The organism is Paraburkholderia sp. CNPSo 3274 (assembly GCF_024206475.1).
GTDB lineage: Bacteria > Pseudomonadota > Gammaproteobacteria > Burkholderiales > Burkholderiaceae > Paraburkholderia.
In genome coordinates this window covers 1-56,285 of sequence record NZ_JAMBPR010000025.1, presented here as the reverse complement: position 1 = coordinate 56,285, position 56,285 = coordinate 1, and the positions used below count along the sequence as shown (strand labels likewise).

52 protein-coding genes and 1 pseudogene (1 of these 53 running past the window's edge) are annotated in these 56,285 nt (G+C 66.0%); 34 read left to right on the top strand and 19 right to left on the bottom strand.

Annotated elements, in window-relative coordinates; genetic code table 11:
• Together M3I54_RS18790 and M3I54_RS18785 are read right to left on the bottom strand one after the other, a co-directional pair.
• On the bottom strand, positions 1–1,351 hold the 5' portion of the coding sequence (locus tag M3I54_RS18790; RefSeq protein WP_254338505.1) for an NAD(P)H-hydrate dehydratase. Its footprint begins 242 nt before the window's first position; 1,351 of the gene's 1,593 nt are visible here — the first part of the coding sequence; the start codon lies at positions 1,349–1,351; its stop codon lies beyond the left edge, outside the window.
• Positions 1,352–1,471: 120 nt separating this feature from the next.
• Positions 1,472–2,767 carry an FAD-dependent oxidoreductase gene (locus tag M3I54_RS18785; RefSeq protein ID WP_254338503.1) on the bottom strand — a complete coding sequence of 432 codons (1,296 nt, stop codon included), beginning with the start codon at positions 2,765–2,767 and terminating at the stop codon, positions 1,472–1,474.
• Positions 2,768–3,108: 341 nt separating this feature from the next.
• On the opposite strand from M3I54_RS18785, the gene purL reads away from it, so the two are divergent.
• Positions 3,109–7,194 carry a phosphoribosylformylglycinamidine synthase gene (purL, locus tag M3I54_RS18780; RefSeq protein WP_254338501.1) on the top strand — a complete coding sequence of 1,362 codons (4,086 nt, stop codon included), beginning with the start codon at positions 3,109–3,111 and terminating at the stop codon, positions 7,192–7,194.
• A gap of 208 nt (positions 7,195–7,402) precedes the next feature.
• Positions 7,403–8,518, top strand: a complete 1,116-nt coding sequence (locus tag M3I54_RS18775) for a Fic family protein (RefSeq protein WP_254338499.1) — start codon at positions 7,403–7,405, stop codon at positions 8,516–8,518.
• A gap of 68 nt (positions 8,519–8,586) precedes the next feature.
• Here M3I54_RS18775 and M3I54_RS18770 read toward each other — a convergent pair whose 3' ends face one another.
• From M3I54_RS18770 to M3I54_RS18750, 5 genes are all read right to left on the bottom strand, one after another.
• Positions 8,587–9,366 (bottom strand): peptidylprolyl isomerase, encoded by a 780-nt coding sequence (locus M3I54_RS18770; protein WP_028206990.1) that lies wholly within the window; start codon positions 9,364–9,366, stop codon positions 8,587–8,589.
• A gap of 69 nt (positions 9,367–9,435) precedes the next feature.
• Entirely contained in the window at positions 9,436–9,744 is a 309-nt protein-coding gene (locus M3I54_RS18765; protein WP_254338497.1) for a BolA family transcriptional regulator, read from the bottom strand.
• On the bottom strand, positions 9,741–10,274 hold the full coding sequence (locus tag M3I54_RS18760; RefSeq protein WP_254338495.1) for a septation protein A: 534 nt from the start codon (positions 10,272–10,274) through the stop codon (positions 9,741–9,743). Before M3I54_RS18760 ends, M3I54_RS18765 begins: the two co-directional genes overlap by 4 nt.
• Before the next feature lie 102 nt (positions 10,275–10,376).
• Positions 10,377–10,796 (bottom strand): peptide-methionine (R)-S-oxide reductase MsrB, encoded by a 420-nt coding sequence (msrB, locus tag M3I54_RS18755; protein WP_254338493.1) that lies wholly within the window; start codon positions 10,794–10,796, stop codon positions 10,377–10,379.
• Between the two features lie 50 nt (positions 10,797–10,846).
• Complete coding sequence (locus M3I54_RS18750; protein WP_375542165.1) at positions 10,847–12,427, bottom strand: YdiU family protein; 1,581 nt, start codon at positions 12,425–12,427, stop codon at positions 10,847–10,849.
• Between the two features lie 147 nt (positions 12,428–12,574).
• Between M3I54_RS18750 and M3I54_RS18745 the strand changes: the two genes are divergently transcribed.
• The 9 genes and pseudogenes from M3I54_RS18745 to M3I54_RS18705 all read left to right on the top strand — a co-directional run bounded on the left by M3I54_RS18745 (position 12,575) and on the right by M3I54_RS18705 (position 22,321).
• On the top strand, positions 12,575–14,263 hold the full coding sequence (locus M3I54_RS18745) for a 3-(methylthio)propionyl-CoA ligase (RefSeq protein ID WP_254338489.1): 1,689 nt from the start codon (positions 12,575–12,577) through the stop codon (positions 14,261–14,263).
• Between the two features lie 238 nt (positions 14,264–14,501).
• Positions 14,502–16,583, top strand: a complete 2,082-nt coding sequence (locus M3I54_RS18740) for a 3-hydroxyacyl-CoA dehydrogenase NAD-binding domain-containing protein (RefSeq protein WP_254338487.1) — start codon at positions 14,502–14,504, stop codon at positions 16,581–16,583.
• A gap of 46 nt (positions 16,584–16,629) precedes the next feature.
• On the top strand, positions 16,630–17,265 hold the full coding sequence (pncA, locus tag M3I54_RS18735; protein WP_254338486.1) for a bifunctional nicotinamidase/pyrazinamidase: 636 nt from the start codon (positions 16,630–16,632) through the stop codon (positions 17,263–17,265).
• 53 nt (positions 17,266–17,318) lie between these two features.
• On the top strand, positions 17,319–18,497 hold the full coding sequence (locus tag M3I54_RS18730) for an acetyl-CoA C-acyltransferase (protein ID WP_254338484.1): 1,179 nt from the start codon (positions 17,319–17,321) through the stop codon (positions 18,495–18,497).
• A gap of 175 nt (positions 18,498–18,672) precedes the next feature.
• Positions 18,673–18,975 carry a Dabb family protein gene (locus M3I54_RS18725; protein ID WP_254338482.1) on the top strand — a complete coding sequence of 101 codons (303 nt, stop codon included), beginning with the start codon at positions 18,673–18,675 and terminating at the stop codon, positions 18,973–18,975.
• Positions 18,976–18,983: 8 nt separating this feature from the next.
• Positions 18,984–19,511 carry a PaaI family thioesterase gene (locus tag M3I54_RS18720; protein ID WP_302059019.1) on the top strand — a complete coding sequence of 176 codons (528 nt, stop codon included), beginning with the start codon at positions 18,984–18,986 and terminating at the stop codon, positions 19,509–19,511.
• A 111-nt stretch (positions 19,512–19,622) separates the two neighbouring features.
• Positions 19,623–20,621 (top strand): NADP-dependent oxidoreductase, encoded by a 999-nt coding sequence (locus tag M3I54_RS18715; protein ID WP_254338480.1) that lies wholly within the window; start codon positions 19,623–19,625, stop codon positions 20,619–20,621.
• A gap of 88 nt (positions 20,622–20,709) precedes the next feature.
• Complete coding sequence (locus M3I54_RS18710; protein WP_254338477.1) at positions 20,710–21,591, top strand: SDR family oxidoreductase; 882 nt, start codon at positions 20,710–20,712, stop codon at positions 21,589–21,591.
• Between the two features lie 59 nt (positions 21,592–21,650).
• A pseudogene (locus tag M3I54_RS18705) lies at positions 21,651–22,321 on the top strand (alpha/beta hydrolase fold domain-containing protein).
• 7 nt (positions 22,322–22,328) lie between these two features.
• On the opposite strand, the gene M3I54_RS18700 reads toward M3I54_RS18705, so the two are convergent.
• The gene (locus M3I54_RS18700; protein WP_254338475.1) at positions 22,329–23,183 is read right to left on the bottom strand and encodes an NRDE family protein; all 855 of its coding nucleotides are present in this window, start codon (positions 23,181–23,183) and stop codon (positions 22,329–22,331) included.
• Between the two features lie 91 nt (positions 23,184–23,274).
• Positions 23,275–24,294, bottom strand: a complete 1,020-nt coding sequence (locus M3I54_RS18695; RefSeq protein ID WP_254338473.1) for a folate-binding protein YgfZ — start codon at positions 24,292–24,294, stop codon at positions 23,275–23,277.
• 77 nt (positions 24,295–24,371) lie between these two features.
• On the opposite strand from M3I54_RS18695, the gene mltG reads away from it, so the two are divergent.
• The 10 genes from mltG to M3I54_RS18645 all read left to right on the top strand — a co-directional run bounded on the left by mltG (position 24,372) and on the right by M3I54_RS18645 (position 34,715).
• On the top strand, positions 24,372–25,382 hold the full coding sequence (gene mltG, locus M3I54_RS18690; protein WP_254338471.1) for an endolytic transglycosylase MltG: 1,011 nt from the start codon (positions 24,372–24,374) through the stop codon (positions 25,380–25,382).
• Positions 25,383–26,003, top strand: a complete 621-nt coding sequence (gene tmk, locus M3I54_RS18685; RefSeq protein ID WP_254338469.1) for a dTMP kinase — start codon at positions 25,383–25,385, stop codon at positions 26,001–26,003.
• An 87-nt stretch (positions 26,004–26,090) separates the two neighbouring features.
• Positions 26,091–27,134 carry a DNA polymerase III subunit delta' gene (locus M3I54_RS18680; RefSeq protein ID WP_254338467.1) on the top strand — a complete coding sequence of 348 codons (1,044 nt, stop codon included), beginning with the start codon at positions 26,091–26,093 and terminating at the stop codon, positions 27,132–27,134.
• 53 nt (positions 27,135–27,187) lie between these two features.
• A complete protein-coding gene (locus M3I54_RS18675; RefSeq protein ID WP_254338465.1) occupies positions 27,188–27,973 on the top strand; it encodes a TatD family hydrolase in 786 nt (261 codons plus the stop codon).
• 67 nt (positions 27,974–28,040) lie between these two features.
• On the top strand, positions 28,041–28,766 hold the full coding sequence (locus M3I54_RS18670; protein ID WP_254338463.1) for an ankyrin repeat domain-containing protein: 726 nt from the start codon (positions 28,041–28,043) through the stop codon (positions 28,764–28,766).
• A gap of 85 nt (positions 28,767–28,851) precedes the next feature.
• Positions 28,852–29,214, top strand: coding sequence for a Rap1a/Tai family immunity protein (locus tag M3I54_RS18665; protein WP_028207010.1), 363 nt, complete (start codon positions 28,852–28,854; stop codon positions 29,212–29,214).
• 206 nt (positions 29,215–29,420) lie between these two features.
• Positions 29,421–30,659, top strand: coding sequence for a mechanosensitive ion channel family protein (locus M3I54_RS18660; RefSeq protein WP_254338461.1), 1,239 nt, complete (start codon positions 29,421–29,423; stop codon positions 30,657–30,659).
• A gap of 142 nt (positions 30,660–30,801) precedes the next feature.
• A complete protein-coding gene (otsA, locus tag M3I54_RS18655; protein WP_254338459.1) occupies positions 30,802–32,208 on the top strand; it encodes an alpha,alpha-trehalose-phosphate synthase (UDP-forming) in 1,407 nt (468 codons plus the stop codon).
• An 82-nt stretch (positions 32,209–32,290) separates the two neighbouring features.
• Entirely contained in the window at positions 32,291–33,457 is a 1,167-nt protein-coding gene (locus M3I54_RS18650) for an AAA family ATPase (protein ID WP_254338447.1), read from the top strand.
• A gap of 190 nt (positions 33,458–33,647) precedes the next feature.
• Complete coding sequence (locus M3I54_RS18645; protein ID WP_254338445.1) at positions 33,648–34,715, top strand: glycosyltransferase family 4 protein; 1,068 nt, start codon at positions 33,648–33,650, stop codon at positions 34,713–34,715.
• A gap of 27 nt (positions 34,716–34,742) precedes the next feature.
• Here M3I54_RS18645 and M3I54_RS18640 read toward each other — a convergent pair whose 3' ends face one another.
• The 3 genes from M3I54_RS18640 to M3I54_RS18630 all read right to left on the bottom strand — a co-directional run bounded on the left by M3I54_RS18640 (position 34,743) and on the right by M3I54_RS18630 (position 36,550).
• Positions 34,743–35,330 (bottom strand): YSC84-related protein, encoded by a 588-nt coding sequence (locus M3I54_RS18640; protein ID WP_254338443.1) that lies wholly within the window; start codon positions 35,328–35,330, stop codon positions 34,743–34,745.
• 127 nt (positions 35,331–35,457) lie between these two features.
• Complete coding sequence (locus M3I54_RS18635; protein WP_254338441.1) at positions 35,458–35,901, bottom strand: hypothetical protein; 444 nt, start codon at positions 35,899–35,901, stop codon at positions 35,458–35,460.
• A gap of 328 nt (positions 35,902–36,229) precedes the next feature.
• Positions 36,230–36,550, bottom strand: a complete 321-nt coding sequence (locus tag M3I54_RS18630; protein WP_254338439.1) for a PsiF family protein — start codon at positions 36,548–36,550, stop codon at positions 36,230–36,232.
• A gap of 205 nt (positions 36,551–36,755) precedes the next feature.
• Here M3I54_RS18630 and M3I54_RS18625 point away from each other — a divergent pair, with 205 nt between their 5' ends.
• Positions 36,756–37,052 (top strand): YciI-like protein, encoded by a 297-nt coding sequence (locus M3I54_RS18625; protein ID WP_254338437.1) that lies wholly within the window; start codon positions 36,756–36,758, stop codon positions 37,050–37,052.
• Positions 37,053–37,098: 46 nt separating this feature from the next.
• Here the strand turns inward: M3I54_RS18625 and M3I54_RS18620 are convergent, their stop codons facing one another.
• Entirely contained in the window at positions 37,099–37,770 is a 672-nt protein-coding gene (locus M3I54_RS18620) for a phosphoribosyltransferase (RefSeq protein ID WP_254338435.1), read from the bottom strand.
• A 274-nt stretch (positions 37,771–38,044) separates the two neighbouring features.
• Between M3I54_RS18620 and M3I54_RS18615 the strand changes: the two genes are divergently transcribed.
• Positions 38,045–38,266: a hypothetical protein gene (locus M3I54_RS18615; RefSeq protein ID WP_133186069.1), complete on the top strand. Its 222-nt coding sequence runs from the start codon at positions 38,045–38,047 to the stop codon at positions 38,264–38,266.
• Between the two features lie 17 nt (positions 38,267–38,283).
• On the opposite strand, the gene M3I54_RS18610 is transcribed toward M3I54_RS18615, so the two are convergent.
• The gene (locus tag M3I54_RS18610) at positions 38,284–39,141 is read right to left on the bottom strand and encodes a LysR substrate-binding domain-containing protein (RefSeq protein ID WP_133186071.1); all 858 of its coding nucleotides are present in this window, start codon (positions 39,139–39,141) and stop codon (positions 38,284–38,286) included.
• A 126-nt stretch (positions 39,142–39,267) separates the two neighbouring features.
• Between M3I54_RS18610 and M3I54_RS18605 the strand changes: the two genes are divergently transcribed.
• From M3I54_RS18605 to M3I54_RS18595, 3 genes are all read left to right on the top strand, one after another.
• Positions 39,268–40,428 (top strand): 2-aminoethylphosphonate--pyruvate transaminase, encoded by a 1,161-nt coding sequence (locus M3I54_RS18605; protein WP_254338433.1) that lies wholly within the window; start codon positions 39,268–39,270, stop codon positions 40,426–40,428.
• A gap of 54 nt (positions 40,429–40,482) precedes the next feature.
• A complete protein-coding gene (gene phnX, locus M3I54_RS18600; protein ID WP_254338430.1) occupies positions 40,483–41,286 on the top strand; it encodes a phosphonoacetaldehyde hydrolase in 804 nt (267 codons plus the stop codon).
• A 97-nt stretch (positions 41,287–41,383) separates the two neighbouring features.
• A complete protein-coding gene (locus M3I54_RS18595) occupies positions 41,384–41,701 on the top strand; it encodes a YnfA family protein (RefSeq protein ID WP_254338428.1) in 318 nt (105 codons plus the stop codon).
• 12 nt (positions 41,702–41,713) lie between these two features.
• Here M3I54_RS18595 and M3I54_RS18590 read toward each other — a convergent pair whose 3' ends face one another.
• Positions 41,714–42,157, bottom strand: coding sequence for a thioesterase family protein (locus M3I54_RS18590; protein ID WP_254338426.1), 444 nt, complete (start codon positions 42,155–42,157; stop codon positions 41,714–41,716).
• A 230-nt stretch (positions 42,158–42,387) separates the two neighbouring features.
• On the opposite strand from M3I54_RS18590, the gene M3I54_RS18585 reads away from it, so the two are divergent.
• From M3I54_RS18585 to M3I54_RS18570, 4 genes are all read left to right on the top strand, one after another.
• Positions 42,388–43,020, top strand: coding sequence for a GNAT family N-acetyltransferase (locus M3I54_RS18585; protein ID WP_254338577.1), 633 nt, complete (start codon positions 42,388–42,390; stop codon positions 43,018–43,020).
• 491 nt (positions 43,021–43,511) lie between these two features.
• Positions 43,512–43,955 carry a PRC-barrel domain-containing protein gene (locus tag M3I54_RS18580; protein ID WP_254338424.1) on the top strand — a complete coding sequence of 148 codons (444 nt, stop codon included), beginning with the start codon at positions 43,512–43,514 and terminating at the stop codon, positions 43,953–43,955.
• Between the two features lie 137 nt (positions 43,956–44,092).
• Positions 44,093–44,914, top strand: coding sequence for a polyphosphate kinase 2 (ppk2, locus tag M3I54_RS18575; RefSeq protein WP_254338422.1), 822 nt, complete (start codon positions 44,093–44,095; stop codon positions 44,912–44,914).
• Positions 44,915–45,003: 89 nt separating this feature from the next.
• The gene (locus M3I54_RS18570) at positions 45,004–45,258 is read left to right on the top strand and encodes an RNA-binding protein (RefSeq protein WP_201697010.1); all 255 of its coding nucleotides are present in this window, start codon (positions 45,004–45,006) and stop codon (positions 45,256–45,258) included.
• A 113-nt stretch (positions 45,259–45,371) separates the two neighbouring features.
• Here M3I54_RS18570 and arcC read toward each other — a convergent pair whose 3' ends face one another.
• The 4 genes from arcC to arcD form a co-directional block, all read right to left on the bottom strand.
• On the bottom strand, positions 45,372–46,301 hold the full coding sequence (gene arcC / locus M3I54_RS18565; RefSeq protein WP_254338420.1) for a carbamate kinase: 930 nt from the start codon (positions 46,299–46,301) through the stop codon (positions 45,372–45,374).
• 106 nt (positions 46,302–46,407) lie between these two features.
• Complete coding sequence (locus tag M3I54_RS18560; RefSeq protein ID WP_254338418.1) at positions 46,408–47,418, bottom strand: ornithine carbamoyltransferase; 1,011 nt, start codon at positions 47,416–47,418, stop codon at positions 46,408–46,410.
• Between the two features lie 50 nt (positions 47,419–47,468).
• Positions 47,469–48,728: an arginine deiminase gene (gene arcA, locus M3I54_RS18555; protein ID WP_375542164.1), complete on the bottom strand. Its 1,260-nt coding sequence runs from the start codon at positions 48,726–48,728 to the stop codon at positions 47,469–47,471.
• 13 nt (positions 48,729–48,741) lie between these two features.
• Positions 48,742–50,109 carry an arginine-ornithine antiporter gene (gene arcD, locus M3I54_RS18550; protein ID WP_254338572.1) on the bottom strand — a complete coding sequence of 456 codons (1,368 nt, stop codon included), beginning with the start codon at positions 50,107–50,109 and terminating at the stop codon, positions 48,742–48,744.
• A 707-nt stretch (positions 50,110–50,816) separates the two neighbouring features.
• Here arcD and M3I54_RS18545 point away from each other — a divergent pair.
• From M3I54_RS18545 to M3I54_RS18530, 4 genes are all read left to right on the top strand, one after another.
• A complete protein-coding gene (locus M3I54_RS18545; RefSeq protein WP_302059018.1) occupies positions 50,817–52,811 on the top strand; it encodes an acetoacetate--CoA ligase in 1,995 nt (664 codons plus the stop codon).
• 79 nt (positions 52,812–52,890) lie between these two features.
• Complete coding sequence (locus M3I54_RS18540) at positions 52,891–53,895, top strand: AraC family transcriptional regulator (RefSeq protein WP_254338414.1); 1,005 nt, start codon at positions 52,891–52,893, stop codon at positions 53,893–53,895.
• Positions 53,896–54,124: 229 nt separating this feature from the next.
• Complete coding sequence (locus M3I54_RS18535) at positions 54,125–55,915, top strand: acyl-CoA dehydrogenase (protein ID WP_254338412.1); 1,791 nt, start codon at positions 54,125–54,127, stop codon at positions 55,913–55,915.
• Positions 55,916–55,958: 43 nt separating this feature from the next.
• Positions 55,959–56,285: NAD(P)/FAD-dependent oxidoreductase (locus tag M3I54_RS18530; protein WP_254338410.1), on the top strand; the 327-nt coding region annotated here is incomplete at its 3' end.

Sequence of the window (56,285 nt, the reverse complement as noted above, 5' to 3'; positions counted from 1 at the left end):
CGGTGGGATTGACGGCGACGCGGCCGTCGGGCGCCGCGACCACGGTGCCGCTGCCTTTGAGCACGGCAACAGCCGCATAGCGGGCGGCAAGTGTTCGCGCTGCGGCGAGGCGGTCGCGCTGCACCGCGGCGGTGTCGCAGCCGAGGAGGCGCGCCGCTTCGAGCGGATGCGGCGTGAGCACGCAAGGCACGCCGCGCGCGGCGGCCGACTGCGCGACGTGTGCCGCGAGCGCCTCGTCGCGCGCGACGAGATTGAGGGCATCGGCATCGAGGAGCACGGGGGCGTGAAGGCGCAGGATGGCGTCCACGAGCTGGCGTGCCGACGCGCTACCGCCCATGCCGCAACCCGCCGCGACGGCGTCCATCGCGCCGAGCGCGAGTTTGGCCGCCGCGTGCAGCATGAGCTCGGGGTGCGGGGCGTCGTAGGCCGGCGCGTCGCTGCCGAGAAAGCCCACGTGAACCTTGCCCGCGCCGGTGAGGAGCGCCGCGCGCGCTGCGAGAATCGGCGCGCCGCACATGCCGGTGTCGCCGCCCACGACAGCGAGCGTGCCGAACGTGCCCTTGTGGGTGGCGAAGTCGCGTGCGGGCAGGGCGGCGGCGAAGAGCGCGGGCGTGATCAGGCGTGCGGCGCCCGCCGTGCCTTCGGTGTCGATGCCGATTGGCGCGACCGCGACGGCGCCAGCGTAGTCGCGCCCGACGCCCGTGTACAGGCCGGGCTTGGCGGCGATGAAGGTCGCGGTGTGTGTCGCGCGCACGGCGAGGCCGCCGCCGACCACGTTGCCGGTGTCGCTGTCGAGGCCGCTCGGCACGTCGAGCGCGAGCACGTGGCCATGGCTGCGCGCGCGTGCCGAGAGTTTTTCGGCGAGTTCGGCGAATACGCCTTCGAGCCCGCGCGCGAGACCAATGCCGAACATCCCGTCGACTAGCCAGCCGTAAGCGTCGAACGATGCGGGCGCCGACGCGGCGATCGGCACGCCCGCCGCGCGCGCCTCGGCGAGCGCCCAGCGCGCGTCGGCGGGCTTGACCTCGACGGGCATGCAGACTTCCACTGCGACGCCCGCGCGATGCAGCTCGGTGGCGACGACGAGGGCGTCGCCGCCGTTGTTGCCTGGCCCGGCGGCGAACCAGACCGGTTTGTCGCTCGCGGACGAGGGCGCATGCGCGAGCTGCTCGCTCAGGAAGTGCGCGGCGGCGGCGCCTGCGCGCGCCATGAGCGTGTGAGGAGGCAGAATGGACTGCGCGGCGACTTCGGCCTCGCGCAGCTGTTCGACGGCAAGAAGCGGGACCGCACGATCGTGCGGATTGACGAGCGCCGGTTGCCCGACGCCAGAGGTGTATTGAGCGTGCGTCATGACGATGCGGTCCTGAGAGGCGACATCGCAACGATACCCGAGCGAGCCCTCAGACGGCACGCCTCAGGAGCGCGGTGGACCGGCACACTCGCGCGGCAACGCCACACGCGCGAGCGCCGCTCAATCGCGGCCCGGCGAGAGCGCCTTGATGGTATCGGCAGGCAGGTCAGGCGTCGTGTTGGAGATCTGCTGGGCGATGAGACGCGCCGAGCCGAGCGAAAGCGCCCAGCCTGCCGGCCCGTGGCCCGCGTTGACGAACAGGCGCGGATGGCTCACGCTGCCGACCGCCGGCAGGCCGTCGGCGGAAAGCAGCTTCATGCCTTCCCAGGCGAGCGCGGCCGAAATGCGCGCGGCGCCCGGCGCCCAGTCGCGCGACGCCTCGCCCAGCAGCGCGAGGGCGCCTTCGGTGAGCGCTTCTGGCAGCGCGTCATCGACTTCCTGCGCGCGCAGCAGCACGGCGGCGCCCGAGATGCGCAGCCGGTGATTCATGCGCGCGATGGCGATGCGCTTGCCCGCATCGACGATCGTGGTCTGCGGCACGCATTCCTCGTGCGCCACCGGCGAATTGAGCGTGTGCATGCGCAGCGGATAGAACGGCATCTTGAGGCCGAGCGGCGCGAGAAGCTGCGGCGTTTGCGCGCCCGCGGCGACGACGACGGCGTCGCCCGAGATCACCTCGACGTCGCGCGAGCGGCCCGCTTCGTGCGCAGGCGGCGCGAGTTCCACCGCCGCGCGCCGGTCTTCCAGGCGGATCGCGCTGACCTCGCGGCTCATCTCGAACTGCACGCCACCCTGGGCGTCGAGCACCTGCTTGAGCAGCTTCACGAAGAGCGGGCAGTTGGCTACCCGGCCGGTCTCGAAGCGCACGCCGCCCGCAAACGGCGGATCGGCGGGGATGGCATGGTCGAAAGCCACGCATTCCGCGGGCGAAAGCGCGTGATGCGGCGTCTCGAAGCGGCGCAGCAGCTCGAGGGCCGGTTGCGTGAGAGACCATTCGTCGTTGCCGCGCACGAGGTAGAGCAGGCCGTCGCGCTGCTCGTAGTCGAGCTGGAAGCGCGCGTCGATGTCGGCGAGCGCCGCTTGCGCCGACTCGATGAGCGGGCGCAAGTGCGCGTAGCGTTCGGCGAACGCCTCGGAGCCGTGCAGCGTGGCGAGGCGTTTGACGAAACCGTGCGCCGGTCCGCGCCAACCCGTCTTGCTGATCACGCCGCCGGACGATTGACGGCCATTGCGCAGGAAGGTGGGGCCGAACCAGACGTCGAGCGGCGTGGGCAGCGCAATGCCGCTATGGCCGTAGGTCGCGCCTTGCGCGACAGTGGCGTGGCGTTCGATCACGCAGACGCGATGCCCGGCCGCGCGCAGCTGCCAGGCGGTAGCGATGCCGGCGATTCCGCCGCCGATGACGATGACATCCATGACGATACGATCTGCAGGCAGGTGGCGCGCGCTCGGGTGAGGGCGTCCTGCCGAAGGTGGGGCGTGCGGCGCGCCGAACCCATGCCCGGGTGCGCCGATCAGACGAAACGCGCAATCATAGCAGCGAAAGCGTCCGCGTCGCCATGCGCGAGGCCGGGTTGTCACACGCGTCCCGCGTGGCCGCCGGGGCGGTCAGGACAGGCCTTCCGGGTTATAATCGCGGTCTCCCTTCGCCTGACCGTCGCCATCCCCGCGCGACGCATCGCCACCTTGCGACGTGTTTCGCGCGAGGCGAAGCCGCGACGCAACTCTGACGCAACCTCGACGCAACGCCCCAGTCCATGGCCCACTTCTCGTGTTTCCCCGGCGCTTCGGCCCTTTCCGACTTCCGTCAGACCCGCCTGCTCGAGACGCTTCAGCGTATCGACGCCAACATCGTCGGCGTGTACGGCCAGTATCTGCATTTCGTCAACTCGGCCGCGCAGCTTTCCGCTGACGACAGCGCGAAGATCGAAGCGCTGATGCACTACGGCGCGCCATTCGCGGCTCCGCAGGAGCGCGGCAGCGCGCTCACGTTCCTCGTCGTGCCGCGCTTTGGCACGGTGTCGCCGTGGGCGAGCAAGGCCACGGACATCGCGCACCATTGCGGCCTCGAGCAGGTGCGCCGCATCGAGCGCGGCGTCGAATACACCGTGGTGCTCAAGTCGGGCCTGCTCGGTGGCAAGAAGACACTTTCGGACGAGGCGCACGCCGCTGTCGCCGCGGCACTGCACGACCGCATGACGGAAAGCGTGGCGGCTTCGCGCGGCGCGGCGCTGCATCTGTTCGACGAACTGCCGGCCCGTCCGATGCAGACTGTCGACGTGCTCGGCCACGGCCGTGCGGCGCTGGAGGCGGCCAACGGCGAACTGGGCCTCGCGCTCGCCGACGATGAAATCGACTACCTCGTCGACAACTTCAAGAAGCTCGAGCGCAACCCGACCGACGTCGAGCTGATGATGTTCGCGCAGGCCAACAGCGAGCACTGCCGCCACAAGATCTTCAACGCGAACTGGACGATCGACGGCCAGGATCAGGATATGTCGCTCTTCGCGATGATCCGCAACACCGAGAAGATCAGCCCGCAGGGCACGATCGTCGCGTACTCGGACAACTCGTCGATCATGGAAGGCGCGGTCGCGGAGCGCTGGTTCCCGCGCAAGCACAACGCCGACGGCACGCCTGGCGAGCCGGGTGAACGTTACGGCCGCCACACCGAACTCACGCACACGCTGATGAAGGTGGAGACGCACAACCACCCCACCGCGATCTCGCCGTTCGCGGGCGCGGCAACGGGCTCGGGCGGCGAAATCCGCGACGAAGGCGCGACGGGCCGCGGCGCGCGCCCGAAGGCCGGCCTCACGGGCTTCACGGTTTCGAACCTCGATCTGCCCGACGCGCGCGAAGCATGGGAAGACGCCCGCGACGCGGCCGTGCCGCTCACGCTGCGCAATCCCGCCGACACGCAGGGCGCCTATGGCCGCCCGGACCGCATCGCTTCGCCGCTGCAAATCATGATCGACGGCCCGCTCGGCGGCGCCGCGTTCAACAACGAATTCGGCCGGCCGAACCTCGGCGGCTATTTCCGCACCTACGAGCAGAATGTTGCGGGCACCGTGCGCGGCTACCACAAGCCGATCATGATCGCGGGCGGCATCGGCAACATCAGCGCGCAACACACGCACAAGCACGACCTGCCTGCGGGCACGCTGCTCGTCCAGATCGGCGGTCCGGGCATGCGCATTGGCATGGGCGGCGGCGCGGCCAGCTCGATGGCCACCGGTACCAACACGGCCGAACTCGACTTCGACTCGGTTCAGCGCGGCAACCCGGAAATCGAGCGTCGCGCGCAGGAAGTCATCAATTCGTGCTGGCAACTGGGCGAGCGCAACCCGATCCTGAGCATTCACGACGTGGGCGCGGGCGGCCTTTCCAACGCCTTCCCGGAACTCGTCGACGGCGCTGACAAGGGCGCGCGCTTCGAACTGCGCAAGGTGCAGCTCGAAGAGACGGGTCTTTCGCCGCGCGAAATCTGGTCGAACGAATCGCAGGAGCGTTACGTCCTCGCGATCGCCCCCGCCGATCTGGCGGAGTTCCAGGCGATCTGCGAGCGTGAGCGCTGCCCGTTCGCCGTCGTGGGCGTCGCGACCGACGCGCGCGACCTGAAGCTCATCGACACCGACGAGCAGGCGCTCGCGGCCAACGGCGGCCACCAGCCCGTCGACATGCCGATGGACATCCTGCTCGGCAAGCCGCCGCGCATGCACCGCAACGTCGAGCACGCGAGCGTGCCGCTCGCGCCGGTCGAAGTCACGGGCGTCTCGTTCGACGAAGTCGCGAAGAGCGTGCTGCGCCACCCGACCGTGGGCAGCAAGTCGTTCCTCATCACCATCGGCGACCGCTCGGTGGGCGGCACGACGGTGCGCGACCAGATGGTCGGCCCCTGGCAGGTGCCGGTGGCCGACTGCGCGATCACCGCGCTCGACTACGCCGGCTACAAGGGCGAAGCGATGACGATGGCCGAACGCACGCCGCTCGCCGTGATCGATGCGCCCGCATCGGGCCGCATGGCCGTGGGCGAGGCGATCACCAACATCGCCAGCGCGCCCATCCTGTCGCTCGACAAGCTCAAGCTCTCCGCGAACTGGATGGCCGCGTGCGGCGCACCGGGCGAAGACGCCGCCCTGTACGACACCGTGAAGGCGATCGGCATGGAGCTATGCCCGGCGCTTGGCATCGGCATTCCAGTGGGCAAGGATTCGCTCTCCATGCGCACGAAGTGGAACGAGGAAGGCGTGGCGAAGGAAGTGGTCGCGCCGGTTTCGCTCATCATCTCGGCGTTCGCGCCGGTCGACGACGTGCGCCGCCACCTCACGCCGCAACTGCGCCGCGTCGACGAAGTGGGCGAGTCTGTGCTGATCGCGATCGATCTGGGCCGCGGCAAGAACCGCATGGGCGGCAGCATCTTCGCGCAGGTCACGCAGCAGGTCGGCGACGCGGTGCCCGACGTGGACAACGCCGAAGACCTCAAGCAGTTCTTCACGGCCATCCAGCAACTGAACGCGAACGAGCAACTGCTCGCGTACCACGACCGCTCGGACGGCGGCCTGTGGGCGACGGTCTGCGAAATGGCCTTCGCGGGTCACACGGGCGTGTCGCTGAACGTGGACATGCTCACGCTCGACAGCGAGCACGAATCCGATTACGGCGACGCCAAGGACTGGGCGAAGCAGACGAGCGGCCGCCGCGAAGACCGCACGCTGCGCGCGCTCTTCTCCGAAGAACTCGGCGCGGTGATCCAGGTGCCCGCACAGCAGCGCGATGCCGTGATGGCGGTGCTGCGCACGCACGGTCTGTCGGTCTGCTCGCACGTGATCGGCACGCTGAACCCGCGCGACTCGATCGAAGTCTACCGTGACGCGAAGCGCATCTACGCAGCGCCGCGTTCGGAGCTGCAACGCGTGTGGAGCGAAGTGAGCTGGCGCATTGCGCGCCTGCGCGACAACCCCGCGTGCGCCGATTCCGAATACGACGCACTCCTCGACGCCGCCGATCCCGGCATGCAGCCGCATCTCACGTTCGATCCGGCCGAGGACATCGCTGCGCCGTTCATCGGCAAGGGGACGCGTCCGCGCGTGGCGATCCTGCGCGAGCAAGGCGTGAACTCGCACCTCGAAACCGCGTACGCGTTCGACCGCGCCGGGTTCGATGCGCACGATGTCCACATGAGCGACCTGCTCGAAGGCCGCGCCACGCTCGCCGACTTCGCGGGCGCGGTGGCCTGCGGCGGCTTCTCGTACGGCGACGTGCTGGGCGCGGGCGAAGGCTGGGCCAAGACGATCCGCTTCAATGCGAAGCTCGCGGACATGTTCGCAGCGTTCTTTGCGCGTCAGGACACGTTTGCGCTCGGTATCTGCAACGGCTGCCAGATGATGTCGAGCCTCGCCTCCATGATCCCGGGCGCGCAAGCCTGGCCGAAGTTCACGCGCAACAAGTCGGAGCAGTTCGAAGCGCGCTTCTCGCTGGTGGAAGTGCAGGGCTCGCCGTCGATCTTCTTCAACGGCATGGAAGGCTCGCGCATTCCGGTGGCGGTCGCGCACGGCGAAGGTTTCGCGGACTTCTCGCAGCAGGGCGACATCTCGAAGGTCGCCGTGGCGATGCGCTACGTCGACCATCACGCCCAGGCTACCGAGGCCTACCCGTTCAATCCGAATGGCTCGCCGCAAGGCATCACGTCGGTCACGACGCCCGATGGCCGCTTCACCGTGCTCATGCCGCACGCCGAGCGCGTGCAGCGCACCGTGACGATGAGTTGGCACCCCGAAGCCTGGGGCGAGGCGAGCCCGTGGATGCGTGCGTTCCAGAACGCGCGCAAGTGGGTGGGCTAACGAGCCCGGCGAACCACGCGGACGTTTGACGCCAGGGGCAACTCGCCCAGGCAGAAACCCCGGTCATGCCTCGATTGCGAGTGCGGGCCGGGGTTTTTGCCTTTTGCGTGCCGACCGGTGAGGTCTTACGGCGAATACCGCCGTTAATCGCCGCATTTTTTGCGGTGATTAACTTGTGTATGCGGCGAATACGTCTCATAATCGCCGCATGAATAGCGGCGAATACACCTACATCTGGCAAGCCGGCGACTGGCCTCAGTGGCGCTTTGATCTGGCGGCGCTTGCCGAGCCCATGGCCGAGGTCAGCCGCGCCCAAGGCTTGCTGGTGGGCAGGCTGGCCGATGTCGGCCTCGCGCTGCGCGATCAGGCGAGCCTCGCAGCCCTGACGGAGGACGTCCTCAAAACCAGCGAGATCGAGGGCGAGCAACTCGACGTCGCCTCTGTGCGTTCGTCCATCGCGCGTCGAATGGGCGTGGACATCGGGGCGCTTGCACCGGTGGACCGCCACGTGGAAGGCGTGGTGGAGATGGTGCTCGACGCGACCACCAACAGCCGCGCGCCGGTCACGCGTGAGCGCTTGTTCGGCTGGCACGCCGCGCTGTTTCCTACGGGCTACGCGGGCCTATCGCGGATCAACGTCGGTGCATGGCGCGACGATGCGAGTGGGCCCATGCAGGTGATCTCGGGGCCGATTGGCCGTCAACGCGTGCATTTCGAAGCGCCGCCCGCGAACCGGCTTGAAGCCGAAACGCGGCGCTTTCTCGACTGGCTCAACGGCCCGGCGCAAGAACCGCCGCTGATCAAGGCCGCCCTCGGCCACTTGTGGTTCGTCACGCTGCACCCGTTCGACGACGGCAATGGCCGCGTGGCAAGAGCGATCGGCGACTTGCTGCTCGCGCGCGCGGACGGCAGTGCGCAGCGCTTTTACAGCCTCTCCGCGCAGATTCAGCGGGAGCGCAAAGGTTATTACGACATTCTGGAGCGCACGCAGCGCAACTCAATGGATGTGACGCTGTGGCTCGCCTGGTTCTTCGATGCGCTGCATCGCGCGGTCGATCAGGCGCAAATCACGCTGGACGCCGTGCTCGCCAAGGCGCGCTTCTGGCGCGAGTGGGCCACGACGCCGTTCAACGAGCGACAGGTCAAGCTCCTCAACCGCTTGCTCGATGGCTTCGACGGCAAGCTCACGAGCGGCAAGTGGGCGGCGATTGCCAAATGTTCGTCCGATACGGCGCTACGCGACATCAACGACCTGGTGGCGCGTGGCGTGCTGCGCAAAGCGGAGGGTGGCGGGCGCAGCACGAGCTACGAGCTCAACGCGTAGCCGCAAACAAAAACCCCGCGCCTTCGAAGGTCGCGGGGTTTTTGACAGCATTCAGCTGCGACGCAGCCTTACTGAATCTTCGCTTGCTTGCGCAGGTTCTCTTCAAACGCCTGCAGCTTTTCCTGCTGGATCTGCTGGACGATCTGCGGGCGCACCTGCTCGAGCGGCGGCGGCGTGACCGGGCGGATGTCGTCCACGCGGATGATGTGCCAGCCGAACTGGGTGTGCACCGGCGTATCGGTCATCTGGCCTTTTTGCAGGTGCGTGGCCGCGGTCGCGAATTCCGGCACATAAGCCTTCGGATCGGACCAGTCGAGGTCGCCGCCGTTCTTGGCCGAGCCCGGGTCCTTCGAGTACTGCTTCGCGAGGTCTTCGAAGCTGGCGCCAGCCTTGATCTTCGCGATCAGGTCCTTGGCCTGCTGCTCGTTGTCCACGAGGATGTGATGCAGGTGGTATTCGCTGCCGCCCGCATCCTTGGTCAACTGGTCGTAGCGCGCCTTGACTTCGGCGTCGCTCGGCTGGTTGTTCTTCACGAAGTTCTGAATCAGCGCGCGCAGCACGACGGTCTGCTGGGCCACGGCGATTTGCGCCTTCACATCGGGATTGTTCGGAATGCCTTCGCGAATGGCTTCCTGCATGAGGATTTCGCGGTTCACGAGTTCTTCGCGTACCGCCATTTGCAGTTGCGGCGAATCCTGCTGGCCTTGTTGGACAAGCTGCTGGACCAGCGCATCGGCGCGCGCTTTGGGAATCGGCGTGCCGTTCACGACGGCGATGTTCTGCGCAAAGGCGGGAGCCGCCGCGCACGCAGCCAGCAACACCCAAAGATGGGTTTTCTTCAAGGTCATCGGAAAGTCCTAACGGGGCGAACCAAAATGGCGAACAAAAGGATCAAGCAGGTCGAAATCTAACGTGGGCTACCGGGGCAGCGCCGCGGCTTCTTCGGGCGTGAGCGCCGTGATCGCGAGTGCGTGGATGCCGCGCTGCATGGCCTCGGCCAGCGCATCATACACCATGCGATGCCTTGCCACGCGGGCTTTCCCCGTGAATGCGCCCGCAACGATCGTGACATGATAGTGACCGCCGGCAGCGGCGCCGGCGTGTCCGGCATGCTGCGCGCTGTCGTCGCGCACGTCGATGGAAACGGGGGCAAGCGCCGCGGTGAGGCGGGTTTCGATCAGCGCCATGCGCTCCGCGGGGCTGGCGTTGAGAAAGATGTCGCTCATTCTTCTTCCTTCATGTAACGCGAAAGCCACAGGCTCTGGCCGACGATGAACACCACGAGGATGCCGGTCGCGCCGAAGAGCTTGAAGTCGACCCACGCGTCGGTGGTGAAGTGGAACGCCACGAAGAGATTGAGAATGCCGAGCAGCGCGAAGAAGATCGACCAGACGAAGTTCAGTTGCGTCCAGATGCGCGGCGGCAGGGTGATCTGCTTGCCCATCATCGCTTCGATGAGGTTCTTGCCGAATGCCACTTGCGAAACGAGCAGCACGACCGAGAACGCCCAGTACAGCACGGTGGGCTTCCACTTGATGAAAGTTTCGTCGTGCAGCATCAGCGTGGCGCCGCCGAACACGACGACGATGCCAAGCGAAAGCCACAGCATCGGGTCGACTTTGCGGTGGCGGAACGCGACCCACGCGATCTGTACGAGCGTAGCTCCTATCGCCACGGCCGTTGCCGTAAAGATGCCCCACAGCTTGAAGGCGACGAAAAAGAGGATGATCGGGAACAGATCAAACAGGAATTTCATTATCGGCCTGAGAGTTGACGAAATGAGCCCGCCCAAAGGGGGCACAACGCTTTCAAGGCCGCATTGCACCCCGCGCGGGGCGCGGGGCTGCCTTGCCAGCGTTCACTTGGGCTCGAATTGTAGCGCAGCCGAATTGATGCAATACCGAAGGCCCGTCGGGGCCGGACCATCCTCGAACACGTGGCCGAGGTGTGCGCCGCAGTTCTTGCAGCGCACCTCGATGCGCAGCATGCCGTGCGCGCGGTCGGTTTTCTCCTCGATCACCTCGCCGTTGATCGGGCGGAAGTAGCTCGGCCAGCCACAACCCGCGTCGAATTTCGTGTCGGACTCGAAGAGCGGCGTGCCGCAACAGACACAGTCATAGACACCCCGGTCGAAGTGGTCCCAGTACTTGCCCGTGAACGCGCGTTCGGTCGCGGCGTGGCGCGTGACCTGGTACTGCGTGTCGTCGAGCTGCTCCCGCCATTGCTCGTCGGCTTTGTAGCCGGGGTAGTCGGTGGCGTTATGGTCGTCCTGGCTCATGTTGGGTTCCTGTCGGGTGGGAAACAAGGATCACGTAGATGGGGGCGCGCTCACGAAGAGCAACTGACTTCGAGCGAACTCGCCCAGTCGGGCGGCAGGCCTGCGTACGACGCGTTCTCGGGCTGCTCGTCGAATGGCCGCTCCAGCACCTTCGCGAGCCGCTCGACCTCGCTGAAGTCCTTTTGCGCGGCGCGCTCGATCGCCGTTTGCGCGAGATGATTGCGCAGCACGTATTTCGGGTTCGTGCGGTTCATCGCCTCGGCACGCGCCGCGTCGTCGCGTGTTTCGTGCGCAAGGCGCGCGCGGTAGTCGGCGGCCCAGGTGTCAAAGGCGGCGCGATCGAGAAAGAGATCGCGCACTGACGTGTCGCCGCTCGCGTCACGCTTCGAAACGCGCGCGAGATGGCGATACGTGAGCGTGAAATCGGCACGGTTGGCATGCATGATTTCGAACAGCTTGTTCGCGAGTACGTCGTCGCCTTCGCGCTCGTGTTCGAGGCCGAGCTTCGCGCGCATGCGCGCTTCGAGCGCGGGCGCGAAGTGCCCCTTGAAGCGTTCGAGCACACCTTGCGCGTCGGCCACCACGCGCTCGCCGCGCTTCTTTTCGTCGGCGATGTCGTAGTGCGCGCCGAACAGCGGCACGAGCGCCTGCGCGAGGCAAAAGAGATTCCAGTACCCGATCTGCGGCTGCATGCGGTACGCGTAGCGGCCCTGCGAATCCGAATGATTGCAGATGTGGTTGGCGTCGAAGCCATCCATGAAGCCGAACGGACCGTAATCGATCGTGAGGCCGAGGATCGACATGTTGTCGGTATTCATCACGCCGTGGCAGAAGCCCACGGCCTGCCACTCGACCATCAGCGCCGCCGTGCTGCGCACCGCTTCGTCGAGCAGGGCGAGGTACGGGTCGTCGGCTTCGCGCAGTTGCGGATAGAAGCGCGCGATCACGTGGTCGGCGAGCGCGCGCAGCGCGTCCACGTCGTCGTGCGAATAGAAGTGCTCGAAATGGCCGAAGCGCACGAAGCTCGGCGAGACGCGCGTCACGACCGACGCCGTTTCCATGTCTTCGCGGCGCACGGGCTGGTCGGAGCCGGCCACCGTGAGTGCGCGCGTGGTCGGAATGCCGAGATGATGCATGGCCTCCGAGCACAGGAACTCGCGGATCGACGAGCGCAGCACGGCGCGGCCGTCGCCCATGCGCGAGTAGGGCGTGCGCCCGGCGCCCTTCAGCTGGACTTCGTTGCGCTTGCCGCCATGTTCGACCTCGCCCAGGGTGAGCGCGCGCCCGTCGCCGAGCTGGCCTGCCCAGACGCCGAACTGATGCCCCGAGTAGACCGACGCATACGACATCGTGGTGGGCGAGCGCTCGCGCGTGAAATTGCCGCAAAAGAAGTCGGCGAATGCGGGGTCCGTCACGGCCGTCGGGTCGAGGCCCAACTGGGAGGCCATCGCCTGCGAAATGCCGACCACGTAAGGGGCGGGCAGCGGCGCACCGGGCAGCCGCGTGTAGAAGTGCGCACCGAGCGCGGCGAATGCGTTGTCGCGTGGCGCGATCAGGGCGCGTTCGAAATCGGCGAGCGGGCCGGTGGCGGGTGTTTGCGAAGCGGATGAACCGCCAAGAGATTCGGTCATGCCTGGTGAAAACGACATATTGAGGGCCTGGTGAATACTCGATATTGTAAGTCGGCACCCGCCGGCGTGCTGGAGTACCCCTGAAGGCCGTCGGACTCACAGACAAAGATAGACACAACGCCGTTCAACGCGTGGAGACCGCTACCGATGAGTGCACCGCTGCTGGGTCAAATGATGGATGTGCCGCTCACGGTGTCGTCGTTGATTGCCCATGCGGCGCGCCATCATGGCAGCGCGCAGATCGTCTCGCGGCGCATCGAGGGCGATATCCATCGCTACACGTACCGTGAATGCGAAGTGCGCTCCAAGCAGCTCGCGCAGGCGCTCATGGCGCTCGGCGTCGCGCCGGGCGAGCGTGTCGGCACGTTGGCCTGGAATGGCTATCGGCATCTCGAAGCCTATTTCGGCGTGACCGGCTTCGGCGCGGTCTGCCACACCATCAATCCGCGGCTCTTTCCCGAGCAGATCGCCTGGATCGTCAATCACGCCGACGACCGCTACGTGCTGTTCGACATCACGTTCGCCGCGCTCGTCGATACACTTGCGCCGCAGTGCCCGAACGTGCGCGGCTGGATCGCGCTGTGCGATGAAGCCCACCGGCCGCAGATGCGCACGGAAGTGCTCTGCTACGAGACGCTGCTCGCCGCGCCGGACGGCAACTACGCGTGGCCCGAACTCGACGAGCGCAGCGCCTCGAACCTCTGCTACACGTCCGGCACCACGGGCAACCCGAAAGGCGCGCTCTATACGCATCGTTCTTCCGTGCTGCATGCGTATGGGGCATCGCTGCCCGACGCGATGGGACTCTCCGCATGCGATGCGATCCTGCCCGTCGTGCCGATGTTCCATGTGAACGCGTGGGGCATTCCGCATGCGGCGCCGCTCACGGGCGCGAAGCTCGTGCTGCCCGGCAAGGATCTCGACGGCAAATCGCTCTACGAGCTCATGGAAGCGGAAGGAGTGACCGCCTCGGCCGGCGTGCCGACCGTCTGGCTCGGCCTGCTCGCGCATGTGCGCAACGCAGGTGTGCGCTTCTCCACGCTCAAGCGTACGGTGGTGGGTGGCTCGGCCTGTCCGCCCTCGATACAGCGAGCCTTCGAGGACAACTACGGCGTGCAGACGATACACGCATGGGGCATGACGGAGATGTCGCCGCTCGGCACGCTCTCGAGGCTCAACTGGGAGCAGTCGCAGCGGCCGCGAGAGGCGCAACTGGCACTGCTTGAAAAGCAGGGGCGCGTGGTTTTCGGCGTGGATATGAAGATCGTCGGAGAGAGCGGGCGCGAGCTGCCGTGGGATGGCGTGGCGTTCGGCGATCTCCATGTGCGCGGACCGTGGGTGATTGACCACTACTATCGGCAAGAAGGTGGCTCGCCGCTCGTCGACGGCTGGTTTCCCACGGGCGACGTCGCCACGATCGACCCCGATGGCTTCCTGCACATCACCGACCGCAGTAAAGACGTGATCAAGTCGGGCGGCGAGTGGATCAGCTCGATCGACCTGGAAAACATCGCAGTGGCGCATCCGGCCATCGCGGAGGCCGCGTGCATTGCCTGCGCGCATCCGCGCTGGACCGAGCGGCCGCTCATCGTCGCGGTGAAGAAGCCCGGCGCCGCAGTCACGCGTGAAGAACTGCTCGCGTACTTCGAAGGCAAGGTCGCGAAATGGTGGCTGCCCGATGACGCCGTCTTCGTCGACGAATTGCCGCACACGGCAACGGGAAAGCTGCAAAAGCTCAAGCTGCGCGAGCAGTTCCGCTCATACGTGTTGCGGACTGCGCTCGCGGTGGAGGGGTGTCCGATCGATCCGGCGCAAGACGCCGCAAAGCACGGGTAAGCCACCCCGAGCCACCCGCGCAAGGTTCTGCGGCGCAGCCATCTGGCTGCGTTTTTTTTCTTCCGACTTTTTGCCGGCCGAGTTGCCAAAATTGTACGTTCAGTACAAACCCTGGCATCCGCAGCGCAGCAAAAAATTGAACGAACGTTCTTTTTTAGGTATTCTGCCTGCTGACCGGGAAAGTCGGACAATGAGGCCGACGACGCACATCGCGGCCCGCAAGCATGGAGGCAGGCAAATGGCAGTGGACTACACGACTCGCGACGGCGTCGCCGTCATCACGCTCAACAATCCGCCCGTCAACGGCCTCGGGCATTCGACCCGCGCGGGCATTGTCGAGGGCCTCGCGCGCGCCGCGAGCGATCCGGCCGTTGCGGCCATCGTGATCACGGGTGCCGGCAAGGCGTTCTCGGGCGGCGCGGATATCACCGAATTCAACACGCCCAAGGCGATGCAGGAGCCCACGCTCCACACCGTCATCAAGGAAGTCGAAAAGAGCGCGAAGCCGGTCGTGGCCGCGATCCATAGCGTGGCCATGGGCGGCGGTCTCGAACTGGCGCTCGGCGCGCACTACCGTATCGCCGCCGCTGGCGCGCAGATTGCGCTGCCCGAAGTGAAGCTCGGCATTCTGCCGGGCGCGGGCGGCACGCAGCGTCTGCCGCGTGCAATCGGCCTTGAAGCCGCGCTCAACATGATCGTCACGGGCGCGCCGGTGATGAGCGAAAAACTCGCGAATTCGGGGCTCTTCGACGCCATGGCGCAAGGCGATCTGCTCGAGGAGGCGATTGCATTCGCGCGCAAGGCGGCCGACAAATCCGGCCCGCATCCGCTCGTGCGCAACCGCAAGATCGAACATGCGAACGCAGAAGGCTTCCTGCAGTTCTCGCGCAACACCGTTGGCGCGATGGCGAAGAACTACCCCGCGCCAGTCAAGTGCGTCGACGCCATCGCGGCGGGTGTGAAGCAGGGCTTCGAGAAGGGCCTCGCGTTCGAGCGCGAATGCTTCCTCGAACTCGTGCAGACGCCGGAAAGCCGCGCGCTGCGCCACGCGTTCTTCGGCGAGCGTGCCGCGAGCAAGATCCCCGATGTGCCGTCGAGCACGCCCACGCGCGACATCCAGAAGGTGGCCGTGATCGGCGCGGGCACGATGGGCGGCGGCATCACGATGAATTTCCTCAACGCGGGTGTGCCGGTCACGCTGCTGGAAACGAAGCAGGAAGCGCTCGATCGCGGCCTCACCACGGTCCGCAAGAATTACGAAGCGCAGGTCAAGAAGGGCAAGCTCACGCAGGAGAAGGTGGAAACGCGCATGGCGCTCATCAGCCCGACGCTCTCCTACGACGACCTCAAGCAAGCCGATCTCATCATCGAAGCGGTGTTCGAAGAACTCGGCGTGAAGGAGCAGGTGTTCAAGCGGCTCGACGAAGTTGCCAGGGCTGGCGCGATCCTCGCCTCGAACACCTCGACGCTCGACGTCGACAAGATCGCGGCGTTCACGAAGCGTCCTCAGGACGTGGTGGGTCTGCACTTCTTCAGTCCTGCCAACGTGATGAAGCTGCTCGAAGTCGTGCGTGGCAAGGAAACGGCCAAGGACGTGCTCGCCACCGTCATGCAGATCACGAAGAAGATCCGCAAGACGGCCGTGGTTTCGGGCGTGTGCGATGGCTTCATCGGCAACCGCATGATCGAGCAGTACGTGCGTCAGGCGCTCTACATGCTCGAAGAAGGCGCGCTGCCCGCGCAAGTGGACCGGGCGATCGAAAAGTTCGGCTTCGCGATGGGCCCGTTCCGCATGAGCGACCTGGCCGGCAACGATATCGGCTGGGCCATTCGCAAGCGTCGTTATCAGGAACACCCGGACATGAAGTACTCGAAGATCGCCGACCGTCTGTGCGAGACCGGCCGCTTCGGGCAGAAGACCGGCGCGGGTTGGTACGACTACAAGGCGGGCGAGCGCAACGCGCAGCCTTCGAAACTCGTCGACGAGATGATCGTGGCGTATTCGAAGGAAGCCGGTGTGGAGCGCCGCAAGATCAGCGACGAGGAAATCGTCGAGCGTCTCGTGTTCTCGCTCGTCAACGAAGGCGCGAAGATTCTCGAAGAGGGCATCGCTTCGAAGGCGTCGGACGTCGACATGGTCTATCTCACGGGCTACGGCTTCCCGCTGTGGCGTGGCGGTCCGATGCTGTACGCCGACACGGTTGGCCTCTACAACGTCGAGCGCGCCATTCGCCGCTATGCGCAGCAGCGCAATGGCGAGGCCTGGGAAGTCGCGCCTTCGATCGTCGATCTGGCTGCCAGGGGCGGTACGTTTAACTAAGCATCACGCACGGACGCAAAAGCGGACTAACAGGCGGACGAACATCATGAGAAGCTCAGACGACGTGCTCCTGCTGATCGACCTGCAATACGACTTCATGCCGGGCGGGGCGCTTGCCGTCGCGCTCGGCGATGAAGTCGTGCCGGTCGCGAACCGGCTCGCGCAGGGCTTCAGCCATGTGGTGCTCACGCAGGACTGGCATCCGGCGCAGCACGTATCGTTTGCGGCGAATCATGCGGGACGCGCGCCGTTCGAGACGACGGCGCTGCCCTACGGCGAGCAGGTGTTATGGCCCGTGCATTGCGTGCAGGGCACCGAAGGCGCTGCGCTGCATCGCGACCTGAACGTGCCGCATGCGCGCGCGGTGATCCGCAAGGGCCATCACGCCGACGTGGACAGCTACTCCGCGTTTCTCGAAGCCGACCGAAAGACGCCCACGGGCCTCGCGGGCTATCTGCGCGACGTGGGTGTGAGGCGCGTGTACTGCTGCGGCCTCGCGACCGACTATTGCGTGGCGTGGTCCGCGCTCGACGCGCGCGCCGCGGGCTTCGAAACCGTGCTGATCGAAGACGCCTCGCGCGCCATCGACCTGAACGGCTCGCTTGCCGCCGCGTGGAAGCAGTTGCTGGCCGCCGGTGTGAAGCGTGCGCAGTCGGCCGAGGTGCTGGCACGGTCCGCCTGAACGTTCAATCAAAGCCATCCTCTGGATTCAATATTCGTAGTGGGAGACATCGCATGACTGACGCCGTAATCGTATCGACCGCCCGCACGGGCCTCGCCAAATCCTGGAAGGGCGCCTTCAACATGACGCACGGCGCCACGCTCGGCGGCCATGTGACGCAAGCCGCCGTCGAGCGCGCGAAGATCGACCCCGCCCGCGTGGAAGACGTGATCATGGGCTGCGCGAATCCCGAAGGCGCAACGGGCGCCAATATCGCGCGCCAGATCGCGCTGCGCGCGGGCCTGCCCGTGAGCGTGCCGGGCATGACGGTGAACCGCTTCTGTTCGTCCGGACTCCAGACGATCGCGCTTGCCGCGCAACGCGTGATCGCGGGCGAAGGCGACGTGTTCGTCGCGGGCGGTGTGGAATCGATCTCGTGCGTGCAGAACGAGATGAACCGCCACATGGTGGCCGAAGGCTGGCTTAACCAGCACAAGCCCGAAATCTACTGGAGCATGCTGCAAACGGCCGAGACGGTCGCGAAGCGCTATGAAATCTCAAAGGAGCGCCAGGACGAGTACGGCGTGCAGTCGCAGTTGCGCGCGGCGGCCGCGCAGGCGGCGGGTCTCTTCAACGACGAAATCGTGCCGATGACGGTGCTCGCCGGTGTTGCCGACAAGGCGACGGGGCAGCTCGTCACGAAGGAAGTGACGATCGCAGCCGACGAAGGCATTCGCGCCGACACCACGCTCGAAGGCGTTTCGAAGATCCGCACGGCGATGCCGGGCGGCGTCGTCACGGCCGGCAACGCGAGCCAGTTCTCGGACGGTGCGAGCGCCTGCGTCGTGATGAACGCGAAAGTCGCGGAGCGCGAAGGCCTGCAGCCGCTCGGCATTTTCCGCGGCTTTGCCGTGGCGGGCTGCGAGCCGGACGAGATGGGCATCGGTCCCGTGTTCGCCGTGCCCAAGCTGCTCAAGCAGACGGGCCTGAAGGTCGAGGACATCGGCCTGTGGGAGCTGAACGAAGCATTCGCGGTGCAGGTGCTGTATTGCCGCGACAAGCTCGGCATTCCCGCCGACCGCCTGAACGTGAACGGCGGCGCGATTGCCGTCGGTCACCCGTATGGCGTGTCGGGCGCTCGCCTCACGGGCCACGCGCTCATCGAAGGCAAGCGCCGCGGCGCGAAGTTCGTCGTGGTGACGATGTGCATCGGCGGCGGGCAGGGCGCCGCCGGCCTCTTCGAAGTCGTGTGATGCACGGTGCGGCGGACTCGCGGGAGTCCGCCGCCGTCCCGGCTACGCCACCGCTTTCCCTCGCTTTGGCGCGCGCCGAGCCGCTCTCGCGCTCGAGCTGCTGCGGGTATCATGACGGCTGTCGGCGCGCGCACGGTGCGGCGCCTGTTCCCATGCAGACAGAAGAGGTGAGTTCGTGATTCGTCATATCGTGATGTGGAAGCTCAAGGAGTCGGCCGAAGGCGCGACGCGCGCCGAGAACGTCGTGAAGTTCAAGGCGCTGCTCGAAGGCTGCCGCGATCTCGTGCCGGGCACACTGCACCTCGAAGTCGGCGTGGCCGGCCCGGGTCTCGCTTCCACATTCGACCTCGTGCTCGTTTCCGACTTCGCCGATCAGGCCGCGCTCGATGGCTATCAGGACCACCCCGAACATCTCGTCGTGAAGCAGTTCGCGAAGCTCGTGGTCGAGTCGCGCCAGTGCGTGGATTACGTGGTCTGAAGCGCATCATGATCGGTACCGCAGATCAATCCCAGGGCGGCGGCGCGCCAAAAGGCGAAGCCGCACAACATCCGCAAACGTCGCTCACGATCATCGAGAGTCCCTTCGTCGAGCATCTCGGCGCGCAACTCGTGAGCGCGCATGACGGCGCGAGCGAAGTCGTACTGCCGCTCGCCGAGCGGCATCTGAATACGTGGGACGTCGCGCACGGCGGCGTAACGATGACGCTCGCCGACATCGCGCTCGCCATGGCGGCGCGCAGCGTCGCCGCCGATGGTGTGGGCGTCGTCACCGTCGAAATGAAAGTGAACTTCATGCAGCCGGGGCGCGGCGAATTGCGCGCCACTGGCCGCGTGCTGCACCGTTCCACCACCATGGCCTATTGCGAAGGCGAGATTCGCGACAGCGAAGGCCATTTCGTCGCCAAGGCGCTCGGCACCTTCAAGTACATGCGCCGGCTTGCGGTGGGCCGCGACGTGACGCGTCAGCGTCTGCGCAGCGACCCCAGCGCGCGGCCGGGACCGAGCGACGGTTAAAACGCGCGATCGGGCGCGTGCGAGGGCTTTGCTCGTGCGTGCCCGGTTGCTGTTCTCTCGCGCGGCAGGCGTGCAACGCCTCGCCGCGCCCAACGAAGCAACACGGACGCCATGACCCAGACCAATCGCCAGATCCTGCTCGCTTCGCGCCCGGAAGGCGCCGCGAGCGTCGATAATTTCCGCCTCGTCAAAACGCCGCTCGCCCCGCTCGAAGAGGGCGAGGTGCGCGTGCGCAACCACTATCTTTCGCTCGACCCGTACATGCGCGGGCGGATGAACGACAGCAAGTCGTACGCGGCGCCGCAGCCGCTCGACTCGGTGATGATCGGCGGCACGGTGGGCGAGGTGGTCGAGTCGCGCAATGCGAAGTTCAAGCCCGGCGACAACGTGGTGGGCATGTTCGGCTGGCAGGAGTTCGGCACCTCGAACGGCAGCGACCTGCATGTCGTCGACACGACGCATGTGCCGCTTTCCGCGTACCTCGGGCCGGTGGGCATGCCGGGCGTGACCGGGTGGTACGGCCTGAATCGCATCATCGAGCCGAAGGCAGGGCAAACCGTCGTCGTGAGCGCGGCGAGTGGCGCGGTGGGCAGCGTGGTCGGCCAGCTTGCGAAGCGCGCGGGCTGCCGCGCGGTGGGTATCGCGGGCGGCGCGGAAAAATGCCGCTACGTCGTGGAGACGCTCGGCTTCGACGCATGCGTCGATTACAAGGCTGGCAATCTCTATCAGGACCTCAAGGCTGCGACGCCGGACGGCGTGGACGGCTACTTCGAGAACGTCGGCGGCGCGGTGCTCGACGCTACGCTCGCGCGCATGAACGCGTTCGGCCGCATCGCGCTGTGCGGGATGATCGCCGGTTACGACGGCGAGCCGATGCCGCTCAAGTATCCGCAACTGCTCCTCACGCAGCGCCTGCTCGTGCAGGGCTTCATCGTGAGCGAGCATATGGAAGTGTGGCCGCAGGCGCTGACGGAGCTGGGTACGCTGGTCGCGAAGCAGCAGCTTGCCTATCGCGAGACCGTGGCCGACGGGCTCGAGAACGCACCCAGCGCGTTCCTCGGCATGCTCAAAGGCCAGAACTTCGGCAAGCAGCTCGTCAAGCTGATCTAACTGTCTCAAGGCCAGCGCAAGCGCCCGGAAAGGGCGCTTCGCGTTTCCGTCCGCGGTATTCACCGCAACCTTCACCGCAGGATTCGCAATGTCCGAACCGTTTGAGTTCGACGGCCGCGTGGCCGTCATCACGGGCGCGGCAAGCGGCTTTGGCCGCGCGTTCGCGCAGCAGGCCGCAGCGCTCGGCATGAAGCTCGTGCTCGCCGATGTCGATCAGACGCTGCTCGACGAAACCGTCAATGCATTGCGCGAAGGCGGCGCGCAGGCGATCGGCGTACGCACCGACGTGCGCGACGCCGCGCAGGTCGACGCACTCGCGAAGGCCGCGCTCGACACCTATGGCAAAGTCCATCTGCTCTTCAACAACGCGGGCGTCGGCACCGGCGGCTTCGTGTGGGAAAGCAGCGCGCAGGACTGGGACTGGGTGTTCGGCGTGAACGTGATGGGCGTGGCCAACGGTGTGCGCAGCTTCACGCCAGCCATGCTCGCGCAGGGCGAGCGCGCGCATATCGTCAACACGGCTTCGGTGGCGGGGCTGCTTTCACCGCCCGCCATGGGCGTGTACAACGCGTCGAAGCATGCTGTGGTCTCGCTCACCGAAACGCTTTATCACGACCTGAAGAATGTGACCGACAAGGTGAGCTGCTCGCTGCTGTGTCCGGCCTTCGTGTCGACCGGCATTGCGAACGCCGAGCGTAGCCGCCCCGACGATCTGCGCAACGAGGTGCCGCCCACGCGATCGCAGCAAGCCGCCGATCTGCAGTTGCAGCGCGCAGTGCGTTCCGGCAAGCTCACGCCAGACGACGTCGCGAAGGCGACGTTCGACGCCGTGCGGGAAGGGCGCTTCTATATCCTCACGCATCCGCAGATTCTCGCTTCGGTGAAGCTGCGTCATGAGGATATCGAAACATTGCGCAACCCGACCGATCCGCTTTCGCTCAAACCTGAAGTCAAGAAAGCGCCGCAATAAAAGCAGCGCACGGGATCCGCGCCACGCCACTCACCGCGAAGATCGCACTCGTGCTCGACATGGTGGCCCGCGCGGGCCGTGCGCCTTACCACGAGCAGACGGCGCAGGAGGCGCGCGCCGAGTATGAAAAGAGCGCGTCGGTGCTCGAAATCCCGTCTGCACCGATGCATGGCGTGGAAGACCTGCAGGTGCCGATGCGGGACGGCGCGACGATCCGCGCGCGCCTATATCTGCCGGTCGAGCCGCATTGGGCGGAACCGCTGCCCGTGCTAGCACCGGCGCGATACCGGCGTCGCGCGCTAGCACCGCACAGACCGTGGCAAGGTTCTATCCGGCGGTGAGCGCGCATCAGCGGAGCGAATCGCACCAGCGTCTTGCCGATGGCCATTTGCTGACCGCGCCGACGATCCAGTGGTTCTTCAATCACTATGTGCGCAATGACTCGGACCGCGACGACTGGCGCTTCGCGCCGCTAGACGGTACGCGCGGCGAGCCGGATTTTCGCGGCGTCGCGCCCGCGTGGATCGGCGTGGCCGAATTCGATCCGCTCGTGGACGAAGGCGAGGCCTATGCGCAAAAGCTGCGCGAAGCCGGCAACAAGGTCACGCTCGTGCGTTACGACGGCGTGATTCACGAGTTCGTCAAGATGGGAGCGTTCGTCGACGAGGCGCGGCGCGCGCAGCAGCAGGCCGCCCACGCGCTGCGCGCGGCGTTCGGCACGGGCGGCTGAAACGCGCTCAGCCTCTCTCGACGGTGTAGGTCTCGTGGCGCTCGAAGGCGCCCGGGCGGACGACGCGATGCGAGCCGTCGTCGTCGCTGCGCTCCAGCGCTTCCACATCCAGAAGGGTGCCGCGTAGCGTGACACGCAGCGCCGTGGTGCCGCGCGTACCGTAGTCGGGCGTTTCGATGAATGCCGCGGAAAGCGCGCGTTCGCGTTCCAGCGAAATGCCCGTGGCGGGCAACTCGCGGTCGGGCGCGACCTGCGGGTCACGCATCATTTCCACGAGCCGCGCGAGTGGGACTTGCGCGTCGCCCCCCGCGAGTTGCGCGAGTTCCGCACGCTTGCGCACGAGCTTGGGCCACGGCGTGTCGAGCACGGCGTTCGAAATGCCGTGCGTGCCTTCGGCCAGCAAGGCAGGCGCGCGGTCCGCGCGGTTGCAGTACCAGGCCAGCTCGCGCCGCGCCCAGTCGCCGACGATCAGATTAAAGCCGTTGTAGAGATCGCCCGAGCGCGCGATCTCGTCGAGATAGTCGAGCGGCGTATCGGGCAGACCTTGCGCGCCGGTGAGCCAGCGCGAGACGAGCGTGCCGCGCGTAGGCGCGTCAGGGCGCATATCTTTCGGCGCGCGATAGTTCGTGAGCGCGGCGAAGCGGCCGCTGCGCGTCATGCCAAGCCACGTGCCGCCACCGACGAGATCGCGGCCCGCCAGCACGCCCGTTGCCGAACTGCCCGGCGACGTGACGTCATCCGAGGCGTTCCACCAGTGCAGCGGGTCGGCGGTGCGGCGCAGGAACTCGTCGCGGTTTGCCGCGAGCGTGAAAAGCGTGCCGGCGCTCGCGCGCGGACGCCAATCGAAGACGATCAGGCACATGGCGTTGGCCCTTGCAGGGTCGGGGGTGGGGCAGCGCCCTGGCAACGCGAGGCGCTGGGCGCCTCACGCGCGATGGGCGCAGCGTGCGGCGTCAAATTTCGGCCGGCAACGCGTAGGGCAGCGGCAACACGCGCAGCGCGGGGCCGTCCGCAGCGCCGAGGTGCACGCTGCCCGTTTCGAGCGCGGCAAGCTTGATCTCGGCGAGCAGATCGATACCGCCCTCGGGTGCGGCGGCGGCGTTCACGACCATGCCGCACGGCTGGCTCGGGTCGTCCGAATGGAAGAGTTCGACGCCCGCATGCGCGGCGCCCAGACTCGCGGCCACATTGGCGAGCGTGGTACGGCGCTTGATCGTGCCGCGATACTGGCTGCGCGCGACGATTTCCTGGCCAGGGTAGCAGCCCTTGCGGAAGTTCACGCCGCCCAGCACGTCGTAGTTGACCATCTGCGGCACGAACTGCTCGCTCACGGCCTGCGTGATGCGCGGTTCGCCCGCGCGAATGTCGAGCCAGTCCCACACCGCCGGCGACACGCGCTTGACCAAACCGTCGAGCTTCGCGAGGCGCGCCTGCACCGCTTCTTTCGGGCCGACCCACAGATAACGCAGCACGCCGGCCGCGTCGGGCACGCGGATCAGCGTGCCAGCGGGGTCGTCCACTTTCACGTGCACGCCGTCGGGCAGCGCGTCGAACACGCTCGCAAGCGCGCCGCGCACGTCGCCCGCGAGGCCCACCACGAGCAGCTTGTCGCTGTCGTCGGTGAGCCTGGCCTTGGCGCGCAGCACGAACATCGACAGCCGTTTTTGCACCGCCGCCTGTACGTCCTTCGAGATCAGGAGACGGATCGTGTCGCCGGTCTTCCAGGTGAGGAACGAGGCAAGCAAACGGCCCTTGGGCGAGCAGTAGCCTGCGAGGCGCGCGCCGGCCACGTCGAGATGCTGGACGTCGTTGGTGAGCTGGCTGTGCAGGAAGGTCGCGGCGTCGTCGCCGTTGGCGTCGATCACGCCAAACTGCGGAAGGATCGCGTAGGCGCCGCCTTTCATAACGGCATCGAAGTCGGCCGTGGATTCAGGAGCGGAAAGCGTGGAAGCGGGATCGAGCGGTGAGTTCATGGATTCGGGGAACAGTCAATCCTGACTTTAGCGAAGGCAAGCAGTTATTATATGAGGTCCCCCTGAGTCGTGTTTCCATGTCCCTCCTGAAGAAATGCCTTGTTGCCGGCGCCGCGCTAGTCGTGATTGGCGCCGCCGCGGCGGGCGGCGTATGGCGCTGGGCCACCGTGCCGCTCGAACTTGCCGCACCACAGCTCGACGTCACCATCAAGCCGCACAGCACCGTGCGCAGCGTCACGCTGCAATTGCGGCGCGGCGGCGTGCCCGTGCAGACGCAACTTTTCGTGATCATGACGCGCGTGCTCGGCCTGCAGAGCCAGCTCAAATCGGGCAACTACGAGTTCAAGGCGGGTATTACGCCCTATGAGGTGCTCCAGAAGATGGCGCTCGGCGACGTGAACGAGTCCGTCGCCACCATCATCGAAGGCTGGACCTTCAAGCACATGCGCGCCGAACTCGACGCGAACCCCGCGCTGCGCCACGATACGGCCGGCATGAGCGATGCCGATCTGCTCGCCGCGATCGGCGCGCCGCCCGCACCGAACGGAAGCGGCGAGGGGTTGTTTTTCCCCGACACCTATCTGTTCGACAAGGGCGCGAGCGATCTCGACGTGTACCGGCGCGCGTACCACCTGATGCAGACGCGTCTGAACGAAGCGTGGACTGCACGCGCCGCCGGCTTGCCGCTCAAGTCGCCCTACGAGGCGCTGACGCTCGCTTCGCTCGTCGAAAAGGAGACGGGCCGCGCTGCCGACCGCGCGCTCGTGGCGGCCGTGTTCTCGAACCGCCTGAAAGTGGGCATGCCGCTGCAGACCGATCCGGCCGTGATCTACGGACTGGGCGACAACTACGCGGGGCATTTGCGCAAGCGAGATCTGCAGTCGGACACTCTTTACAATACCTACCTGCGCCTGGGGTTGCCGCCGACGCCCATTGCGCTGCCCGGTGCCGCGGCGATCCAGGCGGCGCTCAATCCGGCATCGACGGCTGCGCTGTACTTCGTGGCGCGCGGCGACGGCAGCAGCGCTTTTTCTGACAATCTTGTCGACCACAACAAGGCCGTCGACAAATACATCCGGGGTAATTAAATGGCGCGGGGCCGATTCATCACGTTCGAGGGCATCGACGGCGCAGGCAAGACCACGCATCTCGCGTGGTTTCGCGATCAGCTTGCCCAGAAACTCGCGCCGTCAGGCCGTACGGTCGTCATGACGCGCGAACCCGGCGGCACGCCGCTTGGCGAGTCGATCCGGGAACTCGTGCTGCACCAGCCGATGGACCTCGAAACCGAGGCGCTCATGATGTTCGCGGCGCGCCGCGAGCACCTCGCCAAGGTGATCGAGCCCGCGCTCGCGCGCGGCGACTGGGTGCTGTCTGACCGTTTCAGCGACGCCACGTTCGCCTATCAGGGCGGCGGCCGCGGGCTGCCGCGCGACAAGCTCGAAACGCTGGAGCGCTGGGTGCAGGGCGGCTTCCAGCCGGACCTGACGGTGCTGTTCGACTTGCCGCCCGACACGGCGAGCGAGCGGCGCGGCGCGGCGCGCGAACCCGATCGCTTCGAAAGCGAATCCGACGCGTTCTTCAAGCGCACGCGCACCGAATACCTGCGCCGCGCGGAAGAGGCGCCGTATCGTTTCGCGATCGTCGATTCGTCGCAGGGCATCGATGCGATTCGCCAAAAACTCGAGAATGTGATCGCAACGCTTTGATTTCAAGGCGATATTTGACATTCTTATATGGCTGCGCGATCTTCATGTAAATTCTCCTGAGGATCGCTTAACAGATTGATTTCGAAGATGATCTATCCTTGGCAAACCGACGACTGGCAACGCCTGCAGCAACTGCGCAGCCACTGGCCGCATGCGCTCCTGCTGCATGGCCAGGCGGGCATCGGCAAGTTCCAGTTGGCGCAGCATCTGGCGAAGGGGCTGCTCTGCGAAGCGCCGCAGGCCAACGGCGAACCGTGCGGCGCCTGTGCGGCGTGCAACTGGTTTGCCCAGGGCAATCATCCGGATTACCGTATCGTCGTGCCCGAGGCATTGGCTGGCGAAATCGGCCAGGCCGGCGACGATGACGCCAAAGCCGAAAAGGCTGACAAGGCCGACGGTGAAGAGGGCAAGAAGGGCCGCGCGCCGAGCAAGGAAATCCGCATCGAACAAGTGCGCGCGCTGCTCGACTTCACGAGCGTGGGCTCGCATCGCGGCGGCCTGCGCGTGATCCTGCTGTATCCGGCCGAGGCGCTCAACGTCGCCGCCGCGAACGCGCTGCTGAAGACGCTCGAAGAGCCGCCCGCGGGCGTGGTGTTCCTCGTGGTATCGGCGCGCATCGACCGCCTGCTGCCGACCATTATCAGCCGTTGCCGCCAGTGGCCCATGGGCACGCCCGCGCCTGAAGCCGCCGCGGCCTGGCTCGCGCAGCAGGGCGTGGACGACGCGCCGGCGCTGCTTGCCGAAGCAGGCGGCGCGCCCCTCGCAGCGCTCGCGCTCGCGCACGACGAAAACCGCACGCTGCGGGACTGGACCCTGGCCCAGCTCGCGGCGGGCCCGGCCTGCGACGCCTTTGCCTGCGGCGAGACGCTGCAAAAGCTGCCGGTGCCGCTCGTGCTCGGCTGGCTGCAGCGCTGGGTCTACGATCTGCTCGCCGAACGCACAGCGGGGCGCCCGCGCTACTTTCCGCAGGCCGCTAGCGGCCTCGCGCGCTGCGCCGCGAAGCTCGACGCCGCGGCGCTCGCGCGCTACCTGAAGACGGTCACGCGCCAGCGCGCCGTGGAAAACCATCCGCTGAATGCGCGCCTCGTGTTCGAGGAACTCTTTCTCGGCTATCGTGAACTGTTTGCCTGACGTGCACGCTGACGTCCACGCTTAGGCCCGAATCTTCCATCGCAGGACCACCCATGTTTGTCGATTCACATTGCCACATCAACTTCGAAGGCCTCGGCGACCGCCTCCCACAGGTGCTCGAGAACATGCGCGCAAACGCCGTCACGCATGCGCTATGCGTCTCGGTGGACCTCGAAACGCTGCCTTCGGTGCTCGACATCGCGAGCCGCTACGAAAACGTCTACGCGTCGGTGGGTGTGCATCCCGATCACGAGCACATGCGCGAGCCGAGCGTGGCCGAGCTGGTCGAGCTGGCTGAGCACCCGAAAGTGGTGGCGATCGGTGAAACGGGGCTCGATTACTATCGCCTGGGCGAGCGCACGATCGCCGACATGGAATGGCAGCGCGAGCGCTTTCGCACGCACATTCGCGCGGCGCATGCCACGGCCAAGCCGCTCATCGTCCATACGCGAGCCGCTTCGGACGACACCCTGCGCATCATGGAAGAAGAGCGCGCAGGCGAACCGGGCGGCGTGATGCATTGCTTCACCGAGCCGTGGGCGATTGCCGAGCGCGCACTCGCCCAGAATTTTTACATCTCGCTTTCGGGCATCGTGACGTTCAAGAGCGCGACCGATGTGCAGGAAGTGTCGCGCCGCGTGCCGATCGAGCGCCTTTTGATCGAAACCGATTCGCCATACCTCGCGCCAGTACCATTTCGTGGCAAACCCAATGAACCTGCGTACGTGAGCCATGTCGGAAGATTCATTGCGCAGCAACGCGGATTGCCGGACGCCGAACTTGGCGCTGTCACCACGCAGAATTTCTTCCGGCTCTTCAAGATCCAGCCTCAGGCCTGAATCGCGGACCGCGTGCTGTCAATGATGTTAAATATCAACGAGATAGCAGATAATGTTAAGGCTTGACATGAACTCGAAACCGCTTCCGCACGCCGCAAACCCTGTCCGCCGTACTGCCGCGGCGCTCGTGCTCGGCGTCGCCGCCACGCTGTTCGGCGCCGCCGCGCACGCCGCTCCGATCGACTCGCTCATCAAGAGCGTCAAGTTCGACGACGACAAGGGCGTGCAAAAAGCGCTCGCGGACGGCATGGACCCGAACGCCACCGACGACCAGGGCATGCCGCTCCTCGTGCTGGCCGCGCGCGAGAAGTCCGACAAGGTCGGGGCGGTGCTGCTCGACAACCCGAAGACGAACATCGCCGCCGAAGACCGCGCAGGCGAAAACGCGCTGATGCTTGCCTCGCTCAACGGCGACGTGGACTTCGTGAAGCTCCTCATCACCAAGGGCGCCGAGGTCAACAAGAAGGGCTGGACGCCGCTGCATTACGCTGCCTCGAACGGCAACGACGATGTCGCGAAGCTCCTGATCGGCTATTCGGCCGACGTCAACGCGCTGTCGCCCAACGGCACGACGCCGCTCATGATGGCTGCGCGCGGCGACCATCTCACGACGCTCCAGATGCTGCTCGAGCACGGCGCGACGCTTGGCGCCAAGAACCAGATCGGCATGACGGCGCTCGATTTCGCGCGCCGGTACAAGGCGCCGGACGCGATCAAGGACCTCACGGCGCGCATGACGCAGGCTGGCCTCTCCACGGCGAGCCCGGCAGCGCCGCAAAACAGTGCAAAATAATGGGGATGAAGGCGGCCGCACTGGACCAACGCGGCCGCCCGGCGGCGCTCGAGGCGCCGCTCCCCACGACAACTCAAGGAGAACCATGCTGCGGGTTCTGATCTGTGCGGGCGCGATGGCGTTGCCGCTCTCCGCTTTCGCATTCACGGCAAGCGACCTCAACCGGCTCTGCACGAAGACCGACGTGGCTTCGCGCAGCGCGTGCGCTGCCTATATCGAAGGTGCCGCGGACGGCATCTTCAACACGATCGACGCCATCGGCGGCACTACCGGGCCGCGCGTGGGTCAATACTTCTGCCTGCCGCCCGACGCGCGCTCGGCGCAACTCACCGATGCGGTGCGCAAGTACATCGCCGACAACCCGAACGTGGCCGGCTACAACGCCAGTACCGCGATTTCGCTCGGGCTTGGCAAGGCGTTTCCCTGCAAGACCGGCAATGGCAGTTGAAGCCGGCTGGTTCGAGTCGTAATCAGTAGCGCGTAGATAGACATAGCTAGAAACACGGCGCGGCACCTACCACTGCCGCGCCGTTCATCATCGAGGCCGCAGCGAGGCCAGCTGTCACCATCGCCGTGGCCGTCCGCGGGCCTGCGCCCGTGCCGTTTCCAAGAGTCGCCTAATTGCTCGGGATGCTCAGGAGGAACTGGCCGCAGATGCCGACACTCGACGATCTCTCCCGTTTCATCGACGCACCGCTGCAGGACTGGCTCGGCACGTTGCTCGTGAGCGCGCTCGCGCTCGTTTTCGCGTTCGCCATGCACTGGGTCGGCGGCCGCGTCGTGCTGCGTGTCGCCCGCCCGTATCCGCGGGTCAGCGTGTTCTTGCGCTATATACGCAAGCCGGCGCTCGCCGTGCTCGCCATCCTCGCACTCGAATTCGTCTGGTGGCAGGCGCCCGACACGCTCAGGCACATCGGCGGCCTGCGCGAGTTGTGCGCGTTCGCGCTGATCGCCGCGATCACCTGGCTTTCGGTGCGTTGCGCGGCGGCGATCGGCGATGCCATCATCGCCGCCCACCCGCTCGACATCGCCGATAACCTCCAGGCCCGCCGCATCCACACCCAGGCCCGCGTGCTCGCGCGCACGGTGATGGTCCTCATCATCATCGTGGGCGTGGGCTCGGCGCTCATGACCTTCCCGAACGTGAGGCAGATCGGTGCGAGCCTGCTGGCTTCGGCCGGGGTCGCCGGTCTCGTTGCCGGTATCGCGGCACGCCCCGTGCTGGGGAATCTGATCGCCGGTTTGCAGATCGCGCTCTCGCAGCCGATCCGGCTCGACGACGTGGTCGTGATCCAGGGCGAGTGGGGGCGCATCGAGGAAATTACAGGCACCTACGTTTCTGTGCGGATCTGGGACCAGCGGCGGCTCATCGTGCCGCTGCAATGGTTCATCGAGAATCCGTTCGCGAACTGGACACGCAGCAGCTCCCAGATCATCGGCACGGTGTTTCTATGGCTCGACTACCGCATGCCGCTCGCGCCGCTGCGCGAGGCGCTCGCGCGCATCGTCGACGATGCGCCCGAATGGGACCGCCGCGTGCAGGTTTTGCAGGTCACCGACGCCAACGAGCGCGCCATGCAGTTGCGCGTGCTGGTGAGTTCGCGCGACTCGGGCCTGAACTTCGATTTGCGCTGCCGCGTGCGCGAAGGGCTGCTCGATTTCGTCAACGAGCACTATCCGCAGTTCCTGCCCCGCGCGCGCGCCGAAGTTTCGGCGGAACTCGAAAGCAGCACAGGGGAAGTGCCGTCTTTCGTGCGCCGCCCGGCGCGGCAGGCGGCGGCGAGCACGGCGGCACATACTGAGGCTGATCCCGTGACGGGCACACGTGTGCCGGGGGACGGCGAGGAGTTGGAGACACCACCCGGCGCGCTCGGACGCAGCGATGGACGCTAAAGCGGCCGAAGCGGCTAAAGGAGCGGAGGCAGCGGAAGCAGCGCGAGCCACCGCCGCGCGCGAGCCTGCGACTGACAGCCGCCGCGAAAACGGTTGATAGCGGTTGATTGCGGTCGAGAAGGACAGGAGGAGGAACAGCAAGATGGGCAGACTGATAGTCGTCTCGAACCGCGTGGCGACGCCGACGGAGACCAGGGGCTCGGCAGGCGGCCTCGCGGTCGGCGTATTCGGGGCGCTGAAGGACGCGGGCGGCGTGTGGTTCGGCTGGAGCGGCGACGTGGTGAGCGAGACGGTGGCGAACGCGGGGCCGACGCTCGTCGAGGACGGCCACGTCACCTTTGCGACCGTCGGCCTCACGCGCAAGGATTACGATCAGTACTACCGCGGATTCTCGAACGCCACGCTCTGGCCGGTCTTCCACTACCGCAACGACCTCGCGCGCTACGAGCGCGACGAATACGCGGGCTACCGCCGCGTGAACGCCTGGCTCGCGCACAAGCTCATGAAGCTGATCCACCCGGACGACAACATCTGGGTCCACGACTATCACCTGATTCCGTTCGCCGAGGCGCTGCGCTCGGAAGGCTTGCGCAACCGCATCGGCTTCTTCCTGCATATTCCGTTTCCTTCGCCGCAGGTGCTGCAGACCATTCCGCCGCACGACGAACTCGTCAGATCGCTGTGCTGTTACGACCTTCTAGGCTTCCAGACGCAGAACGACCAGCAGGCGTTCCACGACTACATCGCGCGCGAGGCGCGCGGCAAGGTCCGCGAGAGCGCCGGGAATCCCGAGCATGGCGAGGTCGAGGCGTATGGCCGCAAGCTGCGCACGGGGGTCTATCGCATTGGCGTGTTTCCGGACGAGATCGCCGAGCAGGCCGAGCGTTACGAAAGCCGCCAGCACGTGCTCGACCTCAAGCAGAGCCTGGAAGGGCGCAAGCTCATCATGAGCGTGGACCGGCTCGACTATTCGAAGGGTCTCGTCGAGCGTTTCCATGCGTTCGAGCAGTTGCTGGAAACGTCGCCCGAATGGCGCGGCAAGGTCACGCTCGTGCAGATCGCGCCGCCTACACGCTCGGATGTCGCGAGCTACAAGGTGATACGCGAGGAGCTTGAGCGGGAGGCTGGGCGCATCAACGGCCGCTACTCGGGCCTCGATTACACGCCGATCCGCTATCTGAGCCAGCAGTACGACCGCTGGAAGCTGATGTCGCTCTTTCGCGAGTCGCAGATCGGCTATGTGACGCCGCTGCACGACGGCATGAACCTCGTCGCCAAGGAGTATGTGGCCGCGCAGAATCCCAACGATCCGGGCGTGCTCGTGCTGTCGATCTTCGCGGGCGCGGCGGCCGAACTCACGGGCGCATTGCTCGTGAATCCTCATGATGCGGCCGGCATGTCGGAAGCGCTGGAACGCGCGCTCTCGATGCCGCTCGAAGAGCGTCAGGCGCGCTACCAGACCAACATGGAGGCGCTCAGGCGCAACGATCTCGGCGTGTGGCGAGATAGCTTCCTGCGCGATCTCGCGGCGGTGCCCCAGCCGCGCTGACCGCTACAGGGCACAGGCGGTTCGCGCGCAGGCGCGATTGCGTATGATGCGTGGCTGATCCAGGCACCCGCCACGCACCTCCATGCTGACTACGCTCGCCATCGCCAACTACCGCTCGCTGCGCGAGCTCATCGTGCCGCTCGGTGCGCTCAACGTCGTGACCGGTCCGAACGGCAGTGGCAAGTCGAATCTCTATCGCGCGTTGCGCCTGCTCGCGCTCACAGCGCGCGGCGGCGTGATTCCGTCGCTGGCGCGCGAGGGCGGCCTGCAATCCACGCTGTGGGCGGGCCCAGAGCGCTTCTCGCGCGCGGTCGCCGCGGGGGACTACGCGGTGCAGGGCACGGTGCGCAAGGATGCGGTGAGCCTGCGCCTCGGCTTCGCGGGCGACGCCTTCGGTTATGCGATCGATCTGGGATTGCCGCTGCCTTCGTCCACTTCGCAGTTTTCGCTCGACCCGGTGATCAAGCGCGAGTGCATCTGGAGCGGGCCGATCCTGCGACCCTCGGCGTTGCTCGTGGACCGCCAGGGGCCGATGATCCGCATCCGCGACGCCTCGAGCGAGTGGACGACGCTCGCGCAGCCTGTGGCGAGCTTCGACAGCATGATGACCGAGTACGCCGACCCGCGCAGCGCGCCCGAAATGATCGCCGTGCGCGAGCAGATTCGCTCGTGGCGTTTCTACGACCACTTCCGCACCGACGAGTACGCGAGCGCGCGCCAGGTGCAGATCGGCACGCATTCGCCGGTGCTCGCCGACGACGGCGCAAACCTCGCCGCAGCGCTGCAGACGATCCGCGAGATCGGCGACGGCGAGGCGCTCGATACCGCCATCGGCGACGCCTTTCCGGGCGCGCGCGTCGAAATCGTGAATCACGAAGGCCGCTTCGAGGTGGCGCTGCGCCAGGAGGGGCTGTTGCGGCCGCTGCGCGGCGCGGAACTCTCGGACGGGACCTTGCGCTACCTGCTGCTCGCGGCGGCGCTGCTGAGCCCGCGGCCACCCGGCCTGCTGGTGCTCGACGAGCCCGAGACTAGCCTGCACCCGGACCTGCTGCCGTCGCTCGCGCGGCTCATCGCGCGGGCGTCGCGGCACTCGCAGGTCATCGTCGTCTCGCACGCCGCGCGGCTCGTGGCGGCGCTGGAGCGCGAGGCGGGCAGCCAGTCGGTCGTGCTCGAACGGCGCCTCGGCGCAACCGGGTTCGGCGATCCGGACACGCTCGACGTGCCGGCCTGGAAATGGCCCGCCAGGTAGCCCGGTCGGGCAAACACAGAGGTTGTTTCGGCATGTAACACCGTATAGAAATTGAAAGACCGGCGGCGCGCACGTCCGGCTTGCCGAATAATGGGGCAACTGCCGCGTCGCCGATGCCGGCCCGGACCTGGCTTAGAATGACCAGCACCGCAAGAACGGGCAACGTGGCCCCGTTTTCTGGAGACACTCGATGAGAATTGCGCAGATCGCCCCGCTGACCGAATCGGTCCCGCCGAAGCTCTATGGCGGCACCGAGCGCGCCGTGTCGTATATCACCGAAGCGCTGGTCGAACTCGGACACGACGTCACGCTTTTCGCGAGCGGCGATTCGCTCACGAGCGCGAAACTCGAGCCCGTGTGGCCGCGCGCGCTGCGGCTCGACCCCGGCATCCGCGATCGCATCGCACCGCACATGCTCCTCATGGAAATGGTGCGCCGCCAGGCGAACCAGTTCGACGTGTTGCATTTCCATATGGATTACTACTCGTTTTCGGTGTTCAAGCGCCAGGAAACGCCGTTCGTGACGACGCTGCACGGCCGTCTCGACCTGCCCGAGCAGCAGCCGGTCTTCGATACGTTCAACACCGCGCCCGTCATCTCGATCTCGAATGCACAGCGACAGCCGATGCCGCAGGCGCGCTGGCTGCGCACGGTCTACCACGGCCTGCCCGAGACGCTTTACACACCGCAGCCCGTGGAGCAGCGCTATCTTGCGTTTCTCGGCCGTATTTCGCCTGAAAAACGCGTCGACACGGCGATACGCATTGCCGGGCGCTGTGGGCTGCCCATCCGCATTGCCGCGAAGGTCGACGAAGCCGACCGCGAGTATTTCGAGCGCGACATCAAGCCGCTGCTTGGGCTGCCGCACGTCGAGTACGTGGGCGAGATCAACGACAGCCAGAAGGCCGAATTCCTCTCCGGCGCCCATGCGCTGCTGTTCCCGATCGATTGGCCGGAGCCGTTCGGCCTCGTGATGATCGAGGCGATGGCGTGCGGCACGCCCGTGATCGCGTTCAATCGTGGCGCGGTGCCGGAGGTGGTGGAAGAGGGCGTGACGGGCTTTATCGTCGAGGACGAGATCGGCGCCGTGGCGGCGGTGAACCGCATTTCGCGCGTTCCGCGTACCGGCGTGCGGCGCCGCTTCGAAGAGCGTTTCACCTCGCACCGCATGGCACAGGAGTACGTGCAGGCGTATGAGGCGGTGATTCGCGCGAACAAGCGCTCGCGCTTCAAGGTGATCGATACGTCCGCGAGCTGAGCGCGCGGACGTTCGTTCGGGGTGCGCTTAGAGGTCGAGTTTCGTGATTTTCGTGCCGCCGAGCGAGAGGTCGCCGATCAGCCCGCTGTTGGTGAGCACGAAGACTTGCACGGGCTTGGTGGCGGTGGTGGTGTCGATCGAGCCGTTCACGCCGACCTTCACGAGCGCGACCGACGCGTCGCCGCCTGCCGACCAGCCGCTCGAATTGCGGAATTTCGCGAGCGCGTCTTCCGTCATGAAGAGATAGATGACGGACTTCGACTGCACGCCGAGCGTCGCGCCGACCGAAGCCGACGATGTGCTGTAGAAGCCAACCGTGCTGCCGCCCACGCGCAGCGCGCCGTCGCCGTGTTCGCCGCCTACGCCGATGCCCGCCTGGATCACGCGCGGAAAGACGAGAATGCCGCGAGCCTTGCCGACCAGCTCGCGCGAGCCTGGCACGGTCTGATAGAGGCGCGACAGGGTGGCGTCGACGTCGGAGTTGATCGACTCGGCGCGCGATGCGTTGGTCGCGGCGTTGGGTGCCTGGCTGCCGGTGGTGGTGCAGCCCGAGAGTGCCGCGGCGCCGAGGGCGATTGCGACAGAAGCCTTCAAAAGAATGCGAGATGCGGTCATCTTATTCTCCGTTCTTGTTTCCGGGCGCCGCGATGTCACGGCGTCCAATCGTTATACCCGAACGTTCCGATCCGCACTTTGAGGTTGCGCAGCACAAGCGCCGCGCGGTGGGGCATGCACGAAAAATCTAGCGCTCCGGCACTGGCTTGGCCGTGGGCCGCCGCAGGGCGCGCTTCACGCCGCCGATCAGCACGCCGATCGCGAGCAGCACCGCAGCGGGCACGACCCAGTAACCGACGAACGCGTGCCACAAGTAGCCCGCGAGCGTCGCGCGCCGCACGGCGTATTCGTCGCGCGCTTCCTGCTGGCGCTGCGCGTTCGCCGCGAGCACCCCGGCGGGGCAGCCGGCTGCACGCGCGGTTTCGGACGTGCCGTGGCAGCGCAGCGGGGCGCCGGCGTCGCGCTCGGCGTCGGTGAAGGTCCAGGTGGTCAGCGCGCGCTGCAAATCCGCGCGGTTATACGCCATCTCGTCCTGAACCTCGCGCACCACGACGATCATCACCGGCACGAGCCAGAAGGTGATCACCATCAGCCAGCGGCGAAACCAGCGGTTCTTGTGTCTCCATGCCATCTGCGCCTCCGTTCGATGCCGTTGGCATCAACGTCAACGCGGCAGCCCGATGGCTAATGTGTGATTTCGCAGTGAGGGGCCGCCGCTGCAGCCATCATAGGAGAAAAACGGCGCCGCCGAAGTCGGGGGATTACGCAAAACCGCGCAGACCCGCACGATTTCGCATCCTCCGACGATGATTCGCACAACCGAAGACGCAGGTGCAGGAGATTGAGGAGCCGCTGCGACGCACAAAACCGGCGCATAAAAAACGCGCCGCAGCAAACGCTGCGGCGCGCGGATCCTGCTGGTGCAGGAGAGTGCGGCAGGGTGCCTGAACCCGCTTCGCTCAGCTCTTCGTCGAGAGGCAGGTCTTCATGAATGCCTTGCGGTCGTCGCCCTTTTTGTCGCCGGCCTGGGTGTTACACGCCTTCATGCGCTCCTGCTGGGTCATCGTCGCGGCCGGGGCGCCGGCAGACGACAGGCACTGCTTCATGAATGCCTTGCGATCGTCCCCTTTCTTGTCGGCGGCCTGGGTGTTGCATGCCTTCATCTTGTTCTGCTGGCTGTTCGCCGCCGGCGCGGAAGCGGGGGCGGCGGTTTGTGCGAACGCCGGCGCGGCCAGCACGCCGCCCAGCACGATTGCAGCCATGACGGATTGCATCTTCATCGTTCACTCCCTTGAATTTGGACGTTCTCAGTAGACGTGCGGCCAGCCGTGAATGACCGGTGCGCCTCGCGCGCGCCGCCATTATGGCAAAGCCGCCATTAAAACGACGCAGCAATGTGTTCGGTTGACGCGCTCGCTGCTGCACAATGTTCGCTATCGGCCGTCGACCCAGTCCGCCGTGGCCGCAACAGCACGGAGACCGCGCATGCATTACCTCTTGATGTACGAACTCGCAGACGACTACCTCGAACGCCGTCCCGAACACCGCAGCGCGCATCTGAAGCTTGCTTGGGCCGCCGTCGAGCGCGGCGAGTTGCTGCTAGCGGGTGCGATTGCCGATCCCGTCGACAACGCGCTGCTGCTCTTCCGGGGCGACAGCCCGGCTGTGGCCGAAGCGTTCGCACGCGCCGACCCGTACGTCCTCTCGGGGCTCGTGAAGCGCTGGCGCGTGCGGCCCTGGCAAACGGTGGTGGGCGAAGAGGCGTCGAATCCGGTGCGATAAGGCGTGAGGGCCGCTGTTGTGATAGCGCCGGCACAAACGGCGCGGCTTAGATCTGCGCCTCGCCGTTCGCGTCGTCAGCCGCCGCTTGAGCCAACAGGTCGCGCACAGTGTCGTCGCTGACCTGATCGAAGTCGAGATAGAACTGGCCGACGCTATAGAACGCCTCGGGCATGCGCGCACAAACGAATTCGTCCACGGTCCCGCCGAGCCGGTCCTGCGAGCCCGCGGGCGCGACCGGCAGCGCGGCGACGATGCGCGCGGGGCCAAGCGTGGCGAGCGCGAGCGCTGCTGCCTTGAGCGACGCGCCCGTGGCCATGCCGTCGTCGACGACGACCGCCACACGGCCCGCCACCGCAAGCGGGGCACGCTCGCCGCGATAGCGCGCCTCGCGCCGGCCAAGCTCGATGCGCGCGAGCGCCATGGCGCTCTGCAACTGGGCCTCGCTCACGCCGGCGCTGCGCACGAGCGCGCTGTCCACGTACTGCGCGCCGTTCGACGACAGCGCGCCCATGGCAAGCTCGGCCTGCCAGGGCAGGCCGAGCTTGCACACGGGCAAGACATCGAGCGGCACATGCAGCGCCTTCGCGATTTCATAGCCTACCGGCACGCCGCCGCGCGGGAGCGCGAGCACGATGACGTCGCGTCTGCCCGCGTAGGCCGAGAGCGGGCCGGCGAGCAAACGGCCCGCTTCGCGGCGATCGGTAAAGGGGCGTTCCATGAAGAGGTCCTCCCATCTCGTTGCAGGCAAATTTCCGCGCAACGATGCGTTCAGTTTGCCACTCGCGGCCACACGCTGCTGGCAAAACGGGCACACCTGCATAAAGTCCTGGCGGCAGCCACAACGCGGCGCACGGCGCGAGCGGGGCGTGCATGCCACTGCCAGCGCGATCCAATGCGGGGCAGCGCTCATTTGCATACGCGGATTTCTCGTTTGGCGCGAGCGTGTTGCCTCGCTACGATGAAGTCGATCCCGCCACCGACGAGGTCTCGCCATGTCCGAATCCGCCTCCTTCAATCCCCGCGTCGTCGAACCTGTCGTGCCCGATGCGCCCGACGGCCTCGGGCTCGCCGTCGAGCTGTGGCTCGCGCGCCCGGTCGACGGTATCGCGGGCCGGGCGCTGCGCATTCACCTGCGCCACGGTGCGCGCATGGAGCAGGCCGAAACGCTGCGCGATCTGCTCCACGCCGTCGGCACCGCCATCGTGGTGTCCTGACGGCCCTGCCGCCGTGCTCAATCGAGCGGGGTGGCAAAGAGGGCGTCGAGCAGATTCGACGAGGACGTGTCGGCGAGGCGCGTGAGCGATTCCACCATGCGCACCTGGCAGTCCACGAGCGGCAGCATGCGAATGCGCCGCGACTCGCCGAATTCCGCATGCGCGATCACGCCCACGCCCACGCCCTGCGCAATGGCCGTTTGCAACGCCTCGCGGCCGTCCACGTAGAGCACGGGCTGGACTTGCAGTCCTTTACGCACGAGTTCGGCTTCGAGCAATTGCTGCGTGACCGAATGCGTTTCGCGAAACACCATCGGCTCGCGCACGAGTTCCTCGTAAGTCATGCGGCGCTTTTTCGCGGCGGGGCTCTCTGCGGGCACGACCGCGACTAACGGTTCCTCGCGCAGCACGCGGGCCTGCAGCCGGCTGTGCACCTGGCGCGCGGCCGTGATCGCGGCGTCGGCTTCGCTCGCAAGGACGCGGCGCATGCATTCGGTGGCGTTCGCGATCGAGAGCTTGATCACTACCCCCGGATAGCGCCGCCTGAACGCGCCGATCAGCTTGATGGCGAGGTCGGGCGCGTCGGCGGCCAGGGCGAGTTCGCCCGATTCGAGCGCCCCCGCCGCCTCGAGCAGCCGCCGCGCGTCGCGCTCGCACCCCACCATCTGACGCGTCACCGCAAATAGTCGTCGCCCGAGTTCCGTGAGTTCCACACCGCGAGGCCCGCGCTCGAAGAGTTTGACCCCGAAATCCTGTTCGAGCCGCCGCACATGGTCCGATACGGCCGGCTGCGTGAGTGAGAGCGCCTGCGCGGCGCGTGAGAACCCGCCGTGTTCGGCGACTGCGTGAAAGGCCCGCAACTGCGCGTATTGCATGTCGAAGCGCTCCGGCAACAGGGGATAAGTTCAGCTTATACGGACATCGATTATATCGATTTTACCGATGGAGAGCGCTGCGCTAACGTGTGGGCATTGACTGTCCCGACGCCCACTGGAGCCCGCATGACCACCCCCGCCGAGCCGTATCTCCTGACCCCCGGACCGCTCACCACCGCGGCCTCGACGAAGGCCGCGATGCAGCGCGACTGGGGCTCGTGGGACGCCGACTTCCGTGCCATGACCGCCCAATTGCGCGCCGCGCTGCTCCAGATCGCGGGCGACGAGCAGGGTGAATATGACTGCGTGCCGTTGCAGGGCAGCGGCAGCTATTGCGTCGAGGCGATGCTCGGCAGTTTCGTGCCGCGCGACGGCCACGTGCTCGTGCTCGCCAACGGCGCGTATGGCAAGCGCATCGCCACGACGCTGCGCTACCTGGGCCGCCAGCACACCGTGCACGATACCGGCGACTACCTGCCGCCGCGCGCCGAAGACGTCGAGGTTCTGCTGGTCGCGAACCCGGACATCACGCATGTCGTCGTCGTGCACTGCGAGACCAGCTCGGGCATTTTGAACCCGATCGAGGAGATCGCAGCCGTGACGGCCCGCCACGGGCGGCGGCTTTTGATCGACTCGATGAGCGCGTTCGGTGCGGTGCCGCTCGACGTGCGCACGCTGCCTTGCGACGCGTTCGTCTCCTCGGCCAACAAATGCATCGAGGGCGTGCCGGGCTTCGGCTTCGTGATCGCAAAAAAAGAAGTCCTGAGCAACGCAAAGGGCGTGAGCCACTCGCTCGCGCTGGACATCTACGAGCAGTGGGATGTCATGAAGCGCACCGGCCAGTGGCGCTACACGCCGCCCACGCACGCGGTGGCCGCGTTCATCGAGGCGCTGCGTTTGCACGCGCTCGAAGGCGGTCAGCCGGGGCGCCTTGCGCGCTATGCGCGCAACCGCGACGTGCTCGTCGAGGGCATGCACGCGCTCGGTTTCGAGCCGCTGCTGACCGAAGCCTGGCGCTCGCCCATCATCGTCACATTCTTTTCGCCGGCCGATCCCGCATTCGAGTTCACGCGCTTCTACGAACTGATGAAGACGCAGGGTTTCATCATCTATCCGGGCAAGTTGACGAGCGTGGAGAGCTTTCGCATCGGCTGCATCGGCGCGCTCGACGAAACCGTCATGCGCCGCGTCGTGGCCGCGTGCGGCGAGGCGCTGCGCACGCTCGGCGTGGCAAGTGCTGCGCCCGCGCAGGTCGACCTTGGCGCACGCGGAGCGCTCGCCGCTTGATGCGCGCATACCGTTAAGACTCCACACCATCCATTTTTTAGCAGGACACATGCAATGAAACACGTCAAGGCAGTGATCTTCGACTGGGCCGGCACCGTGGTCGACTACGGCTCGCGCGCGCCCATGGGCGCCTTCGTCGAGACCTTCGAGCAGTTCGGCGTGCCGGTCACGATCGACGAGGCACGCGGGCCGATGGGCATGGCCAAGCGTCCGCACATCGCGGCGCTGATGGCGCTGCCGCGCGTCGCGGCGGCATGGGAGGCGCGCTACGGCCACGCGCCGGGTGAAGCCGATATCGACGCCGTGTATGACGTCTTCGTGCCGAAGAACATCGCCGTGGCCGCGCAGTACAGCGACGTGATTCCGGGCGTGGCGGCCGTGACCGCCGCGCTGCGCGCCGATGGCGTACGCATCGGCACGACCACGGGCTACACGCGCGAGATCATCGACCAGATCGTGCCGGGCGCGAAGGCACAGGGTTTCGAGCCGGACAGCATCGTTTGCACGGGCGACACGCCTGAGGGCCGGCCTTCGCCGTACATGATCTACCGCACGCTGCCGCAGCTCGGCGTGTGGCTCGCGCGAGATGCGATCAAGGTGGATGACACCGAAGTCGGCATCGAGGAGGGTATCAACGGCGGGACGTGGACGGTGGGTGTCGCGGTGAGCGGCAACGCGTTCGGCCTGACCGAGGACGAAGTCCACGCGCTCACGCCCGACGAATTCGCGCGGCGCCGCGCCGCGGCCGTGGAACGCCTGCGTGCGGCGGGCGCGCACTATGTGATCGACAGCGTCGCCGATCTGCTGCCCGTGGTGAACGAGATCGAAGCGCGGCTTGCCCGCGGAGAGCGGCCCTGAGCCCACCTGAAGGGAACTGAGCGGTACGTTGCGAAGATCGCGCAGGCGGCCTGGCCGCTTGCGTTACCATGGGCGCCCCTGCCACTGGCCGCCGCCCATGAAGACGTTTGCGCTTTTCGTCGTGACCGCGTTCGCCGAGATCATCGGCTGCTATCTGCCTTACCGCTGGCTGCGCGAAGGCGCGAGCGCGTGGCTCCTCGTGCCCGCCGCGGCCTCGCTCGCGCTCTTCGCGTGGCTGCTCACGCTGCATCCCACGGCCGCCGGGCGGACCTATGCGGCTTACGGCGGCGTCTATGTCTGCGTGGCGATTCTCTGGCTCTGGGCTGTCGAGGCGATCCGGCCGAGCCCGTGGGACTGGGCCGGCATCGCCTTCACGCTGACCGGCATGGCGCTCATCATGTTCCAGCCGCGCTGATCGAACCCAAAGTCAGCCGACCGTATTGACCTGCGGAAACTTGTCGCGGAAGGCCTGCGGCATCGGCACGACCTTTTTCGCCTCGTAGTCGAAGAACACGAAGCCCGATTTCGCCATGGCGATGAGCGAGCCATCGGCGGGGCGCGTGATGCGGAAGATGATGTCGCCGCCGTACTTGTTGAAATCCATGATACCTACCTCGAAGCAGAGCGCATCGCGCGCATAGGCTTCGGCGCGATAGGTCGTGGCGAGGTCGGTGACGATGATGCTCGTGTGCGCGTCCTTCATGCCCTCGATGCCCGCGTCGAACAGAAAACGCGCGCGCGCCTCGGAAATCATCGAGATCATCGAATCGTTGGCGAGGTGATTGGCCGAATTGATGTCGGTGACGCGCACCGTGAGGTGCGTCGAGTAATAGAACTGATCTTCGGGAAAGTGGAGTTCGATGCGGGCCATGATGCGATGCGAAAAATTGGGGACGGGCGGCGCCACCGGGCTTGCGCGGCGTGGGTGCCGGGCCCGATTGCAGGCCCGTTGCAGGCCCGATTGCAGGCCCGATTGTAACGGGAGGCGTGCCGCGTCCGGCGCCAGCCCGGCGCTAGAATGCGTGAGCCATTCGTCCCCAGTCGGGCCCCTGGGTTGCCCCAGGCACCCGCCACATTGCACCGATTCCCGCCATGACCGACATGCCAGGCCCCGCATCTCGAATCGCCGCCCAAGCCACTCCCGCTCCCCACGACCTGCCCACCCTGAACGGGCGCACGGTCGCGCTGCACCCGCTCTGCGCGCAAGACGCGCCGAGCCTCGTCGCCGCGGCGGCGGACGGCGAACTCTGGAACCTGAAGGTGACCGTGGTGCCTGGGCCCGCGACTGTCGACGCCTGGATTGCCAGGGCGCTCGATGGCGTGTGCGCCGGCACCGTGATCCCGTTCACGATCCGCCTGCGCGAGAGCGATCGCGTGGTGGGGAGCACGCGCTTCTGGAAGGTCGACCGGGAGAACCGCAAGCTGGAGATCGGTTCCACGTGGCTCGCGGCCTCGGTGCAGCGCACCATCGTGAATACGGAGGCGAAGTTTCTGATGCTGCGCTACGCCTTTGAAACGCTCGGCTGCGTGCGCGTGCAGTTCACGACCGATGTGCTCAACGCGAAGTCGCGCGCCGCGATCCTGCGCCTCGGCGCAAAAGAAGAGGGTATCGTGCGGCGCGAACGCATCATGCCGGACGGCCGCAAGCGCGACTCCGTGCGCTCTAGCATCATCGAGGACGAATGGCCCGAGGTGAGAGCCGGCCTGTTGCGCCGGTTGCAAGCCGCGCGCTGAGCGCTGCCGCATCATGGCGGCCCGATAGCGCTAGCACAGGCGCTCGGGCGGCGCCTCAGGTGGCGGATCGCCTTTTGGCACAGGCGGCGGCTCGATATCCGGCACCGGAGGGGGTGGCGGACGACGCGGATTTTCGGGTTCCTCGGTCGGCAGATGAGCCTCGGGAGCGCTTCGAAAACGAGTGGCGGGAAGGAAATTCGAACGCATAGACCTCTCCGGGATGCGCGAAGCGCGCGCCCGATGGGACTGCGGCCCCGCGTTCGCGCGAATCCATTTGCCCGGCTCGCCGCAAACGCCGTGCCGCGCGACGCGCTCGGGCCTGCCCGGGCGGCACGGGGCATTGCCTGCTTCGCGCGCCCGCGGTTTCCGCGTGGCGGGAGGCTATCCGCGCGGACAGCAGTGAGACATCCGGCGCAGACGTGAGTGCGCCGGGCACAGCGCTTGCATTCGCGCAGTATTCACCGTGCATTCGCACAAGGGAGGGGGATACCATGACGACACAATCGAATCGCCGGCTGAATTTGCGTGACCTGGCTTGCCGCCGCACGTCTGCACTCGTCGTCGCGTCCGGATGCACGTTCGGCTGTGCGCTGGGCGTGCCGTCCGCCGCGCTCGCGCAGGGCGCTCCGCAATCGATCGCGGTGCAGCGCATGGCGACGGTGCAGTCGGGCACCGGCTTTCGCGCCTCGAAGCTCGTGGGCTCCGATGTCTACGACAATAGCGGCAGCAAGATCGGCGCGATCGACGACATCGTGCTCGAGTCGCCTAACGAAGGCGCCTTCGCGATTCTCTCGGTGGGCGGCTTTCTCGGTATGGGCAAGCATCTCGTGGCCGTGCCGTTCAACGACCTGCGTATCGACCGCAAACAGATCGTGCTGCAGATCGACAAGGCGCAACTGAAGGCTATGCCCGAGTTCAACTACGCGCACGATTGACGCGCTCGTACGCAAGCGTGATTGCCGGAGGTCAAGACGGCCAGTGCCTGAGTCCAAAGTCCTATTGCGCGCCCCTCGTCCACACACCATAGTGGATGGATGCCTCGTGTGAGGCGTCTGAAGCGGGGAGCGAATCAATGGCGAAGAAAGAGGAAGCCAAGGCCGCGAGCGCGGCCGAGCCGGCGGAAAAACTCAGCGAAAAGGCCTATCAAAAGGAACTCGAGCGCTTGCATGGCGAACTCGTTCGCTTGCAGGAGTGGGTGGTCCAGAAACGCCTCAGGGTATGCATCCTGTTCGAAGGCCGCGATGGCGCAGGCAAGGGCGGCACGATCAAGGCGCTCACCGAACGGGTGAGCCCGCGCGTGTTTCGCGTATTCGCGCTCCCCGCGCCCACGGAGCGCGAGAAGTCGCAGATGTACTTCCAGCGCTACCTGCCGCTGCTGCCCGCTGCGGGCGAGATCGTGGTGTTCGACCGCAGCTGGTACAACCGTGCGGGCGTCGAGCGCGTGATGGGCTTTTGCACGCCGGAACAGGCGACGGAATTCCTGCGCGGCGTGCCGCTCATCGAGCGCGCCATCATCGACTCGGGCACGATCCTCATCAAGTTCTGGCTCGAAGTGAGCCAGAAAGAGCAGACCCGGCGCCTCGAAGGGCGTATCAACGATCCGCGCAAGATCTGGAAGCTGTCGCCGATGGACCTCCTGTCGTATAGCCGCTGGTACGACTATTCACGCGCGCGCGACGAGATGTTCGACATGACGGATACGCCGGAATCCCCATGGTTCGTTGTCCGATCCGATGACAAGAAGCGCGCGCGTCTGAACGTCATCAGCCATATTCTGAACACCATTGCGTACAAAGCGCTGCCGCACGAAAGGGTCACGCTTCCCGAGCGCCAGAAACCACAAGGCTACCGCGACCCGGACTATTCCTACCGGTACGTGCAGGAGAAGTACTGAGCGGCATCGCATTCGATCCGGCGCGGCTTGTCGTCGCGCCGGATCAATCCACACTATCATCACGATTGAACGCTCACGAGGGGTAGACCATGGCCGATCTGCTGCTGGGTAATATCGACGAACACGTCACGGACGCCGAAATCAACGAGTTTCTTGAGCGCTACGGTTTTCCGCCGTACGACGCGATTCAGCGCATCGAGGGAGCGGGCCGTCCCAGCGCGCTGCTCACCTTCCACGCCGCGAGCGAGGAGGGGCTGCGCAGGTTGCAGGGCCGTATTAACAACTTGTTCTGGCGCGAGCACACCATCAGCGCCCAGGTCATGCCGCCGGCACGCGAGGAGTAGGCGCACGCAAACACACAACAGGGCGCGCACCGTGGCTGTGCCAGCCAGGGTGCGCGCCCTGCATTTTCAGGCGCCGTTTCGAGGCGCCCGCTCTCAGGCCGAACAGGCCAGCCTCAATAGAAGATCAAGCCCGGCCTCTGCGTGCTCACGCGCGTGCCTGCCTTGCCGTGGGTAATCGCCACGATATCGGCCAGCGCGCCGATCACCGCATCCTTGCCGGTGTTGCGCGCATACTCCGCGGCCGCCATGACCTTCGGTCCCATCGATCCGGCCGCGAAGCCCAGCTTCTCCAGTTCGTCGGGATGCGCGCTCGCAATCGCCTTTTGCGACGGCTTGCTCCAGTCGACGTACGTGGCGTTTACGTCGGTGGCGATGATGAGCATATCGGCCTCCAGCTCCTGCGCGAGCAGCGCGGAGCACAGATCCTTGTCGATCACGGCCTCCACGCCGCCCAGCTTGTGGCCCTCGCCATAGAGCGTCGGAATGCCGCCGCCGCCCGCGCAAATCACGATGGTGCCGCGCTCCAGCAGCCATTTCACGGGGCGGATCTCGAAGATGTGCTTCGGCCGCGGGCTCGCCACGACACGGCGGAACTTGTCGCCGTCCGGGGCGATGGCCCAGCCGCGCTCGGCGGCGAGCTTCTCCGCCTGCTCCTTCGTGTAGACCGGACCAATCGGCTTGCTCGGATGCTGGAAGGCCGGATCGTTCGCGTCCACTTCGACCTGGGTGAGGATGGTCGCGAAGGGCACCTCGTACGGCAGGAGATTGCCGAGTTCCTGCTCGATCATGTAGCCGATCATGCCCTCGGTCTGCGCGCCGAGCACGTCGAGCGGGTAGCCGGGCACGTCCTTGTAGGCCTCGCCCTGCAGCGCGAGCAGGCCGACTTGCGGCCCGTTGCCGTGGGCGATCACCAGTTCGTTACCCTGCGCGATCTGCGAGATCTGGGTGGCCGCGAGGCGCACGTTTTCGCGCTGGTTCTCCGCCGTCATCGGCTCGCCGCGACGTAGCAGCGCGTTGCCGCCAAGCGCAATCACGATTCGCATGTCTGACTCCCAAGGTGATGCGTGTCAGTGAAGCGGGGCGCATGCACCGCGTTGCCGGGTGTGCAACCCGGCCGCGCGGCACACGCGCCCCGTCAAGCGGTGCGGCTCAAATGTCGGCGAGCGTCGAAACGAGAATCGCCTTGATCGTGTGCATGCGGTTTTCCGCCTGTTCGAAGGCCAGATTCAGCGCAGACTCGAACACTTCCTCCGTGACCTCGACGCCGCCCTTGAGCTCCGGATACTTGTCGGCGATCTGCTTGCCCACCACGGTTTCGCTGTTGTGGAAGGCAGGCAGGCAGTGCATGAAGCGCGTATGAGGCGTGCCGCTCGCCTTCATGAGCGCCATGTTCACCTGATAGGGCAGCAACGCCTTGATGCGTTCGCCCCACGCTTCCATGGGTTCGCCCATCGAGACCCAGACGTCGGTGTGCACGAAATCCACGTCCTTGACGGCGGCCTTGGGGTCCTCGGTCAGCAGGATGCGCGCGCCGCTTTCCTCTGCGAACTTCTTGCAGTCCGCCACGAGATCGTCATGCGGCCAGAGCGACTTCGGCGCCGCGATGCGCACGTCCATGCCGAGCTTCGCGCCGATGAGTAGCAGCGAGTTGCCCATGTTATTGCGGGCGTCGCCGAGATACGCGTAGCTGATCTGCGTGAGCGGCTTGTCCGAATGCTCGCGCATGGTGAGCACGTCGGCGAGCATTTGCGTGGGGTGGTATTCGTCGGTGAGACCGTTGAACACCGGGACGCCGGCGAACTTCGCCAGTTCGTCGACGATCTCCTGCTTGAAGCCGCGATACTCGATCGCGTCGTACATGCGGCCCAGCACGCGCGCCGTGTCCTTCATGCTTTCCTTGTGGCCGATCTGCGAGGAGGTCGGATCGATATAGGTGACGTTCGCGCCCTGGTCGTAGGCCGCGACTTCGAACGCGCAGCGCGTGCGCGTGGAGGTCTTCTCGAAGATCAGCGCGATGTTGACGCCCTTGAGGTGCTGCTGCTCGGTTCCCGTGTACTTGGCGCGCTTGAGATCGCGCGAGAGGTCGAGCAGATAACGCAGTTCGCGGGCGCTGTGGTGCATCAGACTAAGCAGGCTGCGGTTGCGCAGGTTGAAAGCCATGTCGTTTCTCCGTTGCGAATGCAGTGGGAATGCGGATAGGGGGGCGACGCTCAGAGATCGACGGCGTCGCGCACGATCGGGCAAGTCATGCAGTGGCCGCCGCCGCGCCCGCGGCCCAGTTCGCTCGCCGTGATCGTGATGACCTCCACGCCGGCCTTGCGCAGCAGCGTATTCGTATAGGTGTTGCGGTCGTAACCAATCACGACGCCGGGCTCGACGCACACCACGTTGTTGCCGTCGTCCCATTGCTCGCGCTCGGCCGCGAACGCGTTGCCGCCGGTCTCGACGATGCGCAGGCTCTTCAAGCCCAGCGCTTCGGCCACGACGTCCACGAAGGGCTTTTCCTCGCGGCGCAGATCGAGCTTCGAGGGGCTCTTGTCGTCGGGGCGAATCGAGAACGGCACGATCTCGTTGACCACTTCGGGGAAGATCGTCACGAGGTCGCGGTCGCAGAAGCTGAACACCGTATCCAGGTGCATGGCCGCGCGCGACTTGGGCAGGCCCGCCACGACGATGCGCTCGGCACCGCCCTTGGCGAAGATGTTCTGCGCGAGACGGCCGATAGCCTGGCGGCTCGTGCGCTCGCCCATGCCGATCAGCACGACGCGGTTGCCGATCGGCATCACGTCGCCGCCTTCTAGTGTGGCCGCGCCATGGTCCTCGTCGGGGTCGCCGTACCACACCTGGAAGTCCTTGCCCGCGAACTCGGGGTGATACCGGTAAATGGCCGTGGTGAGCAGCGTTTCCTGCCGGCGCGCCGGCCAGTACATCGGGTTGAGCGATACGCCGCCGTAGATCCAGCAGGTCGTGTCGCGCGTGAAGGTGCTGTTGGGCAGCGGCGCGAGCACGAAGCTCGAATAGCCCAGATAACGGCGAAATTCCTTGAGGATCTTGCTTTGTTCGGTGTCCGGAATATCTTCGGCAACCACGCCGCCAATGAGGAATTCCGCGGTCTTGCGCGGCTCGAGCCCTTCGAGCCAGCTGCGCACCTCGCCTGCGAGCGAAACGCCCACGGTCTCGGGGCGAACCTTGCGATCGAGGATGTACTTGAGTCCTTCGGGGTGTTGCACCGTTTCCGTGAGCAGATTGTGCATCTCGAGGACGTCCACGCCGCGTTCCCGCATCTTCGTCACGAAGTCGAAGTGGTCGCGCTTCGCCTGGCTTACCCAGATCACGTCGTCGTAAAGAAGCTCGTCGCAGTTGCTGGGTGTGAGGCGTTGATGCGCGAGACCCGGCGCGCACACCATGACCTTGCGCAGCTTGCCTGCTTCGGAATTGACGCCGAAGGCGACAGTGTCCGTACTCATCATGAGACTCCTCGAATCAGAGGGTGAGAAAGCCCTTGTACAGGCCGAAAGCCGCCACCAATGCGCCAACCAGCACAGCGGCGAAAACGAACTTCTCGATGTTGGTAAACACGGGCTGGCCGACCTCGCGTTTTGCGCGCGCGAACAGCACGATGCCCGGCGCGTAGAGCAATGCGGAAAGCAGCACGTATTTGAGGCCGCCGGCGTAAATCAGCCAGACCGCGTAGATCACAGCGACGCCCGCGATGATGAGGTCCTTGTTGCGCTCGCCGCTGTCGGCCCCATATGTTTCGCCGCGCAGCGCGAGCAGGAATGCGTAGGCTGCCGACCAGAAGTAGGGCAGCAGGATCATCGAGGTCGCGAGATAGATGAGCGAGAGATACGTGCCCTTCGAGAACAGTGTGATGACGAGGAAGATCTGGACCATGCCGTTCGTGAGCCACAGCGCGTTGGCCGGCACGTGCTTCGCGTTTTCCTTGCGCAGGAAGTTTGGCATCGTGTGGTCGCGCGCGGCCGAAAAGATGATTTCGGCGCACAGCAGCACCCACGAGAGCAGCGCGCCCGCGAGCGACACGACGAGCCCCACGCTGATGAGAATCGCGCCCCAGTGGCCAACCACGTTCTCGAGCACGCCCGCCATCGAGGGGTTCTGCAGGGCCGCGAGCTTCGGCTGCGTGAGCACGCCGAGCGAGAGCACGTTCACGAGCACGAGCAGGAGCAGCACGCCGACGAAACCGATGACCGTGGCCTTGCCGACATCGCTGCGCTTTTCCGCGCGCGCGGAGAAAATGCTCGCGCCTTCAATGCCGATGAACACCCACACGGTCACGAGCATCATGCTGCGGACCTGGTTCGTCACGCTGCCGAGCTTGGGATTCATTTGTCCCCAGAAGTCGGCCGTGAAGGTGCCGGAGCGGAACGCAAACGCGCAGATGACGATGAAGAGGCACAGCGGCACCAGCTTCGCGACCGTGGTGATCTGGTTGACGATCGCGGCCTCCTTGATGCCCCGCAGCACGAGAAAGTGCAGTGCCCAGAGCAGCACCGAGGCGCAGATGATAGAGATCGGTGTGTTGCCCTCGCCGAAGACCGGGAAGAAGTAGCCGAGCGTGCTGAACAGGAGAACGAAGTAGCCGACGTTGCCGAGCCATGCGCTGATCCAGTAGCCCCACGCCGAGCCGAAGCCCATGTAGTCGCCGAAGCCGGCTTTCGCGAAGGCGTAGACCCCGCCGTCGAGTTCGGGCTTGCGTATGGCCAGCGACTGGAACACGAACGCGAGCATGAGCATGCCGACCGCGGTGATCGCCCAGCCGATCATGACCGCGCCGGCGTCGGCGCTGGCCGCCATGTTTTGCGGCAGGGAAAAGATACCGCCGCCCACCATCGAGCCCACGACGAGGGCGGTGAGCGCGCCGAGGCGCAGCTTGTTGGCAGCGGCTGGCGTGGCGGCGCTATCGGGCTTGGCAGCGGGGTGAGGCGTAGACGTCGATTCGGACATGCGCGGTCTCCTGTACGAGCCGGCCGGGTTGAAGATCTCGCGCTGCGCGCCAACCCGTCAACTTGCTTGTTCCTGAGTCTGCAGCACGGATATCGCATGCCGCGAGAGCGAAACCCGTGCCGCTACACGCTCAATCTGATAGGGGGCGCGCAATTTGACAATAAGACCTTGGTCCGATAGGAAGAGGCAAATCTGCGGGAATTAGCCAAATTAAAGGCCTCAATGGATTGCAGTTTTATGACGAGCCTTATGTCGATTGCGTACGGAATAGGCCGTTTGCCGGAATTTTCCCGCAAAACAGGCATGCACGGCGCAAGGTTAATTAGCGGTTCGATTTATTTGTGCGGGACAACACGGCGTGCGGATTTCGATTAATCGTAAATTAAATCGGGAAACAGAATATTGATCACGCGTAAGTATTCAACGACTTCTTTTATTCGAAATAATGAAAATGATCACAACGTGACTTTGTTATTGCGCGCGACGTTAGCGGACATCGTCGCCAGCAAACCACTGGTTTCCCTGAATTGTTGGAGGCACACTGGCTCCGGCACCATTAGGTCAAACGAACCCGCACGAGCCCACGCAACGAGATGAACGAAACTGTTCCCGCATCCGCTCCGGCCTGGACGCCAGCGCCGCAGCAGGTCGAATCAGCCCGCATTACCCGATTCATGAAGTGGCTCCGCGATACGCGCGGTCTCGCGTTCGACGACTACGACGCGCTATGGCGCTGGTCCGTCGAGGACGTCGACGCTTTCTGGTGCGCGCTGTGGGACTGGGCGCAAATTCCCTCGCGCGAACCGCGCGGCGTGGCGCTCGCCGATGCGGCGATGCCCGGTGCGCGCTGGTTTCCAGGTATCGAACTGAACTACGTCGAGCGGGCCTTTCAGCTCGCGAGCGACGCGCGGCCCGCGATCGTTTCGCGCAGTGAGAGCGGCCCCATGGCGGGGCGCACGCGCGAATTGAGCTGGGCGGAGCTGCGCCGCCAGGTCGCTGCTTGCGCGGCCACGCTGCGGCGCATGGGCGTGACGCGCGGCGACCGCGTGGCGGCCTTCATGCCGAACACGCCCGAGACCGTCGTGGCATTTCTCGCCACGGCGAGCGTGGGCGCGATCTGGTCGGTGTGCTCGCCCGACATGGGGCCGCTCGCGGTGCTCGACCGCTTCCGTCAGATCGAGCCGAAGGTGCTGTTCGCCGTGGACGGCTATCGCTACGGCGGCAAGCCGCACGACCGGCGCGAGCTGATTCACCATCTGCTGCGCGAATTGCCCAGCGTCGCGCACCTCGTGTTCGTCCCGCAGCTCGACGTGGACGCCAATGTGAAGGCGTACCCGCAGGCCACGGCATGGCGCGACGCCATCGCTGGAAACGTCCCGCTGCAAATCGAATCCGTGCCGTTCGATCATCCGTTGTGGATCGTCTATTCGTCGGGCACGACGGGCATGCCCAAGGCCATCGTGCATTCGCACGGCGGCATCGTGGTGGAGCACGTGAAGCTCACCGCGCTGCATCTCGACCTGAGCCCCGGCGACCGTTTCCACTGGTACGCCAGCACGAACTGGATCATGTGGAACTGCCAGGTGGGCGGCTTGCTCGCGGGCGCGACGCTCTGCCTCTGCGACGGCAACCCCACGTATCCCGATGCGCAGGCGCTGTGGCGCTTCGTGGGCGAGACGGGCGTCACGTTCTTCGGCGCGGGGGCGGCGTATTTCCAGGGGTGCCTGAAGGCCGGGGTCGAGCCGCGTGCGGCGGCGGATCTCTCGCGCCTGCGCGCGGTCGGCTCGACCGGCTCGCCGCTGCCGCCCGAAGCGTATGCGTGGATACTCGAGCAGGTGGGACCCGTCTGGATAGACGCGATTTCGGGCGGCACCGACTTCGCAGGCTGCTTCCTCGCCGGCGTGCCGACCTTGCCGGTTTATCTCGGCGAAATGCAGTGCCGATGCCTTGGCGCGCGCGTCGAGGCATTCGATGAAGCAGGGCACGCGCGCATCGACGAAGTCGGCGAACTGGTGTGCACCGCGCCCATGCCTTCAATGCCGCTTTACTTCTGGCGCGACGAAGCGAACCGGCGCTATCGCGAAAGCTACTTCGACATGTTTCCTGGCATCTGGCGCCACGGCGACTGGCTGCGCATCACACCCAGGGGCGGCGCGGTCATCTACGGCCGCTCGGACGCCACCATCAACCGCCACGGCATTCGCATGGGCACGAGCGAGCTGTATCGCGCGGTGGAGTCGGTGCCCGAGGTGCTGGACAGCCTCGTGGTCGATCTGGAGTACCTGGGGCGCAGTTCGTCGATGCCGCTTTTCGTGGTGTTGCGCCCGGGTGTCGAACTGAGTGACGCACTCGCGCAGCGCATTCGCGCGCGCGTGCGCGAGGCGCTCTCGGCACGCCATGTGCCCGATGAGATCCATCAGGTGCAAGCCGTACCGCGCACGCTGTCGGGCAAGAAGATGGAGGTGCCGATCAAGCGGCTTCTGCTCGGGCAGCCGCTCGAGAAGGTGGCCAATCCGGACACCATGGCCAACCCGGAAAGTCTCGCATGGTTTGCGGCATTTGCGCGGACGAGGGACGGGGCCGCGTGATTTTGGCCGCGCCGATTTAAAATGGCGCGCCGGCTGACGCCTATGTCTGTCCGTTTCCGTGGCCTCCCATCGTCAACGCATGCCATCGCCTAGCGCCACCGTTCCCATCTCGCTCATCAACGGCTTTCTCGCCGGCGCGGGCGCCGAGCCCACCGTGATCCGCCGCTATCTCAACGAGGCGGGCATCGCGCTGGAACTGCTCGCCAAGCCCGGTGGCCGTGTGACGGAAGAGCAGTTCTCCACGCTCTACCAGACGCTCGCCATCGAACTCGACGACGAGATGCCCGGCATCTTCAGCCGGCCGCTGCGCAGCGGCACGCTCAAGTTTCTCTGCCTGAGCCTGCTCGATGCGCGCAACCTCGAAACGGCGCTGCATCGCTTCGACCAGTTCTTCCACATCGTGCTCGACGATTTCCGGCTCGAATCGCGCCGCCAGGGGCAGGTGGCCCAGGTGGCATTACGCGCCAACCCGGCGTACGGCGCGATCGGGCCGCTTGGCCAGGAGCTGACGCTCAAGCTAGCGCACGGCGTGTCGTCCTGGCTGATCGGCCAGCATATTCCGCTGCTGCAAGTCGATTTCGCCTGCGCGCAGCCGCCGCACGCGCTCGATCATCGCTACTTCTTCTCGGGTCCCGTGCGCTTTGGCTGCGAGGCCACGCTGATGCGCTTTAGCGCGGCCTATCTCGACATGCCGATCCGGCAGAGCAAGCGCAACCTGCGCGCGTTTCTCGCGCGCTCGCCTGGCGACTGGATCTTCGAGACCTTCAGCGAGCAGCTCGTGAGCCACAACGTGCGCCAGTACCTGGCCGCGCAACTGCCTGATCTGCCGACCATCGAAGAGGCGGCCGACAACCTGCACTGCTCGGTGCGCACGCTCTGCCGGCGCCTCGCCGCGGAGGAGACCTCGTTCCAGGCGCTCAAGGACGAACTGCGCCGCGACGTGGCGATCCAGCGCCTCACCGACACCCACGACACGATCGCGACCATTGGCGGCGATCTGGGTTTCGACGACCCCAGCGCCTTTCACCGCGCCTTTCGCCACTGGACGGGCAGCACGCCCGGCACCTACCGGCGCCGCGGCTGAGCGGCTGGGCGCCTGAGCGCCCGACACAAAGTGGGAACACCCACCCATGATGGGTGGGCACTGCGGGCGATAACGTGGCCAGAATTGTCATCATGTGGTCCGGTTTGGACAGTGGGTTGGCGACCAATTGACGCTACGATCCGTCTTGTACTGCCGCAAGGTGGCCACCCAGGTATCCCTGGCCCGGCGGCGCATCCATTTGACCCCTGAGTGACTGGAAGGACCGATCATGAGCTACAACGCCCCCGTCAAGGACATGCTGTTCGTGCTGAAAGAGCTGGCCGACATCGACGCCGTCGCAACCCTGCCGGGTTTCGAAGACGCTGGTTTCGACACTGCGCAGGCCGTGCTCGACGAGTGCGCGAAGCTCTCCGGCGAAGTCATCGCGCCGCTGAACGTGGAAGGCGACCGTGCGCCCAGCAGCTGGCGCGACGGCGAGGTCACGGCTACGCCTGGCTTCGCAGGGGCGTTCCGCCAGTATGTCGAGGGCGGCTGGCAGGGTCTGCAGCATCCGTCCGAATTCGGCGGCCAGGCGCTGCCCAAGCTGATCGCCACGCCTTGCATCGAAATGCTCAACGCGGCAAACCTCTCGTTCGCGCTGTGCCCGCTGCTCACCGACGGCGCTATCGAGGCGGTGCTCACCGCGGGCAGCGACGAACTGAAGGCGCGCTATGTGCCGAAGCTCATCTCCGGCGAGTGGACCGGCACGATGAACCTCACCGAGCCGCAGGCCGGCTCCGACCTCGCACTGGTGCGCTCGCGCGCCGAACCGCAGGGCGACGGCACGTACAAGGTCTTCGGCACGAAGATCTTCATCACGTGGGGCGAGCACGACATGGCGGAGAACATCGTTCACCTCGTACTGGCGCGCACGCCCAACGCGCCCGAAGGCGTGAAAGGCATCTCGCTCTTCGTCGTGCCGAAGTTCCTCGTCAATGACGACGGCTCGCTCGGCGCGCGCAACGACGTGCATTGCGTATCGATCGAACACAAGCTCGGCATCAAGGCGAGCCCGACGGCCGTGCTCCAATACGGCGATCACGGCGGCGCGATCGGCTATCTGGTGGGCGAGGAGAATCGCGGCCTCGAATACATGTTCATCATGATGAATGCGGCGCGCTTTGGCGTAGGCATGCAGGGCGTGGGCGTGGCGGACGGCGCGTACCAGAAGGCCGTGGCGTACGCGAAGGAGCGTGTGCAGAGCCGCCCCGTGGACGGCTCGCTCAAGCAGTCGGCGACCATCATCCATCATCCGGACGTGCGCCGCATGCTCGGTTCGATGCGCGCGATGACCGAGGGCGCACGAGCGCTCGCGTATGTCGCAGCCGCCTACAGCGACCATGCTCACTACCACGCTGACTCCGAAGTGCGCGCGCGCAATCTCGCGATCTACGAATTCCTCGTGCCGATCGTGAAGGGCTGGAGCACCGAAATGGTCAACGAAGTGACGAGCCTTGGCGTCCAGGTGCATGGCGGCATGGGTTTCATCGAGGAAACAGGCGCGGCTCAGTACTACCGCGACGCGCGCATTCTCGCCATCTACGAAGGCACCACGGCGATCCAGGCGAACGACCTGGTGGGTCGCAAGACGGTGCGCGACAGCGGCGCGGTTGCGAAGGCGCTGCTTGGCGAGATCGCTCGGACTGCTGAGGAACTCGGCCAGGCCGGCGGCGCGGCGGCGGCATCGATGCGCGAGCAACTGGAGAAGGGCGCTCGCTCGCTCGCGAATGTCGTCGACTACGTGATTGCGAACGTCAAGCGCGACCCGAACGCAGTGTTCGCGGGCAGCGTGCCGTATCTCAAGCTCGCGGGCATCGTGCTGTGCGGCTGGCAAATGGCGCGCGCGCTGCTCGTCTCGCAGCGCGAACTTGCGAACGACGCCGAGTTTTACGGCGCGAAGATCGCGATCGCGCAGTTTTACGCCGAGCACATTCTCGCGCAGGCAGGCGGCCTCGAGACTTCGATTCTGGCCGCAAAGGGCGACGCGGGCGTGCTCGCGCTGAGCGAAGTGCAGTTTTGATCGGGCGACTTAGGGCGCTCAGTTAGCAAGCAAGGAAGAGGATATGTCGTCGAGTGATCTGATTGCACAGTATGGCCCACGCGAGTCGATGGAATACGACGTCGTGATCGTCGGCGGCGGTCCCGCCGGGCTGTCTGCCGCGATCCGCCTGAAGCAGCTGGCCGCGGAAAAAGGCGCTGAAATCGGCGTTTGCGTGCTGGAGAAAGGCTCGGAAATCGGGGCGCATATCCTCTCGGGCGCGGTCATGGATCCGCGCGCCTTGAATGAGCTGATTCCGGACTGGAAAGAACAAGGCGCACCGCTGAACGTGCCCGTAACCGAGGACAAGTTCCTTTTTCTTTCCGAAACGGGGGCTAAATCTGTGCCGAAC

Bases quoted from the DNA above. Each gene is read 5' to 3' on its own strand.
- M3I54_RS18595 (WP_254338428.1), top strand. From the start codon at position 41,384: ATGAAGACGTTTGCGCTTTTCGTCGTGACCGCGTTCGCCGAGATCATC.
- M3I54_RS18610 (WP_133186071.1), bottom strand. From the start codon at position 39,141: ATGCAATACGCGCAGTTGCGGGCCTTTCACGCAGTCGCCGAACACGGC.
- M3I54_RS18580 (WP_254338424.1), top strand. From the start codon at position 43,512: ATGACGACACAATCGAATCGCCGGCTGAATTTGCGTGACCTGGCTTGC.
- ppk2 (WP_254338422.1), top strand. From the start codon at position 44,093: ATGGCGAAGAAAGAGGAAGCCAAGGCCGCGAGCGCGGCCGAGCCGGCG.
- msrB (WP_254338493.1), bottom strand. From the start codon at position 10,796: ATGAGCCAGGACGACCATAACGCCACCGACTACCCCGGCTACAAAGCC.
- M3I54_RS18775 (WP_254338499.1), top strand. From the start codon at position 7,403: ATGAATAGCGGCGAATACACCTACATCTGGCAAGCCGGCGACTGGCCT.
- otsA (WP_254338459.1), top strand. From the start codon at position 30,802: ATGGGCAGACTGATAGTCGTCTCGAACCGCGTGGCGACGCCGACGGAG.
- M3I54_RS18650 (WP_254338447.1), top strand. From the start codon at position 32,291: ATGCTGACTACGCTCGCCATCGCCAACTACCGCTCGCTGCGCGAGCTC.
- M3I54_RS18570 (WP_201697010.1), top strand. From the start codon at position 45,004: ATGGCCGATCTGCTGCTGGGTAATATCGACGAACACGTCACGGACGCC.
- M3I54_RS18625 (WP_254338437.1), top strand. From the start codon at position 36,756: ATGCATTACCTCTTGATGTACGAACTCGCAGACGACTACCTCGAACGC.
- M3I54_RS18745 (WP_254338489.1), top strand. From the start codon at position 12,575: ATGAGTGCACCGCTGCTGGGTCAAATGATGGATGTGCCGCTCACGGTG.
- M3I54_RS18765 (WP_254338497.1), bottom strand. From the start codon at position 9,744: ATGAGCGACATCTTTCTCAACGCCAGCCCCGCGGAGCGCATGGCGCTG.
- M3I54_RS18740 (WP_254338487.1), top strand. From the start codon at position 14,502: ATGGCAGTGGACTACACGACTCGCGACGGCGTCGCCGTCATCACGCTC.
- phnX (WP_254338430.1), top strand. From the start codon at position 40,483: ATGAAACACGTCAAGGCAGTGATCTTCGACTGGGCCGGCACCGTGGTC.
- pncA (WP_254338486.1), top strand. From the start codon at position 16,630: ATGAGAAGCTCAGACGACGTGCTCCTGCTGATCGACCTGCAATACGAC.
- M3I54_RS18715 (WP_254338480.1), top strand. From the start codon at position 19,623: ATGACCCAGACCAATCGCCAGATCCTGCTCGCTTCGCGCCCGGAAGGC.
- arcC (WP_254338420.1), bottom strand. From the start codon at position 46,301: ATGCGAATCGTGATTGCGCTTGGCGGCAACGCGCTGCTACGTCGCGGC.
- M3I54_RS18750 (WP_375542165.1), bottom strand. From the start codon at position 12,427: ATGACCGAATCTCTTGGCGGTTCATCCGCTTCGCAAACACCCGCCACC.
- M3I54_RS18545 (WP_302059018.1), top strand. From the start codon at position 50,817: ATGAACGAAACTGTTCCCGCATCCGCTCCGGCCTGGACGCCAGCGCCG.
- M3I54_RS18720 (WP_302059019.1), top strand. From the start codon at position 18,984: ATGATCGGTACCGCAGATCAATCCCAGGGCGGCGGCGCGCCAAAAGGC.
- M3I54_RS18700 (WP_254338475.1), bottom strand. From the start codon at position 23,183: ATGTGCCTGATCGTCTTCGATTGGCGTCCGCGCGCGAGCGCCGGCACG.
- M3I54_RS18645 (WP_254338445.1), top strand. From the start codon at position 33,648: ATGAGAATTGCGCAGATCGCCCCGCTGACCGAATCGGTCCCGCCGAAG.
- M3I54_RS18665 (WP_028207010.1), top strand. From the start codon at position 28,852: ATGCTGCGGGTTCTGATCTGTGCGGGCGCGATGGCGTTGCCGCTCTCC.
- M3I54_RS18695 (WP_254338473.1), bottom strand. From the start codon at position 24,294: ATGAACTCACCGCTCGATCCCGCTTCCACGCTTTCCGCTCCTGAATCC.
- arcD (WP_254338572.1), bottom strand. From the start codon at position 50,109: ATGGTGGGCGGCGGTATCTTTTCCCTGCCGCAAAACATGGCGGCCAGC.
- M3I54_RS18710 (WP_254338477.1), top strand. From the start codon at position 20,710: ATGTCCGAACCGTTTGAGTTCGACGGCCGCGTGGCCGTCATCACGGGC.
- M3I54_RS18670 (WP_254338463.1), top strand. From the start codon at position 28,041: ATGAACTCGAAACCGCTTCCGCACGCCGCAAACCCTGTCCGCCGTACT.
- M3I54_RS18560 (WP_254338418.1), bottom strand. From the start codon at position 47,418: ATGGCTTTCAACCTGCGCAACCGCAGCCTGCTTAGTCTGATGCACCAC.
- M3I54_RS18730 (WP_254338484.1), top strand. From the start codon at position 17,319: ATGACTGACGCCGTAATCGTATCGACCGCCCGCACGGGCCTCGCCAAA.
- purL (WP_254338501.1), top strand. From the start codon at position 3,109: ATGGCCCACTTCTCGTGTTTCCCCGGCGCTTCGGCCCTTTCCGACTTC.
- M3I54_RS18540 (WP_254338414.1), top strand. From the start codon at position 52,891: ATGCCATCGCCTAGCGCCACCGTTCCCATCTCGCTCATCAACGGCTTT.
- M3I54_RS18535 (WP_254338412.1), top strand. From the start codon at position 54,125: ATGAGCTACAACGCCCCCGTCAAGGACATGCTGTTCGTGCTGAAAGAG.
- M3I54_RS18640 (WP_254338443.1), bottom strand. From the start codon at position 35,330: ATGACCGCATCTCGCATTCTTTTGAAGGCTTCTGTCGCAATCGCCCTC.
- M3I54_RS18770 (WP_028206990.1), bottom strand. From the start codon at position 9,366: ATGACCTTGAAGAAAACCCATCTTTGGGTGTTGCTGGCTGCGTGCGCG.
- M3I54_RS18630 (WP_254338439.1), bottom strand. From the start codon at position 36,550: ATGAAGATGCAATCCGTCATGGCTGCAATCGTGCTGGGCGGCGTGCTG.
- M3I54_RS18785 (WP_254338503.1), bottom strand. From the start codon at position 2,767: ATGGATGTCATCGTCATCGGCGGCGGAATCGCCGGCATCGCTACCGCC.
- M3I54_RS18615 (WP_133186069.1), top strand. From the start codon at position 38,045: ATGTCCGAATCCGCCTCCTTCAATCCCCGCGTCGTCGAACCTGTCGTG.
- tmk (WP_254338469.1), top strand. From the start codon at position 25,383: ATGGCGCGGGGCCGATTCATCACGTTCGAGGGCATCGACGGCGCAGGC.
- M3I54_RS18585 (WP_254338577.1), top strand. From the start codon at position 42,388: ATGCCAGGCCCCGCATCTCGAATCGCCGCCCAAGCCACTCCCGCTCCC.
- M3I54_RS18620 (WP_254338435.1), bottom strand. From the start codon at position 37,770: ATGGAACGCCCCTTTACCGATCGCCGCGAAGCGGGCCGTTTGCTCGCC.
- M3I54_RS18605 (WP_254338433.1), top strand. From the start codon at position 39,268: ATGACCACCCCCGCCGAGCCGTATCTCCTGACCCCCGGACCGCTCACC.
- M3I54_RS18590 (WP_254338426.1), bottom strand. From the start codon at position 42,157: ATGGCCCGCATCGAACTCCACTTTCCCGAAGATCAGTTCTATTACTCG.
- mltG (WP_254338471.1), top strand. From the start codon at position 24,372: ATGTCCCTCCTGAAGAAATGCCTTGTTGCCGGCGCCGCGCTAGTCGTG.
- M3I54_RS18760 (WP_254338495.1), bottom strand. From the start codon at position 10,274: ATGAAATTCCTGTTTGATCTGTTCCCGATCATCCTCTTTTTCGTCGCC.
- M3I54_RS18680 (WP_254338467.1), top strand. From the start codon at position 26,091: ATGATCTATCCTTGGCAAACCGACGACTGGCAACGCCTGCAGCAACTG.
- M3I54_RS18635 (WP_254338441.1), bottom strand. From the start codon at position 35,901: ATGGCATGGAGACACAAGAACCGCTGGTTTCGCCGCTGGCTGATGGTG.
- M3I54_RS18675 (WP_254338465.1), top strand. From the start codon at position 27,188: ATGTTTGTCGATTCACATTGCCACATCAACTTCGAAGGCCTCGGCGAC.
- arcA (WP_375542164.1), bottom strand. From the start codon at position 48,728: ATGATGAGTACGGACACTGTCGCCTTCGGCGTCAATTCCGAAGCAGGC.
- M3I54_RS18660 (WP_254338461.1), top strand. From the start codon at position 29,421: ATGCCGACACTCGACGATCTCTCCCGTTTCATCGACGCACCGCTGCAG.